The following is a 56,720-nucleotide window of genomic DNA, read 5'->3' on the forward strand; positions in this document are numbered from 1 at the left end:
GGCGGGCAACGGGGCCGACCTGCTGATCTACAACTCCGCCGCGACGCGGGCGGCGGTGGAACGTCACCTGACGCCCATGGGGCGCATTCCGCCGGGCGTGGTGGCGCATCTGGGGCTCGACCTTTCGACCCCGCGCGCCGGGGACCTGCCGGAAGGCCTGCCGCCCGCGCAGCCCTATTTCGTCGCCCTCGGCACGGTGGAGCCGCGCAAGAACCACGCGCTCCTCCTCGACATCTGGCAGAAGATGCCCCGCGATGGGGCGCGGCTGCTGATCTGCGGCGCGCGCGGCTGGCGCAACGAGGAGACCTTTGCCACGCTTGACCGGATGAAGGCCGAGGGCGCGGCGGTGGAGGAATGGCCGGGCCTCACGGATGGCGCCGTGGCGGCGCTGCTGGAGGGCGCGCGGGGCCTTGTCTTCCCGTCCTTCGCCGAGGGGTTCGGCCTGCCGCTGATCGAGGCCGCCGCCCTTGGCTGCCCCATATTTTGTTGCGACCTCCCGGTCACACGCGAGGTTCTGGGAGATATTCCCGTTTACCTGCCCATGGACGATGTCTATTCATGGGTCCAAGAACTAGAAAATGTCGCAGAGACACCGCGGGCCGCGCCGGATTACACGCCGCCGACATGGCAGGATCACTTCAAGACCGTCTTAAAGATGACCTGATATGGCAAACCCGATGGTAACCCTGCTCCGGAGCAGTTTGCTGAGGGTGTGAGTATCGCTTCGTCATATCGCCTGCGGCTCCAGCGGAAACGCTGGCTGATCCGCGCATTCCGCAAGAGGCGGGAACTGCGCGTGCTGTCGGACAAGACGCGCCGCATCCGGTCCCGCGATATCCTCGTCTTCTCGACCCTGCGGAACGAGCAGGTGCGGCTGCCCTATTTCCTGCAGTACTACCGCGAGATGGGCGTCAGCCACTTCCTCTTCGTGGACAACGACAGCACCGATGGCTCTGCCGACTACCTCGCGCAGCAGGCCGATTGTTCCGTCTGGACCACGCAGGCGGGCTACAAGCGGGCGCGCTTCGGTGTCGATTGGCTGAACTGGCTGCAGATGAAATACGGCCACGGCCACTGGACGCTGGTGGTCGATCCGGATGAATTCCTCGTCTACCCGTTCTGCGATACCCGGCCCTTGCCCGCGCTCTGCGACTGGCTCGACGCCTCGTCGATCAAGTCTTTCTCGGCGATGCTGCTGGACATGTATCCCAAGGGGCGGCTGGACGCGCAGCCCTATACGCCGGGGCAGGACCCGCTGGAGATCGCCAGCTGGTTCGACGCGGGCAACTACACCTTCGCCAAGAACCACCGCTACGGGAACCTCTGGATACAGGGCGGCCCCCGGATGCGGGTCTTCTTCCCCGAGGCGCCCGCCAAGGCCCCGGCGCTGAACAAGATCCCGCTGGTGAAATGGGACCGGAAGTACGCCTATGTCTCCTCGACCCACATGCTGCTGCCGCGCGGGCTGAACCAGGTCTTCGACGAGTTCGGGGGCGAGAAGGCCTCGGGCGTGCTGCTGCACACAAAGTTCCTCGACACGTTCAACACCAAGGCCAAGGAGGAGTTGCAGCGCAAGCAGCACTATGCCGCCTCGGTCGAATACCGGGCCTATGCGGATACGCTGAAGGATGACCCGGACCTGTGGTGCAACTGGTCCGAGAAGTACATCAACTGGCGCCAGCTTGAGATCCTCGGCCTCATGTCCAAGGGCAACTGGGCATGACGGCGGGCGTTGGCATCATCATGCTGGTGCACACGGCCCTGAACCGGGCCGAACAGGTGGCGCGCCACTGGGCCGCCGCGGGCTGTCCCGTGGTGATCCATGCCGACCGGAATGTCAGCGCCAAGACCTATGGCGCGTTCCGCAAGGCGCTGTCGGACGTGGAAAACGTGCGCTTCGTCCAGCGGCACCGCTGCGAATGGGGCACCTGGGGCATCGTGGCCGCCACGCAGGAAGCCTCGGAGCGGATGCTGGCCGATTTCCCGGACGTGCGGCATGTCTACCTCGCCTCCGGCTCCTGCCTGCCGCTCCGCCCGGTGCAGGAGTTGATCGAGTATCTGGCAGACCGCCCGCGCACCGACTTCATCGAAAGCGCCACGACGGCGGATGTGCCCTGGACGGTGGGCGGGCTGGATGCAGAGCGGTTCACCCTGCGGTTCCCCTTCTCGTGGAAGAAGCACCGCGTCCTCTTCGATGGCTACGTGAAGCTGCAAAGACGCCTGCGGATGCGTCGCCGGATCCCGAACGGCATCGTCCCGCACATGGGCTCGCAATGGTGGTGCCTGACGCGGCAGACGCTCTCTGCGATCCTGAACGATCCCGACCGGGAGGCCTATGACCGCTACTTCAAGCGGGTCTGGATCCCCGATGAGAGCTACTTCCAGTCGCTTGCCCGGCTCTATGCGACCAATATCGAAAGCCGTTCCCTGACGCTGAGCAAGTTCGATTTCCAGGGCAAGCCGCATATCTTCTACGACGATCACCTGCAGCTTCTGCACCGGTCGGACTGTTTCGTGGCGCGCAAGATCTGGCCCCATGCGGACAAGCTCTATCGCGTGCTCCTCTCCGCGCCCAACGGCGAGCAGCGCCGCACGGAGCCGAACCCCGGCAAGATCGACCGGGTGTTCTCCAAGGCGGTGCAGCGCCGGACCCGGGGCCGCACCGGCCTTTACATGCAGAGCCGCTATCCCCGCGACGGCTGGGAAAACGGCCTGACCGCGGACAAGTATTCCGTGTTTCAGGGCTTTGCCGAACTCTTCGAGGATTTCGACCATTGGCTCCAGCGTGCCACGGGCACGCGGGTGCATGGGCATCTCTTTGCGCCGGAAGAGGTCCAGTTCGCCGATCATCAGCGCTACATGGCGGGGGCCCTGTCCGACAGCCCGGCCGCGCGGGACTACCGGCCGCGGGACTTCCTGACCAACCTGCTGTGGAACACGCGGGGCGAGCGTCAGTGCTTCCAGTTCGGGCCGCGCGATAATCAGGCGCTGATCTGGGACATGGCCAAGGACCCCAATGCGCAGATCAGCGTGATCAGCGGGGCCTGGGCGCTGCCGCTCTTCCGCTCGAACCGGGATTTCCCCGACATCCGCGCCGATGCGGCCGAGTTGCAGCGGATCGAGTCCCGGTTCCTCGACGCGCTGCATTCGCCCTTCGCCAAGGCCCGCATCCGGGTCTGGACGCTGTCGGAATTCGTGGAATCCCCGATGGAGCCGCTGCAACTGGTCATCGACGAGATCGGGGCCAAGACCCCCCGCCGGCTGGCCGAGGCGCCGACCATGTGCGATCTCAAGGGCTTTGGTCACTTCCTGCAGAACCTCAAGAATCAGGGGATGCACCCCTATCTGACCGGCGATTTCCCGATCGACCCGACCGGCGGGCGTATCCCCCCGAAACCCGGCAAGAAGCCCTATCTCGTGCGGAAGTGATCCATGGCCCGTTTCGACTATTTCATCGTCCTCGCAGAGATGCGGACCGGCTCGAACTTCCTTGAGGCGAACCTGAATGCCTTTCCCGGGCTGACCTGTCACGGCGAGGCCTTCAATCCGGTCTTCATCGGCTATCCCAAGAACGAGACCCTGCTGGGCCTGACGCTGGACGAGCGGCAGCAGGCGCCGCAGCGGCTGTTGGACGCGGTGAAGGCGGATCACGGCCTCGCGGGCTTCCGCTTCTTCCATGACCATGACCCGCGTGTGCTGGACGTGGCCCTGCCCGATCCGCGCTGCGCCAAGATCATCCTGACGCGGAACCCGGTCGACAGCTATGTCAGCTGGAAGATCGCCCGCGCCACCGACCAGTGGAAGCTGACCGATGTGCGCCGCCGCAAGGAGAGCAAGGTCGATTTCGACCCGGTGGAGTTCGAGGCCCACCTCGAGACGCTGCAAAGCTTCCAGATCCGGGTGATGAACGCGCTTCAGGTGACCGGGCAGACGGCCTTCTACGTGGACTACGACGACCTGCAGAGCCTCGATGTGATGAACGGCCTTGGCGCCTTCCTCGGCCAGAAGGACAAGCTGGAGTCGCTCGACAGCAAGCTGAAGCGCCAGAACCCCGAGCCGCTGGACCAGAAGGTCGAGGATTTCGACGGGCTGGAAGCGGCACTGGCGCGGCTGGACCGGTTCAACCTGAACCGCACCCCCAACTTCGAGCCCCGGCGCGGCGCTCGGGTGCCGGAGTATGTGGCGGGGACCACCACGCCGCTGCTCTACCTGCCGGTGCGCAACGGGCTGGAGGACCGCGTGCGCGGCTGGCTGGCGGCGCTGGAGGGCGTGGCGGCAGAGGACCTGCCCGGGGCCTTCACGCAGAAGAGCCTGCGCCAGTGGAAGCGGGCCCGCCCGGGGCATCGCAGCTTCACCGTGGTGCGTCACCCGCTGGTGCGCGCCCATGCCGTCTTCTGCGAGCGTATCCTGATGCCGGGGCCGAACCGCTTTGGCGAGATCCGGCGCGTGCTGCGCAAGCGCTACAACCTGCCGATCCCGGCGGACATGGAGGCGGCGGACTATCCGCTGGAGCAGCACCGCGCGGCCTTCCGGGGGTTCCTCGACTTCCTCAAGGCCAATCTGGCGGGCCAGACCACCGTGCGGCAGGAGTCGGCCTTTGCGACGCAGGCCGGGACGGTGGAAAGCATGGGGCTCTTCGCCCTGCCGGACCTGATCCTGCGCGAGGAGGAGTTGACGACCGAACTGCCGGCGCTTGCCCGGCGTCTGGGGCATCCGGCACCGGTGGAGCCTCTGGCGGCGGAGGGCGATGCGCCCTATCCGCTCGCCGAGGTTGCGGATGCGGAGCTCGCCGCGCTCTGCGCAGAGATCTACCAGCGGGATTACATGATCTTCGGCTTCGATCCGGCCTCGCCCGTCTGACGCGGCGTGGCCTGCGCCCTCTCGACACCACGCGCCGCTTGATGGGCGCATGCCGCCCGCGGGGCTAACCGTTTTCTTCGAAGAAAACGGACCGGAATTTTTGAAAATTCCGGGCATGGCCGCGCCGTTGCGCGCCGCCAGAAACGGTCAGTGAGGATAGTAGGCACGGGCAGGGCCCGCGCGGCAGGGTCAGGCTCAGGCGGCCTGCACGCCCTGATCGGTGGTCAGGATCGCGTAGAGCGTCGCGGCATCCGGGTTGGCGCGCAGCTTCTTGCGGAGGTTGGCGTCGCGCAGGGTGCGCGACACCAGGGCCAGGGCCTTCAGATGGGTGACGCCCGCGTCGAGCGGGGCGAAGAGCGCAAAGACGAGATCCACCGGCTGCCGGTCCACCGCGTCGAAGTCGACGGGCTTCTCCAGCAGGATGAAGGCCCCCGCAACGCTGTCGAGCTGGTCGAGGCGCGCGTGGGGCAGGGCCACACCGTGGCCCACGCCCGTGGGACCGAGGCTTTCCCGCTCCTGCAAGGCTTCGACGACCGCATCCGCCGGCAGACCATAGGCCCCATGGGCCAGATCGCCGAGATCATGCAGCAGCCGCTTCTTGCTGGAGGCCGAGGCAATGACTTTCACTGCCCCGGGCTTCAGGATACCCGAAAGATCCATCAAAACTCACTCGCTCCGAACTTCTCGCCGGGGCGTCTGCTCCCGATCACCTCAACTGCGTGGATCGATCCAACCGATGTTGCCGTCATCCCGGCGGTACACCACGTTCAATCCGTTCTTGCCTTCGTGGCGGAACACGAGAACCGGCGCACCGGCAAGCTCCATCTGCATGACCGCCTCTCCGACAGAGAGGGATGGAATACGGGTTTCCATCTCGGCCACGATGATCGGCTGCAGCGTTGCGTCGTCCGACTCCTCGTCGTCCTGATCCGAGGCGAGGATATACGAGGACCCTCCGAAGATTTCAACCGGCTCGGTCCTGTCGCGGTGATGGTCCTTCAACCGGCGCTTGTAGCGGCGCAGCTGTTTCTCCATCCGTTCGCAACATTTGTCGAAGGCGCCGTAGATCTCGGTCGACTTGGCACTGGCCTGGGCGGTCAGCCCGGTGGACAGGTGCACGGTCGCTTCGCAGACGTATTCGTGCGCGTGTTTGGAAAAGACGACGACCGCATCGGTGGGTCGCTGGGAATACTTGGCCACGGCTTCGCTCAGTTCGGCCTTCACGTGCGTTTGCAGCGCATCGCCAATGTCGATCTGTTTGCCGGTGATTTCGTAGCGCATCCTGTCTCCTTCACTTGACAATTCGGGCGTCGTCCGGCGGTCGATCCGCCGGGCCGCTCAGGTCCGAATGCTGCGGATGGACAGCGTTGCGGCAGGCCCGGACATGAAAAAACCTGCCTTTCCCGCAGTGGCGGGCCAGGGCAGGCCGGACATGTGTCGCAATGCTGTCATACCTTCATATGAAAGTACTCTGCGGCGTTCTGTCAACGGAATCCGGAAGGCAAGGTTTGCAGCGTCTTGCAGCATCCCGCCGGGGGGATGGCGAATTCGGGCCAATAACGAAAGGGTTACGGAACGGGTTCAGGAAATACGGAAATTATCGCCCAGGTACACCCTGCGGACATTTTCGTTCTGAACCACGTCTTCGGGGGTCCCGGACATCAGCATCTTGCCGTCGTGCAGGATATAGGCGCGGTCCACGATCTCGAGGGTCTCGCGCACGTTGTGGTCGGTGATCAGCACGCCGATTCCACGTTTCTTGAGGTCCTGCACGAGGTGCCGGATATCACCGACCGAGATCGGATCGACGCCTGCGAAGGGCTCGTCCAGCAGCAGGTAGCGCGGCTCGGCCGCGAGGCAGCGGGCGATCTCGACCCGGCGCCGTTCCCCGCCCGACAGCGCGAGCGCCGGCGCGCGGCGCAAATGCTCGATCGAGAACTCCGAGAGCAGCTCTTCCAGCCGCTCGCGGCGCTTGTGGGTGTCGCGGTGGGTGATCTCGAGAATGGCGAGGATGTTGTCCTCGACCGAGAGGCCGCGGAAGATCGACATCTCCTGCGGCAGGTAGCCGATGCCCAACTTGGCGCGCCGGTACATCGGCAGGCCGGTCACCTCGCGGCCGTCGATCTTGACGGTGCCGCCCTCGGGCAGGACCAGCCCGGCGATGGAATAGAACGTGGTCGTTTTGCCACAGCCGTTCGGCCCCAGCAGCGCCACGACCTCGCCGCGGTCGAGCTGCATCGACACGTCGCGAATCACGACGCGCTTCTTGTAGCTCTTGCGCAGGTTCTCGATGCGCAGGCCGTGGTCACCCTCGGTGACGGTCAGATCAGGGGCGGGGGCCATGGGTCATTCGCTGCCGGTTTGCAGCACGGTGCGCACACGGCCCTGCATCTCGGCGTTTCCGGTCTTGAGGTTCACGATCATGGACTGGGATGTAAGCGTGCTGCGGCCCTGTGCAACCATCACGTCGCCACTCATCGTCACCACGCCGGTCTCGATGTCGTATTCCGCCTGTTTCGCCTCGGCCGCATCCTCGCCGCTGACCAGCAGCACGTTGCCATCGGCACGCAGCGCCTGGATCGCGCCCTGGTCCTCGGCATAGACCACGGTCACCGTATCGGCAGAGAGCTTGGTCAGCCCCTGCACCACCAGCACGTTGCCCTTGAAGATCGCGGTGCCGTCCGTCTGGCTGACCGACAGGCTGTCCGCGTCGACCTCGACCGGGGCCTGCGTGTCGGAGGGTCCGTTGCCGAAGGCGATGCCCTGCGCGATCCCGGCCTGCGGCAGCAGGAGCAGCGCGGCGGACAGGATCAGGGCGGGGGTGAGGGCCCTGCGGGCCCGGGTGGGAAGGGTCACGGCCTATCGTCCTCGTTACCTCGCGGGTCATATACCAGCTTAACCCCGTCGGTGAAAACCAATTGCGCGTCCGAACCGCTGGTCGCGGTCGTCAGGACCATCTTTCCGGCAGTGAACCTGCCCGGAGGGCCCTCGGCCCGTACGGTACCGGGGGTTTCCGCCTCGATGCTCCGCAGCGCGCTGATCAGTTCCTCGGTTTCGATACGATACCCCTCGGAGGAGGTGATCACGACATTGCCTGCCAGTTCGGCCCGGTCCGCCGGATCGTCGAAGCTTCCGCTGTCGGCGCGGAAGGTGATCCGGGCCCCGGCCTTGAGGTCGATCTGCGCGTCCACCACATCCGCGTTGAGCCGCGAGCGGCCTTCGGGATCGGGGCGCGCGACCTCGGCGGTGAAGGCGATCAGGTCGCCCGTCGCGGTCGCGCCCGCGAAGGTGGGGTTGGTGATCTGCTGGTTGCGGATACGCTCCTGCAGGTCGGTGTCCGCGAAGGGCAGTTCGGCAGAGGGCCCGACGGTGCGGGCCAGCAGGAAGAGCGTCGACAGCAGGCCGAGGGCCGCGAGCGGCAGGATCACCTTGAGCCAGGCGATCACGCGAGAATAGCGGTCCTCGCGCCAGGCCATGTCAGCCGAGACCGACGCGCAGGCAGTCGTGGATGTGCAGCAGGCCCTGCGGCGCAGCCGTGCCCTTCGGATCGACGACGAAGAGGCAGGTGATCTTGCGTTCGTTCATCACGGCCACCGCTTCCTGAGCGAGGGCGTCCGGGGCGATGGTGCGCGGGTTGGCCGTCATGACCTCCGCCGCCGTATGGGACAGCAGCCCGTCCATGTGGCGCCGCAGGTCCCCATCGGTGACGATGCCGGCAAGGGTACCGTCCGGATTGACCACGCCGACCACGCCGAACCCCTTGGAGGAGATCTCCAGCAGCGCCTCGGACATGGGCGTGTCGCCCTTGACCAGCGGCAGGGCCTCGCCGTCGTGCATCAGGTCGCGCACCCGGCTCAGCTGTGCGCCCAGCTTGCCGCCGGGGTGGAAGTTGCGGAAATGCTCGGCGGTGAACTGGCGGTGTTCCATCAAAGCCACGGCCAATGCATCGCCAAGCGCCAGCGTCATGGTGGTGGAGGAGGTCGGCACCACGCCGGTGCCACAGGCTTCCTCGGCGCGGGGCAGCACGATGGCCACGTCGGATTGCGTCAGCAGGGTCGACTCGGGCCGGCTGGCGACGCCGATCATCGGGATGCGGAAGCGACGGGTGTAGGAGATCACATCGGCCAGTTCCGGGGTTTCGCCGGAGTTCGACAGCACGATCACCACGTCGTCACTGGTCAGCATCCCGAGGTCGCCGTGGCTGGCCTCTGCGGGGTGGACGAATTGCGCGGGCGTCCCGGTGGAGGCCAGCGTGGCGGCGATCTTGCGCCCAATGTGGCCGGACTTGCCCATGCCGCTGACGATGACCCGGCCCTTGACGTTGAGCATCAGGTCCACGGCCTGCGCGACGCTCTCTCCGAGCGAGGCTTCGAGCTGGGACAGCGCATCGGCCTCGATGCGGATGACGCGGCGGGCGGTGTCGAGGAAGGTCTCGTGGTCGGTCATGCCGGGTCCTCTCAGGTATGGGCGAAGATATCGGTGTCGGGCCAGCCTTCGAGGTCCAGCAGGGCCCGCGTCGGCAGGAAGTCGAAACAGGCCTGCGCAAGGTCGGTGCGGCCTTCGCGGTCAAGGCGGATGTCGAGCGCGGCCTTCAGCCGGTGCAGGTAGAGCACGTCCGAAGCGGCGTAGTCGAGCTGCGCCTGGGTCAGCGTCTCGGCGCCCCAGTCGCTGGATTGCTGCTGCTTCGAGATGTCGGTGCCCAGCAGGTCCTGGGTCAGGTTCCGCAGCCCGTGCCGGTCGGTATAGGTGCGCACCATGCGGCTGGCGATCTTGGTGCAATAGACCGGGGCGGCAAGCGCGCCGAAGGCGTTGTACATCGCGGCGATGTCGAAGCGGCCATAGTGGAAGAGCTTCAGCACCTGCGGGTCGAGCAGCAGTTTCTCGAGGTTGGGCGCGCGGGTCTGGCCCTTGGCGATCTGCACGATATGGGCGTTACCGTCACCCGAGGAGAGCTGCACCACGCAGAGCCGGTCGCGGCCCGGCACGAGGCCCATGGTCTCGCAGTCGATCGCCACGGAAGGCCCGAGGTCGAGCCCGTCGGGAAGGTCGCCCTTATGCAGATGGTTGGTCACGTCCGCCTCTTTGCACCGCTGTCGCCTTGGGACATAGGCCCGTTTCGGCGTGGTTGCAATTGAGGAGGGCCACGGCGGCGGTTTCGCGACGATTGGGGGAGGGGCAACGGGGGTGCTTGCGGAGGAGTGGTGGGGGCGCAGATCGCGGCGGGGACGGTCTGGTGACGGCATGGACGGGGGCCGTCGCCGGAGGTGTGTGGGCCATCGCCGCGCCTGCCTGATTTATTGCGGTATGCTTTCGGAGTTGTCTCGTTCCGTCTTCCCCTCGGAATGTCCCGCCCGGCCGAGAGGCCGGGCAGCGCCGACCCGCCCCCCGTCGCGTCGCCATTGGCGCTCGGACCGATGGCGCGCCAATGGCGACCGGCGCTACTGCGCCACCCCGCGGGACGGCGCTGCCCTGCTCGAAGGTCGGTTAGCGCGCGGCTCTACATTGGATGACAGCCCGCTTGGGTTCCAGCGGTATTAGAACGCCCGGGGGACAGCCGTCAGCATTAGAGGGCGGCAGCACCGCGCATTGCTCCAAAAACGAAAACCCCGGCCGAAGCCGGGGTTTCCTCATGTCTCTTCGACAGGGCTTACTTCAGGCCTTCGGCCTGCATCGCCTCCAGCGCGCGGTCCAGCGTCCGCTTCATGCGGGCGACGATTTCCAGCACGTCATCTTCGGTCACGATCAGCGGCGGGCAGAGCGCCAGCGTATCGCCAACGGCACGGGTGATCAGGCCCTCGTCCGCGGCGATGTCCGCGGCTTTCATGCCGGCCTTCACCTTGGGATCGAAGGGCGCCTTGGTGGCCTTGTCCTGCACCAGCTCGACGCCGGCGATCAGGCCGGTGCCGCGCACTTCACCCACCAGCGGGTGATCCGCCAGCTTGGCCAGCTCGGCCTGCATGATCTCGCCCATCTTGGCGGCGTTCTCGATCAGGCCCTTCTCCTCGATCACTTCGAGGTTGGCGAGGCCCACGGCCGAGGCAACCGGGTGGCCCGAGCCGGTGAAGCCGTGGCCGAAGGTGCCCAGCTTGTGGGAGTTGTCCGCGATCGCCTGGTAGACCTTGTCGGTGAACATGATCGCCGAGAGCGGCAGGTAGGACGAGGTGATCTGCTTCGACAGGGTCATGATGTCGGGCTCGAAGCCCATCTTCTGGCAGCCGAAGGGCGTGCCCAGACGGCCGAAGCCGTTGATGACCTCGTCCGCCACCACGAGGATGTCGTACTTGCGGCAGATTTCCTGCACGCCGGGCCAGTAGCCCACGGGCGGCACCATGACGCCACCGGCACCCATGACCGGCTCACCGATGAAGGCGGCGATGGTCTCGGGGCCCTCGGCGAGGATCGTGTCTTCCAGTTCCTTCAGCAGGCGCGCGGTGAACTGCTCCTCGGTCTCGCCCTCTTCGCCGAAGCGGTAGAAGTGCGGCGTGGTCAGGTGCGTCACCGGGATCGCGGGCAGGTCGAAGTCACCGTGGTTCGCCGGCAGGCCGGTCAGCGAGCCCGAGGCGATGGTGATGCCGTGGTAGCCCTTCTTGCGGGCGAGGAACTTCTTCTTCTCGGGACGGCCGAGGGCGTTGTTCATGTACCACACCATCTTGACGATGGTGTCGTTGGCCTCGGAGCCGGAGTTGGTGAAATGCACCTTGGTCAGGTGCTCGGGGGTCATTTCCACCAGCTTCTCGGCCAGACGGATCGAGGGCTCGTGCGACTTGAAGGCGAAGGTGTGGTAGTAGGGCAGCAGGCCCATCTGCTTGTCGGCGGCTTCGCGCAGCTTGGGCTCGGAGAAGCCGACCGCGACGGACCACAGCCCCGCCATCGCCTCGATGTATTCCTTGCCGTTGGAGTCGGTCACGCGGATGCCGTCACCCTTCACCATGATCGTCGGGCCCTTCTCCTCGAAGGCGCGGGCGTCGGTGTAGGGGTGCAGCTGCGTCGCGATATCCGTCGCGGCGAGAGAATTCGAAAGCATGTTCATGGGGCGAACTCCTGTAAAAGAAGGGACCTCCCCGGCGCGATCCTGTCATGGCTCGCCCGGTGGTATGGGCGGCACCCTAGGGAAGGGTCAGCCGGAAAGAAAGCACCACGGTCCGGAATCGGGTGGATCCACGCGGAGGGCCGCCGGATTGCGCATCACGAGGCGAGTCGGCGCGCGGGACGTCAGAGGATCTGGAACGTCCCCCGGCTGCGGATGACCGAACAGAGGCAGCCGATGACGGCAAGCGCGGTGCCGAAGAAGAAGGCCTGCTGTGCATCATGGGCGCCCATGGAGAGCGCGATCGTCGCCAGCGCGGTGCCGAAGCCCTGCCCGAGCAGGCGCGCGGTGGCCAGCGCCGAGGAGGCGCCGGAACTGCGGTGTCGCGGGGTGGCGCCGATCAGGCTGCGGTTGTTCGGGGTCTGGAACAGGCCGAAGCCCACCCCGCAAAGCGCCAGCCGCAGGGCCAGCCCGGGGATGGTCACATCCTCCGGCATCGTGGCCAGCAGGGTGAGCCCGGTGGCCAGAAGTGCCATGCCGACGGCCACGATACGCCCGTTGTAGGGCTTGTCCGCGAGACGGCCCGCGATGGGGGCGGTCGCGGCGAGGGTCAGGGGCCATGCGCTCAGCAGCAGGCCGGCGTGGTAGGGGGAATACCCCATCCCGGTCTGTAGCGCGAAGGGCAGCACGACGAAGGCCAGCATCTGGCTCGAAAACCCGCAGACGGAGGTCATGATCGACAGGCGGAACTGCGGCTTGGCCAGCAGGTCGAGAGGGATCAGCGGGTTCTCGGACCGCCGCTGGCGTTGCAGCAGCACGGCGCCCGCGATCACCCCGGCGGCCAGCGTCACCAGCGGAACCAGTATCTCTCCGGTGCGGCCATAGCTCATCAGCGCATAGAGGATCAGCGTAAAGGTCAGGGCCGAGAGCAGCGCGCTCAGCCAGTCGAAGGGATGCCGGATCACGTCGCTTTCGGGCAGGTAGCGGGCCCCGAGGACGAGGGCGATCACCCCGGTCGGCAGGCCCATCATCACCACGGCGTTCCACGGCAGCACCGTCAGCAGCGCCCCGGCGATGGTGGGCCCGGTGGTCATCGACAGCGCCACCACGCTGGCGTTGATCCCGATGGTGCGGCCCAGCTTCTCCGGCGGCACCACCAGCCGCAGCAGGGCCAGGTTCACCCCCATGACGCAGGCAGCGCCCGTGGCCTGAAGTCCGCGGGTCGTGATCAGCATCTGGAGGCTGTTGGCAAAGCCGTTCAGCGCTGCGCCGATGGTAAAGATGACGATCCCCGTCAGGTAGATCCGCCGACAGCCGAAGATCTCGGCCAGGCTGGCGACGGGGAAGAGGCAGGCCACGATGACGAGCTGGTAGATCCCGACCACCACGGTCACGTCCCTCGGCTCTGCGCCAAGTGCATCGGCGATGCTGGGCAGGGCCACGTTGACGGCGACACTGTCCATCACGCTGGTCGAGATCGACAGGACGATCGCCACAACGGCGAGGATACGGTGCCGGTCGGACAGCGGCGCGTCGGAAGGGCTCATGGGCGGGGCGTCCCCGCGGGGGCGGGCGACAACGCGCAGGTCTTTGGGCTGGTCACTCTTGGGTCTCTTGCTGCCCGGGAGGGTGCGGGCTCTGATGGGGGCCGAGGGGTGGCCCGGTCGTCGGGGCAGTCTCGGGGCTCTGTGCGGTCGGTCGCGCTGGGCGCGGGCGGCGGACGGCCCCGGCGCACATCGTGGCGCGGGCGCGGGGCGGCGTCAAACCGGTTGATATGGGGGGCGCCGGGATGCGACCCTCGGGTCAGGCGCCTCGTGCGTATACGCAGTATATTACGCGGCCCCCGTCAAGGGCACATCGGCGCAGGACGCCCGGTGGGGCCCTGGAGGGGCCTTCCGCGCAGGACAGAGCAACAGGAGCGTGCAGATGACCCGGATCGCCGTGGTTTCGATTGGCAAGATGGGCGAGGCCATTGCCCGCCGCCTCGTGATGGGCGGGGCCGAGGTGATGACCTCCTTCGAGGGGCGCAGCGAGGCCACCCGTGCCCGCGCCGAGGCGGGCGGGATCACGGGGGCCAGCGAGGCCGAGATCGCCGGGGCCGACATCTTCCTGTCCATCGTGCCGCCGAGCACCGCCCGCGCCATGGCGGAGCGCTACTTGCCGCTCTTCGCCGCGCAGGCGCACCCGCCGGTCTATGTCGACTGCAACGCTATCGCGCCGGACACCTCGCGCGAGATCGGCGCGCTCTTCGCCGCCGAGGGGCTGCCCTTTGCCGATGGCGGGATCATCGGCGGGCCGAAGTGGGAGGGGCCCGGCCTGCCACGGCTCTACGTCTCCGGCACCGGGCCCGAACTGGCCGAGACGCTGGCGGGCCATGGGCTCGACTGCCGCCACCTTTCCGATATGCCGGGCGAGGCCTCGGAGCTGAAGATGAGCTATGCGGGTCTGACAAAGGGATTTCAGGCTCTGGGCGCGACCATGGCGCTGGCGGCGGACCGGCCCGCGCTGCGCGAAAGGCTGCTGGCCGAACTCGAGGGGAGCCAGCCGATGCTCTATGGCTGGCTGTCCCGGATGCTGCCGGGCATGTACGCCAAGGCCTATCGCTGGGAGGGCGAGATGGAGGAGATCGCGGCCTTCCTCGCAAGCCGCGGGCTGGACCCTCGTTTCTTCGAGGCCGCCGCCGCGCTCTATGGCCAGATCGCCACGGACGAGGAAAAGGTCGCCGCGATCGACCGCTTCGTGACGCGACGCTAGACCGTCTTGGCGGCCAGCGTGGCGGCAACCTCGGCCATGCGGGCCCGGGCGGCCAGCCGCTCGGGCGTGGTGCCATAGCGCTGGGCGAGGTGGCTTTCGAGGTGATCCAGCGCCTCTTCCCGGCTCAACCCGCCCACCTGCATGCCAAGGCGCAGCCAGATCCCGTCGATCAGCAGCGAGACCATGTTGGCCCCGCGCTCTGCCGCATCCGCGTCGGGTTCCACCGCGATCAGGGCTGACCGCAGGTTGCCGTTGAGCCGCCGGTAGATCACCCGCTGCAACCGGGCGAATTGCGGGTTGTGGGGCACCTCGGCGCACATGGCGACCCAGCCGTGCGCCATGCGCGGCAGATAGGTGGTGGGCGAGAAGTTCGCCTCGATGATCGCGTAGAATCGTTCCCAGGGTGTCTGGGCGAGGCGCATGTAGAGAACCGCCTCCTCCCGCAGGGTCGAATTCCCCTTGCGCAGAGCCGCTTCGATCAGGGCCTGCTTGGTGGCGTAGTAGTGCAGGACGCTGGCCTTGGAGGCCCCGGTATGGGCCGCCACCCGTTGCAGCGTCGTGCCCTGCAACCCGTGCTCTGCCAGCACCTCGAACGCCGCCTGGGCGAGTTCGGTGCGCCGGATATCGGCAATGCTTTTCCGTCCCATCGGTTCCCCTGAAGGCCTCTCGTGCGGCCCTTGCTGCCGCTTCGATAGCTTTGATTGACCCTCGGGTCAATTTATCCTACTGAGATATTGACTGACCCGTGGGTCAATAAATGAACCGTCGAAACAGGGAACCTGAGCATGACCAAAGTCCTCTTCACCGCCGCCTCTCTGACCGCGCTGCTGAGCGCCGGTGCCGCGCAGGCCCAATGCGACACGGTCCGCATGGCCGAGCCGGGCTGGACGGACCTCGCCCTGACCACCGGCATTGCCTCGGTCCTGCTGGAGGCGATGGGATACGAGACGGACAGCAAGGTACTGGGCATCCCGGTCATCTACGAATCCATGAAGCGTGGCGATCTGGATCTTTTCCTGGGCTATTGGGATCCGGCGATGACCCAGTACTACGCGCCCTACGAGGCGGACGGTTCCGTCACGACGGTGTCGCAGAACCTCGAAGGGGCGAAATACACCTTCGCCGTGCCGAAATACGTCTACGATGCCGGGGTGCATGACATCGCGGATCTCGCCAAGTTCCCCGAGGAATTCGGCGAGAAGATCTATGGGATCGAGCCGGGGTCGAACGAGCTGATGCTGGCGATTGTCGCGGATGAGGCCTTTGGCCTCGACGGCTGGGATGTGGTCGAAAGCTCGGAGCAGGGGATGCTGGCGCAGGTCGCCAATGCCGTGCGCCGGGACGAGTGGATCGTCTTCAACGGCTGGGCCCCGCACCCGATGAACACCCGGTTCGAGATGGAATACCTGACCGGCGGCGATGCCTACTACGGCCCGAACTTCGGCGGCGCGACGGTGCACACGCAGGTGCGGGCGGGCTACCTCGACGCCTGTCCCAACATCGGCAAGCTGGCGACGCAGCTGGCCTTCGACGTGGATCTCGAAAGCGAGGGCATGGGCTACATCCTGACCGACGGCGATGACGCCGAGGCTGCGGCCGAGAAGGTGATCAAAGCCCATCCCGACCTACTGGAAGGCTGGCTGGACGGGGTGACCACCAAGGACGGTGCCCCGGCGCTGGACGCCGTGAAGGCCGAACTGGGTCTGTAAGCGCCCATGACGATCGAAGAGCGCTGCATCCCCGGGGCCTGCCCTTTGCACGTGGAACTTAGGGGTGCGGCGGAGGCGCCGGCCCTGATCCTCGTGCTGGGGCTGGGGATGCAGATGCGCGAATGGCCGGAGGATTTCCTGCGCGCGCTGGCGCAGAGCTTCCGGGTTATCTGTCTCGATAACCGGGATTCGGGTCGATCCGGGCGCTGCGGGCCAGAGCCTGATCCGCAGGCGATGAGCCCTGAAGGTCTGCGCGATCCGGCGGCCTATCGGTTGCAGGACCTTGCCGCGGATGTCTCGCGCGTGGCCGATGCCCTCGCGCTGAAGAGCTATGCTGTCATCGGCTTCTCCATGGGGGGGATGATCGCGCAGCTGGTCGCCGCCACGGACCCGCGGGTCCGGGCCATGGTGCAGATATGCAGCTCGGGCGGGGAGGCGACGCTCGTCACCACGCCGGAGGCCGAGGCGCGCTTTACCCGCACGGTACAGCCCTTCGAGAGCGCGGCGGCCTTCCTCGACTGGCTGGCGGAGGACGTGGCCTATTTCGCCACCCCGGGATCGCTGACGGAGGGCGAGGCGCGGAGCATTGCCGCGCAGATGATCGCAGAGGGCTACACGCAGGGCGGTTTCGCCCGTCAGCGCCGGGCCATCGCCCTGGCCGGGGAGCGCAGCGCCCTGCTGCGCCGCATCACGGTGCCATCGCTCATCATCGCCGGGGCCGATGACAATTGCCTGCCGCCTGAAAGCTCCGTCCGGGCGCAGGCGCTGATCCCGGGATCGGAGCTGCATATCCTGCCCGGCATGGGCCACGCGCTGGACGCGCCCGCGCTTGATCTGGTCCGGGCGTGGCTGTCCGAACGGGGCTGACGCCCGATCTGTCCGGAATTCTGTCTTTCCTGACCGTGTGATGTTTCCTATTTTCCCAAAATAGTCCGGTTACGGGGAAGCCGGCGGTGTGTGTTAAGGGGGGAAATGTGTTCGGTCAGGCCGAGGGGAAAGGTCCTGTACCTTCCGGGCGGATCTAGCGATGCGCCTGCTTCGCCGTTTCGTTCGCGGGTCGAAGGCCTCGCCCGAAGAGCGGACCCAGCCCGTTGCCCCGGCCGTTGTGTTGCCGCTGGACCTGCTGTCGGCCGAGTTCATCGCCGATCCCCACCCGGCCTATGACTGGCTGCGCCGCCATGCCCCTGTGGCGCCCGTGACGGCCGGGGGCATCCTGCTGACTCGCCACGCCGATGTTCAGGCCGCGCTTGGTGACAAGACGCTCGGCAACGCGCCATCGCGGTTTTCGCCCCTCGCCGCGCGCAATCGCGCGACATATGTCGCCGCCGATCTCGCGGCGCATATTCCCCCGTTTCTGGACCTTCCGGCGCACCGCCTGCCGCGACAGGCGATCTCGCGCGGGTTTCACCGGGCGCTGTCGGGGCGCGATCCGGGACTGGCGGCGCTGGCCTGCGGGCTGACCCGGGCACAGGCCGGGCAGGGGCGCGTCGATCTGCTGGAAACCATCAGCCGGCCCTATGCGCTCACGGCAATGCGCGGCCTGCTTGGGCTGGAGGGCAGCCCCGAGATGCTGAAATCGGTGGCCGAGAGCTTCTTCCTGCTCTTCGCGCCGCTGACGGATCGGGCGAAGTTCACCGCGCTCAACGATCAGATGGCCGGGTTTCGCGATCATGTCACCCGGTCTCTGGAGGCCAAGCGAGGCAAGGCGCCGCGCGATTTCCTGGGCCACATGGCCGCCTTGCAGGCTGATCTTCCGGGGCTGACTGATCAGCACATCGTCGATGCCGCGATCCTGCTGCTGGCGGATGGGGTCGAGAATGTCGAGACAGGCGCGGCCACGCTGCTGCATATTCTGGCGCGCGAAGGGGGCTCGGTGGACGAGGCGTGGGTGCGCGAGGCGCTCAGGCTCGACACGCCGGGGCAGATCATCCCCCGGGTGGCGCGGCAGGACACCGAGATCGCGGGGGTGCCCGTGAAAGCGGGCCACCCGGTGTTCCTCGCGCTTGGGGCGGCCAACCGTGACGGGGAGGTCTTTGACGCGCCCGATGTTTTCGATCCCACCCGCGATCAGGGGCAGGCGCTGGTCTTTGGCCGCGGGGCGCATCGCTGTATCGGCGAGCCGCTGGGGATCGCCCTGCTGCTGGCGCTCGCCCGCGCGCTGGAGGCGGCGGGCGCGCGGCCGGTTTCGACGGGGCCGATGGCGTATCAGCCGCGCTTTGGCCATCGCTGGCCCGCGCGGCTGGAGATCACGATCGCCGCAGGCTGAAGGGCCAGAGCGTGCGGCGCGGGCTTTCGAGAGCGTAGTCGGAATAGAAGGCCACGCCGTTGTCGATCACGTCCGCCGTCACCCGGATCGGCACGAACTTGTCCGGATAGGTCATCTGCACCTCGCGGGTCACGCTGTCGCCGGGGGCCAGATCCGTCTCCAGTGCCGCGCTGCCCGCGATGCGGGAGCGGATGTGCCCGTCGAAGTTGCGCTGCGTGAGGATCACGCAGGTCTGCCCGGCGGGCCATGTCACGGCGCTGGTGTTGGTCACGGTGACCTTGACCGGGACGGTGGCGCGGCGGCGGCCGAAGCGCGGCGCGCGCAGCTTGACCTCGGCCTTGTAGGCCTCGGGCGTGGCGGGCCGCGTGGTGTCGAGCGCATCGGCGCCGGGCTCCGTCACGGGCAGGGCCTCCAGCCCGTCGATGAGCGCGTTGAGCCGCGTGGCAAGTGCCTCGGGCAGGGGCGCGCGCAGGGTCTGGCCGTGGCGTCCTTCGAGGTAATGGCCCTCGGCCCCTGCGGGGTGCATCAGCGGCAGGGCGCGTTCCGGCCCGACCATCCGGTGCTTGGCGGAATGGGTCTTGTCCTCGGTCCAGACGTGCAGCGTCGGGAAGGCGGTCGGGGCATCGGGCCAGTTGTCCCAGCTCACCAGCAGCGAGATCTCCCGGCCGCGCGCAGCGAGTTCCTCGGCCACCCATGTCATCACCTTGGCCCCCTCGCAGAAGCCGCCAAGGGCAATCGGCCCCTCGCGTTGCAGCCGGTCGATGGCATTGGCGTAGTGATAGGCGAGGCGGCGGGACTGGGCGTCGTCCTTGTCGACCTTCTGGAACAGGGTCCGCATGGCATAGATCGGGCGCTTCTTGCCGAGCGCCTCGACCAGATTGGGCCATTCGCTGTCAGCCTGCACGCACCAGAAGAGCGGACGCGGGCCGTTCTGCCCGCCCACGCGGAAGATCAGGTCAGACACGTCGGGCCGGGCGGGCGAGAGCTTCCACTCTTTCACCCGTTCGCGCACGAAGGAGAGCGCGGCGTCGTCCAGACGCGCGGCTTCGGCCTTGTCCTGCGTTTCGACCATCGTGGCGAAGGCCCCGAAGGCGGGCGTGTCGTAGAGCTGCGCCGGGTCGAGTTTCACGCCGGTCAGGCGGGTGACCTCGAAGACGAACTGCGTGGCCGAAAGGCTGTCGCCGCCCGCCTCGAAGAAGTCGGCGGACAGGCCCTCGGGCTTGCGGTGCAGCACCGTTTCCCAGGCCTCGGCGATCTTCTGCGCGGTGTCGGAGAGCGGCGCGCGGTCTGCGGCATCTTCCTCGGACAGCGCGGCGAGGGACACGCGGTCCAGCTTGCCGCCGGCGAGGCGGGGCAGCGCGTCCGTGATGTCGATCCGGCCGGGACGCTTGAAATCGGCCAGCCGCAGGGCGAGGTGCTTGCGCAGTTCCTCGGCGCCCGCCACCCGGCCCGGGCGCAGCACCACGGCAAGGCCCACATGCTCGCCCAGCGTGGGATGCGGGCGGGCATAGGCCGCGGCCTCGATGATGGCATGGTGCGAGAGGATCGCGCGTTCGATCTCCTGCGGCGAGATCTTCTCGCCGCCGCGGTTGATCATCTCCTTCTCGCGCCCGTCGAGGTAGAGGTATCCCTCCTCGTCGATATGGCCGAGATCGCCGGTGATCAGCCAGCCGTCCTCGTCGAAGGGGCTCTCCGCCTCGCCGAGGTAGCCGGTCATCATGTCGGGCGACATGACGCGGACCTGCCCGGTCGCGCCTTCCTCGATGTCGGAGCCGTCGGGGGCGCAGATGCGCAGGGCGCAGCCTTCGATCACGCCCACCGATCCAGCCTTGCGCGGGCTGGGGGGCAGGGGCGTGGTGGCGATCAGGCCGCAGGTTTCGGTCATGCCGTACATCGGCAGGATCGGCACCTCGCCGCCCAGCAATTCCTCGATCATCGCCTGCCGGGTTTCCGGCAGATCGGCCGAGACCGAGCGGATCAGGCGGATCTGCCCACCCAGTTCGGCCCAGTCATCGGCGGAATATTCGGCTTCCATCCGGGCCAGCATCGTGGGCACGGCCTGCAGCCATGTCGCGCCGCTTTCGCGGGCGGCCTGAAGGATCGCGGAGGGATCGCGCCCGGAGGCGCAATGCACCGCGCCGCCCGCGATCAGGGGCGCCAGCATCAGGTCGACGAAGCCGCCGATGTGGAACATCGGCAGGGCGTGCAGGGCCATGTCCTCGGGGCCGAGGTAGAGGCTGCCGCCGATCCTCTCCGCCGCGCCGTAGAGGTTCTCAAGGGTCAGCGGCACCGCCTTGGGCAGGCCGGTGGAGCCGGAGGTGAAGAGCACGAGGCCGGGGCCCTCGGACCAGCTTGCGCCCGCATCGACCGGCCCGCCGGACAGCGTCAGGCTCTGCGGGGCATGGGTGTCGGGCAGCTCCAGCCGGATCTGCGGCAGGTCGCCGGGCACCGGCGCGGGGCCAAGCGCGGCCTCGTTGATCAGCGCCTGCGCGCCCGAGATCGACAGCTGGTGCGCGAGATCCTCACGCTGCAGCGCCGGGTTCAGCGGCACCAACCGCACCAGATGCGCGAGGGCGAAGAGCACCGCCGTCTGCGCAGGGCCGTCGTCCAGACGGGCCGCCACGACCGAGGTCGGCCCAAGGCCCATGCCGGACAGGCTCTCTTCCAGCGTCTCGCGCAGCGCCAGCATGGCGGCGCCGTCGAGATAGAACTCCTCGGGTCCGGTCAGCAACGGGCGGTTGGGGGACTCGGCAAGGGCAGCGAACAGGTCGATCATGGGTCTTCACTATAGCAGGGACGGAACGCGGGTGTGACAGGTGCCCTCCGCCGGGCCGCGCCAAAATAGGGATCTCGCGACGGTTGAACAGGGGCATTCGCGGTCATCTTCGCGTCATCGGCTGAAACCGACCGGGATGCCGCGGAGGGCGGGTTCGTAGGCAGGCTGGCAGGCTGGGCCATGGCCCGGCGCGGGGTGGGGCGTTTTACTCTTTCGGCTGACCGCGAGGGCGCTACTGTGCCCGGCGACTGACCCAGCGACTGACCCAGCCACGAGGACCACCATGCCCATCACCTGCGCCGTCTACCTGCCCAAGGACGACAAGATCACCGGATGGGTCGAGAAGCTCTCCGCTGCCCTGCCGGAGGACTTCACCGTGCTGCCGATGAGCGCGGTGACGGACCCGGCCACGGTCGATTACGCGATTGTCTGGATGCCGCCCGCGGGCATGCTGGCGGGTCTGCCCAACCTCAAGGCCATTGTCTCCATCGCCGCGGGGATCGACCACCTGCTGGCGGACCCGCAGTTGCCTCAGGATGTGCCGATCATCCGCACCATCGGCAATGACCTGACCCAGCGGATGCGCGAGTTCATCGCGTTGCACGTCCTGCGGATGCACCGGGAACAGCGCCGCATGGACACCGCCCAGATCGAGCGCCGCTGGGACCCGGTGACCGTGCCGCCCGCGAACTACCGCAAGGTGGGGCTCATGGGGCTGGGCAACCTCGGCAAGGCCGCGGCGCAGACGCTGGCCATGCTGGGCTACCAGACGCGGGGCTGGTCGAACTCCATGAAGGAGATCGAGGGCGTGACCTGCTACGCGGGGGCCGAGGGTTTTGACGCCTTCCTCGATGGGCTCGACACGCTGGTCTGCCTGTTGCCGCTGACCGAGGCCACCACCGGCCTGCTGAATGCCACCACCTTTGCCAAGCTGGCGCCGGGCGCGCAGCTGCTGAACGCCGCACGTGGCGGGCACATGGTGGAGGATGACCTGATCCCGGCGCTGGAGTCGGGCCAGCTGTCCCACGCCACGCTCGACGTTTTCGCGGTGGAGCCGCTGCCCGCGGATCACCCGTTCTGGAGCCATCCGCAGATCACCGTCACGCCGCATATCGCCTCGATGATCGATCAGGCGACCGGCGTCTCGATCATCGCGGCCAACCTGCAGGCCTTCGAGGCGGGCGAGGCGCTCGACGCGCTTTGCACCCCGGGCAAGGGATACTGACCGCGCATTGGGCAGGCGGCCCTTTCCGGGCCGCCGCCACGGGCCCCGGCTCTTGAACCTTACGGTGCAAAGGCGTTTCTGAGGGCCATCAGACAAAGGAACACGCCATGACCGCCAGCCCCTACGGTTTCACCTGCAAGAAACAGCCCGCCACGGGCGCGAAGGGGATGGTCGTCACGAACCACCCGCTCGGCTCCTCCGCCGGGGCGCAGATGCTGGCGGCGGGCGGCAACGCGGTGGATGCCGCGGTGGCGGGTCTGTTGGCCCTGACGGTGGTGGAGCCGATGATGGTGGGCATCGCGGGCGGCGGGCTGTCGCACCTGCGGCTGCCCGATGGCCGCCACATCATCTTCGACGGGCTGGCGCAGGCCGCCGGGTCCATGACCGGGGATCTCTACACCCCGCAGAGCGACAATGACCCGGCGCTCTACATGGAGGTCGAGGGACGGCGGAACCGGCTCGGCGCCTCGGCGGTCGCGGTGCCCGGCAACCTCGCCGCGTGGTATGCGATGCATTCGCAATACGGCAAGCTGCCCTGGGCCGACGTGGTGGAGCCCGCCATCGGGCTGGCTGCGCGTGGCTTCCTCGTCACGCCCTACCTGCGCGGCGCCATCGACATGCACCGCCCTGACATGGAGCTGGACCCGGTCATCTCCTCGATCTTCCTGCCGGGCGGGCAGCTGCCGCAGGCCGGTGACCGCATCGTCATGGGCGATTACGCGGAGAGCCTGCGGGAGATCCAGAAACACGGCGCCGCGGCGCTGCACGGCGGGGCACTGGGCAAGGCGCTGGTGGAGCGGATGGCCTCGGGCGACGATTATGCCGGGTTCATCACGCTGGACGACCTGACCTCCTACGCCGCGGCCGAGCGCGAGGCGATCCACGGCAGCTACCGCGGCTGGGAGATCGTCGGCCCGCCGCCGCCCGCCTCTTCCGGCGTGCATGTCACCCAGATGCTGAACATGCTGGAGCATTTCGACGTGAAGGGCATGGGCTTCGGCTCGCCCGAGATGATGCACCTGCTGGCCGAGGTGATCCGCGTGGGCTTCGAGGACCGGCGTGCCGCCTCGGGCGATCCGGCCTTCGTGGACGTGCCGGTGGAGCGCTACACCTCGAAGGAATACGCCGCCGAATGCCTGTCGCGGCTGCGCAACATGGGCGGGATCGGGCCGGCGACGCCGGGCTACGAGAGCAACGACACCACCCATGTCACCATGGCCGATGACGACGGGATGATCGTGGCGGCGACCCATACGATCAACGGGCTTTTCGGTGCGAACATCATGGTGCCGGGCACGGGGATCATCCCGAACAACTACATGTGCAACTTCGACCCGCATCCGGGCAAGGCGCTGTCCATCGTGCCGGGCAAACGGGTGCCGACCTCGATGGCGCCGATGATCGCGCTGAAGGACGGCGCGCCGGAATTCGCCATCGGCCTGCCGGGCGGCCTGCGCATCTTCCCCTCGGCGATGCAGGCGATGCTGAACCTGATCGACCACGGCATGGACCCGCAGACCGCGGTCGAGGCGCCGCGGCTCTGGACGCAGGGGCAGGAGATCGAGCTCGAGCCCGCCTATGCCCACATGCAGGCGGCGCTGGAGGCCAAGGGCCACACGGTCAAGCTGGTGCGCCACATCGGCGGCGGCATGAGCGTGATCCGCTTCGGCAAGGACGGGCTGATGACCGGGGCCGCCTGCTGGCGCGCGGACGGCACGCCGATGGCGCTTGGCGGCGGTCTGGCCGAGGCGGGCATCCGCTTCAACGTCTGAGGCCGCTCAGTCCAGAAGGGCGCGGGCGGCCTGCAACGCCTCTTCGGGCGGGCCGCTGGCGTCGATCCTGTGCCACGACATGGCGCCGGTGTGCTGGGCCAACTGGATCTCCAGCACGGTGATATCCGCGTCCGAGGCATCTCCGCAGCGTGCGGTGACCCGGGCGCGCAGGACCTCCTCCGGCGCCTCCATCCAGAACCCGTGGAAAGGCACGCCCGCCGTGCGGGCCGTGGCCTCCGCCAGCCCGCGCAGGCGGCGGTCGAGGAAGGTCGCGTCCAGCAGGACAGACTGCCCGGCGGCCAGCAGGTGCCCGGCCCGGGCGAAGAGCCGATCATAGACCGCGGTCCGGTTGTGCTCGCTATAGTTCTCCTGCGCGAGGTGGCGCAGCATGTCGCGCCCGGCCTTCCGCTCAAGGTCCGAGGCCAGCCAAACCGCGCCGGGCACCCGGCCGAGACCGGGGGCAAGTGCCCGCGCCAGCACCGATTTTCCACTGCCCGACAGGCCGCCGACCGCCACCAGAACGGGCGCAGCGGGGGCAAGGACCGCCTGGGCGAGGCGCAGGTAGGCGGCGATTTCCGCCTCCGAGGTGCCGGGCGTTCCGCGCGCGGCATCGGTCTGCAGCAGCACCATCGCCCGGATCGCCGCCCGCACCGACAGGAAGAGCGGCAGCGCCGCAAGGCCGCTGTCCTCGGTCCCGCCCATCTCCCGCAGCCAGGCGGAGAGGGTGCGGCAGGCCTGCGGGGCAAGGTCCCGGTGCAGCAGGTCCATGACGAGGAAGGCGATGTCGTAGAGCAGGTCACAGGTGCCGAGCGTCTCGTCGAATTCCAGCGCGTCGATGGGCACCGGCGCGCCGTTGATCCGCACGATGTTGCGCAGGTGCAGATCGCCATGGGCGCGGCGCACGTGCCCGGCTGCGCCGCGTTCGGTCAGAAGGCCGCGCTGCGCGGTCCACGCGCTGCGGGCGGCCTGTAACCATGCGGTGGCGTCCGGGACGCTCGCGGCCTCGGGAAACTCGGCAAAGACGCGGCCCAACTCGTCGAGGATATCGCCGATCAGCGGGGCGCCGTCACAGGGCCGCAGGGGCGTGGCACGGTGATAGAGCGCCACCGCCGCGCCGGTCGCATCGGCCAAGGCGCCGTCGAACCCGCCCGCGGCGGCGATCCGGTCCAGTTCCTCCTCTGCCGGGAAGCGCCACATGCGCAGGACGTAGTCCACCGGGGTGCCGGTGCCACCCAGCGACAGCCCCTCGGGCCCCTCGGTCACGGGCAGCACGTCGCGGTAGAGCATCGGCGCGGCAGGGCGGTTCAGCTCCAGCTCGCGCAGCAGCAGGCGGTGGCGTTTCTCCACCGTGGACAGGTCCATGTAGTCGTAGTGCACTGCGCGCTTGAGCTTCAGCGCGGTCCGGCCGCAGAGGAAGATATAGGCGCCGTGGGTCTCGATCACCTCGACCGGCCCCGCGCCACAGTGGCTGGCGGGATCTGAGAGAAAGGCGATGGTCCTGTCCTGCGACTGGGTCATGGCTGCGGCTCCATGTTTCATGCCAATTCTGGCACATGTATGCAGCTTCGACTTTGCGCAGGGTCAAGGCGGGAGGAAAGCCCCCGCCTTGTGGGGGGTCATACCTCGGGCGTGGGGGCGTATTCGGGCCGGGCCGGGGTGAAGACGTCGATGTTGATCACCTCCTCGTCGCCCACCACGACGGCGTGGTGCATGACGTTCGGCGGCACGGTGATGATCGCGCCGGGGCCCATGCGGACGACCTCGTCGCCGACGTGGAAATCCACGGTGCCCGAGACGATATAGGCGATCTGCTCGTTCTCGTGCTTGTGGGGCTTGGGCTCATGCTCGGGCTGGAGCCGGTGCAGCGCCAGCGTGGCCCCCGCGCCGGAAAATGCCTTCTGCTCGACGCCGGGGCGGATCGTCTTCCACTCCAGCTTTTCCCAGTCGACCTGATGAATCATGTGATGTCCTTTCAGCTGTCCTTGGCCGCGTGCATCATCTGCCGCGCGGCGCTCATGAGGAGGGATTGATCGGCGCCGAGCACGAAGACCGTGACGCCGAGGGCCGCCCAGCGGGGGACCGCCTCGGGGCCGGGGAGGAAGATCCCGGCCTGTTTACCGGCCGTCCGGGCCGCGGTGACGACCTGTTCGATGGCCTGCGCCAGCTCCGGTGCGTCCATCCCCACCCCGAGGGAGAGGGAGAGATCGGCGGGCCCGACGAAGAGCACGTCCACGCCCTCGGTCCCTGCGATGGCGTCGAGGTGGTCGAGCGCGCCGCGGTCCTCGATCTGGGCCATGACGATGCTGTCCGCATCGGCCTGCGCGCGATAGTCTGCCGCCGCCATGGTGCCATAGGCCCCGGCCCGCCCGGAGGGGGAGAAGCCGCGCTTGCCGGGGGCGTATTTCACCGCCTCCACCACCGCGCGGGCCTCCTCCCCGTCGCGGACATGGGGCACCATGACGCCCGCCGCGCCAAGGTCCATCGCGGGCCAGAGCGCATCCGCGCCGGACCCGGTGGACCGGATCAGCACCGGCAGGCCGACTGAGCGGCCCGCCATGACCATGAGGTCGAGCGCCTGAAGCCCGACGGCGGCATGTTCCCGGTCGGCCACGATGAAATCGAGACCGGCGAGGCCCAGCAGTTCGATCACATGGGGATCGGGGATCTTGCCGAAACAGCCGACGACCCGGTCACCGGCCGCGATCCGGCCGCGCAGGCCGGTCATTTCAGCCCGACGAAATCGGCGGCGTTGGTGGCGGTCATGGCGCGGGTGTCCTCCTCGGAGTAGCCCATCTCCAGCAGCTTCGCGATGATCAGGCGCATGCCCTCCACCGGGGTCGGGTTGCCGGTCTGGCCGAGGTCGGACCCGAAGAAGCTGTTCTCGACCCCTGCCGCGTCGATGACCTCCTTCAGGTGGGCATCGTCGAACATGGTGAAGGTGGAGGGGATGAACATGCAGATCGAATGCTCCATCTTCACGCCCATGTTCGCCAGTTCCGTCACCTGGTCGAGGGTGGCGGCGTTCACGTAGGTCGGGTGGTTCAGGAACATCCGGGTGACGCCGCGGGCCTTGGCCTCCTCGTAGAAGGGGAAGGCCTCGTCCACGTGGTGGTGCCCGGCCGAGACGCAGGCATCGCCCTCCGCGATCAGGTCGAGGATCTGCTTCACCTCGTCCAGCACCACGCCCTTGTCATCCACGAGGCGCAGGCCCGCCGCTTCCACCGTCTTCTTGGTGTTCTCGGGGAACTTGCCCTTCAGATCCTTGGAGGTCTTGATGATGTGGTTCTCGGCATGGGCGGTCGGCATCCAGACGATTCGCGCCCCCTGCTTCAGCGCATAGTCCACGGCGGAGGGGTTGAAGCCCCCCAGCGGGTGGTTCAGCACGATGGCCGAGAGCACCTCGGTCGTCTTGCCCATATTGGTGTTGAGCAGCGTCGCCAGCGGCATCGTCGGGTAGTAGTGATCCTTCAGCAGGATCGCCCGCATCCCGGCGTCGTCCGCTTCGTTCAGCGCCTCGATATGGTCGATCTTGCGGGGATGCAGCGAGGGGCCGGAGTGGATGTGCAGGTCGACGCTGCCCTTCAGCAGCGCCTCGACGCGGGCGGGATCGGCGGTGGTCATGGTCATGCTCCTTCTGTCGCGGCCCCTCCTCGGGTCGCTTGCCGGTCGTCATCGGGCAGGAGCGGGCACGCATGTCCCGGCCGGGCGCGGCGGGGCCGCGCACGTCTGGTTCCTCCTCCCATTGGTTCTCATTTGGAGAACCAAGTTCTCAAATAAGATGTCAGGCAGCCGGTGGCTTGTCAATTGCCTGTGGGGTGCCCGCGGGAGCAGACGCGAAAACGGCCCCGCCGCGGGCTGCGGTGGGGCCGTCACTTGCAGGGCTATTGGGGGTGCCGATCAGGCGCAGTAGGTCCGGTAGAGATAGGCGGTCAGCACCGCGCAGCCGTCGAGGAAATCGTCGATCTCCATCGCCTCGTCAGGGTTGTGGCTGCCGTTCTCGTTGCGCACGAAGATCATCGACATGGGCACGCCTGCCGCCGCGAAGGCCGCCGAATCGTGCGACGCCGGGGAGCCCATCTCCATGTAGGGAATGCCGAGGTCCTCTGCCGCCGCATGGAGCCCGTCGCGGATTGCCCGGTCGGCCAGCCCCACGGGGGCGGATTTGCGCTCTCCCAGCGTGATGGTCACGCGGTATTCTGCTTCGATCTGGGCGACGAGGGTCAGGAAGTCCTCCTCCACCCGGGCCAGCACCGCCTCGTCATAGCAGCGCACGTCGAGGGAGAAGTGGAAGAGTCCGGGCACCGTGGTCATCCCGTGGAAGCCGTCGTCGGTGTGGAACCGCCCGAAGGTCACGGCCATCGGGTTGCCGTCGTCCTCTTCGCGCACCCAGAGCCGCTGCATCGCCACGGCCAGTTCCGCGCCCGCCATGGCTGCGTCGAGGCGGAACCGGCGCGGGGTGCCCACATGGCCGTGGACGCCGGTGATCACCGCATCGGGATAACGGAAGTTGCCGGGGATGCCGGTGCAGATGCCGACGGGCAGCCCTTCCTCGACCAGCGAGGGAGCCTGCTCGATATGCAGCTCGATCTGGGCCTCCAGCGTGGCAGGGTCCAGCGGGACGTGGCCCGCCTTCAGGGCCGCAACGTCGCAGCCGCTTTCCGCCATGTGGTCGCCGAGGGTGCGGCCGGTGTCGATCCGCCGTGCGGTGTCGTAGGTTTCGGCGGGCAGGGTGCCTAGCGCCGCGCGCGAACCGATGTAGGAGGTCTGGAACCAGACGCTTTCCTCGGCCCGGATGCCCATGGCGCAGAGGTTCACCCGGGGCGTGGCGCCCATGGCCCGCAGCGCCCGCATCGCGACCATTCCGGCCAGCGGCCCGGCGGCGCCGTCGAAGTTGCCACCGCGCGGCACGCTGTCGAGGTGCGACCCCATGATCACGGTCTTGGCACCCGGCGCGGTTTCCCACAGGGCATAGGTGTTGCCGGCCTTGTCGACGCTCACGGCGAAATCGCTGTCCGTGGCGACCCGCGCCATGACGTCGTGGCCGAAGGCCTCGCCCGGGCCATAGGTGTCGCGGGTGATGCCGCCAGCCGGATCGGTGGAGCCTGCGGCGAGGTCGTCGAAGACGCCAGTGGCGAAGCTGCGCTGGTCTTCAACGGCCGCGTGGAGGTCGGCGAGAGGGGATGCATCGCGTGCGGAGGTCATGGCGGTATCCTGCCCGATTGTCTGCTGTCAGTGAGTCCCGGGCCGTGGCCACGCGGGGTCTGCCCCGGTCACTGGGTCAATTCGCGCCGGGTTGCAAGCAACGGCACGGAACCGCGCCCGCCGCGCCGGGATGCGCGGGCAGGGTGTGGTCATGAAACGGGCAGGGGAGGCGGAGCTGCCCCAGAACGGCGCCGTAGGGTGGCGCGGTTTCCGGGGGGCGGTCGCGGGACTTAGGCGCGGATCAGGCCTTGTGACGGGTCAGCGGCGCATTGAGGTTGCGCAGCACGTCCTCGGCAGAGGGGGTCGGCCAGTCGAAGTAATCGAGCGTCCCGGCATAGCCGTTGCCGCCCATGCGGCCGATGGCGTCGAGCTTGGCATGATCGGAATAGCAGGTCGCCGGGTCGATGATATCCTCGCGGATATGCGCCATGACGATGCGGCCCAGGATGATCTCGCGGGCCGAGCTGACCTGAATGCCGAGGTATCGTTCGCATTCGAAAGCCACGGGGGCCTCTGCGATGCGCGGGCTGGCGACCTTGAGGCCGGGGGCGGAGGTCAGGCCCGCCATCTCCAACTCGTCCACGTCCGGGGCGAAGGCGGCTGCGGTCACGGCCATGGCCTCCACATTGGGGCGATCCACGATGTTTACCGTGAAGCACTCGGTCATGCGGATGTTGTAGGCGGTGTCCTTGAAGCTGCGATCGGGCTTGTTCTCGACCCCGAGTGCAAGGATCGGCGGATCGGCCGAGAGGCAGTTGAAGAAGGAATAGGGCGCCGCGTTCACCTGCCCGTCTGGCGAGATCGTCGTGACCCAGGCGATGGGGCGCGGGACGATGGTCCCGATCATCACCTTGTAGGCTTCGCGCGGGGTCAGGTCGGAGAAATCGAAAGTATGGTAACCGTCGCGCTGTGTCACTGTGACAGCTCCTTGCCGTAGTGTGAAAGGATGGATTGGATACTATCCGGCTGCTGCGACAGCTCTGCCCTGTCCGCGACGGCCCCGAGGTGGTGATCCATGATCTCGATCGCGCGGGCCGCGTCACCATCCCGGATCGCCTCGATGATCTGGAGGTGCTCGTCCACCGCGCAATCGGAGGAGTGATTGCGGGCATAGAGCGACATGATCAGCGAACAGCGCAGCACGACCTCGGAGACGTAGCGCGCCAGGACGTCGTTCCCCGTCAGCTCTGCGAGGAGGATGTGGAACTCCCCGGCGAGGCGGATCGACACCGGGCCATCCTTGCCCTTGACGGTTTCCTCGCTGCGCACATGGGCCTCCAACCGGTCATAGCCGGTTTCGGGAATTCTCTTGCAAAGCAGGCGGATAACCTCGTTTTCAAGGCAACGGCGCACCTCGAAGACATGCTGGGCCTCTTCCTTCGACGGCTCGGCCACGAAGGCCCCGCGATTGCGCCGGGTGATGACCAGGCCCTCGTTCTCCAGCCGCACGAGCGCATGGCGCACGATGGTCCGGCTGACCCCGAACTGCTCCCCCACGGTGTCCTCGGGAAGGCGCATGCCCGGTTTCAAGGCCTGTTCGATGATCGCTCTCCGGAGCAGGTCATGCACCGCGTTGGTCAGGGTGTTCTTGTTCTCGGTCATGGTCTGCTCTGCTCATCAGGTATGCCACCGTCATATCGCATACATTTTTTCGCGTCAATTGGATACAATTTGCTTGCCAGATTGAATACGCAATGCCATCGATAGCAAATCGTATCCAATCTAATCGAATCTGAAATACAATCTTCAACAGCAGGGACCATGAGATGCAGATGAGACAGCTACTGCTTGCGACGGCCGCAATCGCGGGTCTGGCGGGCGCGGCGCAGGCCGAGAACATCCTGAAATGGGGCGCAAACCGCGACATCGGATCGCTGGATCCCTATTCCTACGGCGACAGCTTCACCATCAACGTGCTGAACCACGTCTACGAAGGGCTGGTGCGCTACAACAAGGACCTCAAGATCGAGCCGGCGCTGGCCGAAAGCTGGGAGATCCTCGACGATCAGGTGACGTGGCGCTTCAAGCTGCGTCAGGGCGTGACCTTCCACAACGGCAACCCCTTCACCGCCGACGACGTGGTCGCCTCGCTGACCCGGGTGAGCGACGAGGCCTCGCCGCTGAAGGGCAACCTGCCCGCCTATGTCTCCTCCGAGGCCGTGGACGACTATACCGTCGACATCACCCTAAACGGCACCTACCCGCTGCTGCTCAACGACCTGACCAACATCCATATCTTCGACAAGGAGTGGATGACGGAGCATGACGCGCTCAAGCCCACCGATATCGGTGCGGGCGTCGAGGGCTATGCCACCTACAACGCCAACGGCACTGGACCCTTCATCGTCGAGAGCCGCCAGCCGGATGCCAAGACCGTCTTCGTCAAGAACGCCAACTGGTGGGATACGCCCCAGCACAACCTCGACGGCTTCGAACTGCTGCCCGTGAACTCGGCCGCGACCCGGGTGGCGGCGCTGCTCTCCGGCGAGATCAGCTTCACCAACGATGCGCCGGTGCAGGATCTTCCGCGCCTCGCGGCCGCGCCGAATGTCTCGGTCCTCGAAGGCGTCGACCTGCGGACCGTGATGATCGGCTTCCCCTTCCGGGACAAGCTGAGCACCGGCGGCGACAACCCCTTCACCGACGTGAAGGTGCGCGAGGCGCTCTACAAGGCGATCGACCTCGACCTGATCCACAAGAAGGTGATGCGCGGCAAGAGCCGGATCGCCGGTGCCACTGTCGCGCCGCCGATCCCGGGCTATGCGCCGGAACTGGATGAGCTGCCGGGCTACGATCCCGAGGCCGCCAAGGCGATGCTGGCCGAGGCCGGTGTGCCCGAGGGGCTGTCGTTCGAGTTCAGCTGCATCTCGGACGGTCTCGTGAACGAAGAGCAGTTCTGTCAGGCGATCGCTTCCATGTGGAGCCGCGTGGGCCTCGCGCCGAAGCTCGACGTGGCGCCCCGCGCCGTGCAGTCGCCCAAGCGCACCAACGGCAAGACCGATGTCTATATCCTCGGCTGGGCCACGCTGCCGATGCTGGATGCCTATTCGCCGCTGCTGCAGATCTTCCACACCAAGGAAGGCAACGCGGGCGTGTTCAACTGGGGCGGCTGGTCCTTCCCGGAGCTGGACAAGCTGATCGACGCGGCGGGCAGCGAACTGGACCTCGACAAGCGCCTCGCGCTGGAGACCGAAGCGCTGGGGATCGTGAAGAAGGAGCATATCATGCTGCCGCTGCACCAGCAGCCGATGGCCTGGGCCGTCACCGACGAGGTGACCGACATGCCGCTCTTCCCGGACAACAAGCCGCGCCTCTGGTTCGCCAAGGTCAACCCCGGCTCGTGAGCTGACCGGGCGGACCGCCACGGGGTGGTCCGCCTGCCTTCATCCCGGCCGATTGGGCCAGATGTCCGCACGCACAGGAGACGGCAATGATCGCATTCCTTATCAAGCGCGCCGCCAACGCGGCCTTTGTCATGCTGGCGGTGGCGCTGCTGGCCTTCGTGATCTTCCGCTTCTTCGGTGACCCGGTGGAGATGATGGTGAACGAGCAGGCGACGCAGGCCGACCGGATCGAACTGCGGGAACGTCTGGGGCTGAATGATGGCCTCATCACCCAGTACACGCGGTTCGTGACCAATGCGGTGCAGGGGGATTTCGGAATTTCCTACCGCAACCAGCAGGACGTGATGGTCCTGATCAAGGAGCGGTTCCCGGCGACGTTCGAGCTGGTGCTGGTGGCCACGGTCCTGTCGCTGCTGATCGGCATTCCGCTGGGCGTCGCAACCGCGGTCTATCGGAATTCACGGCTCGCCAACGCCTTGCAACTCGGCTCGATCGTGGGCGTATCGCTGCCCAGCTTCGTCGTCGGCATCCTTCTGATCCTCGGCTTCTCGGTCACGCTGGGCTGGTTGCCGGGCTTCGGCCGGGGCGAGACGGTCGACATCGGCTGGTGGTCCACCGGGTTCCTGACGCCGTCGGGCCGGGCGGCGCTGATCCTGCCCTCGATCTCGCTCTCCACCTTCCAGGTGACGCTGGTCATGCGCCTCGTGCGGGCCGAGATGCTGGAGACCCTGCGCGCCGATTACATCAAGTTCGCCCGTGCGCGCGGCGTGCCCACGGCGCGGGTGCAGTGGCGCCACGCGCTGCGCAACTGCCTGATGCCGGTGATCACCCTGACCGGGATGCAGATTGGCAACCTGATCGCCTTCGCCCTCGTCACCGAGACGGTCTTCCAGTGGCCCGGCATGGGGATGCTCTTCATTCAGGCCGTGACCTTCGTCGATATTCCCGTGATGGCCGCCTACCTGATGATCGTCTCCTTCATCTTCGTGGCGCTGAACACGATCGTCGACATCACCTACGCCTGGGTCGATCCCCGGCTGCGCGATGACACCGCCCGGGCCGGTGGCGCAAATGGCTGAACCGGAGAACATGATGGAAAAGGTTTCGACACGGCCCCAGACCGCCCCTGCCGCGGCGCCCCTGCGCGACCGGCTTGCCAAGCTGCGCGACAGCGACCTGTGGTATTCCTTCCGGGCGCATCCTTCTGCGATCTTCGCGGTGGTGCTGCTGGCCTTCGTGGCGATCACGGCCTTCCTCGCGCCGCTGATCACGCCGCAGAACCCCTACGACCTTGCCGCGCTCGAACTGTGGAACTCCGAGATTCCGCCGATCTGGGATGCCGAGGGGCAGTGGCCCTACCTGCTGGGCACGGACACGCAGGGGCGGGATATCCTATCGGCCATTCTCTATGGCTCGCGGATCTCGCTGATCATCGGCTTTGCCTCGGTGCTGCTGGCGCTCAGCGTGGGCCTCGCCCTCGGGTTGGTCGCGGGCTACTTCGGCGGCTGGATCGACAACGTGATCATGCGGGTGGGCGACGTGCTGCTGTCGATGCCCTTCATCCTGATCGCGATCCTGATCACGGCCATCGCCTCTGCCTCGTTGCCCACGGCGCTGAAGGACGTGCTGGCCGCGCCGATCCTGATCTTCGCCATCGCCGTGCCGTCCTGGGTGCAATATGCGCGCACGGTCCGGGCCTCGGCCATGGTGGAGGCGCGCAAGGAATACGTGCAGGCGGCGCGGTTGATCCGGGTCCGGGCGTGGCGCATCATGCTGCATCACATCCTGCCCAACTGCATGACCCCGATCATGGTGGCGGCGACGCTGAACTTCGGCCTCGCCATCCTGTCCGAGGCCACGCTCTCCTTCCTCGGCGTCGGCATGCCGCCGGACCAGCCCAGCCTCGGCACGCTGATCCGGATCGGGAACCAGTACCTCTTCTCGGGCCTGTGGTGGATCGTTGTCTTCCCCTCGATCCAGCTCTGCCTGATCGTCCTGTCGGTCAACATGATCGGCGACTGGCTGCGCGACGCGCTCAACCCCAAACTTCGGTGACTTTGATGACTTCCAAGACCCTCAAGAACGTCCGCCCGATGGCCGGCCCCGCGACCGACCTGCACATCGTGGAGGGCCGTTTCGCCGCCGCCGCCCCCGAGGGCGCAGAGGTGATCGACTGCGGCGGACGCATCCTGATCCCCGGTCTGGTGGAGGCGCATACGCATCTCGACAAGTCGCTGATCGGCCTGCCGTGGTACTGCAACGAGGTGGGACCGCGCCTGATCGACAAGATCGACAACGAGCGCGCGGTGAAAGTATCCCTCGGGCTGCATCCGCAGGTCCAGTCGGAGCGCCACGCGATCGAGCTGATCGCCACCGGCACAACCCAGATCCGCAGCCACGTGGACGTGGACACCCATCACGGGCTCGCCGGCATCGAAGGCGTGATGGAAACCCGCGAGAAGCTGGCCGGGCTGGTCGATATCGAGATCGTGGCCTTCCCGCAGTCCTCGATGATGCCGCGCCCCGGCACTGTGGAGCTGATGGACGAGGCGCTGGCCCTTGGCGCCGACGTGGTGGGCGGGATCGACCCCTGCGGGATCGAGCGTGACCCCAAGGGCCATCTGGATGCCGTCTTTGCCCTGGCCGAGAAACACGGCAAGCCGATCGACATCCACCTGCACGAACCTGGCGCTTTGGGCACCTTCTCGATGGAGGAGATCATCGCCCGCACCAAGGCCCACGGGATGCAGGGCAAGGTGACGATCAGCCATGCCTTCTGCCTCGGCCAGCCGGATCGCGCGGTGGTGGCCGCGCTCTATGATGCGCTCGTGGAAAACCGGATCCACATCATCACCACCGGCTCCACCTCCGCCGATGTGCCCCGCATCCTCGAATTGAAGCAGCGCGGCATCCTGACCGGCGGCGGCTGTGACGGCATCCGCGACACATGGGGCCCCTATGGCCGCGCCGACATGCTGGAACGCGCCATGCTGATCGGGATGAAGAACAACCTGCGCCGGGACGACGGCGTGGAACTGGCGCTGGAGGTCTGCACCTCCGGTGGGGCCGCCATCATGGAGACCGAGGGCTATGGCCTCGACATCGGCTGTCGCGCGGACTGCGTGCTGGTCGAGGGCGAGACGCTGGCCGAGGCCGTGGTGATCCGCGCGCCCCGCAAGCTGGTGCTGAAGGGCGGCAAGATCACCGCGCAGGACGGCACCGCCGTCGTGACGGCCCCATGAGCGCGCGCCGCCTCCTCTCGGCCCGTTGGGTCATCGGCCATGTGGCGGGCACCCATGTGGTGTACGAAAACGGCGTGGTGGTGATCGAGGGGGACAGCCTGCTGCACGTCGGGCAGGCCTTCGACGGGGAGGTGGCAGAGCGGATCGATTACGGCGAGGCGGTGATCGCGCCAGGGTTCATCGACCTCGACGCGCTCTCCGACCTCGACACGACGATCCTTGGCTACGACAACGGCCCCGCGTGGCAGAAGGGCCGGGTCTGGCCCGAGAGCTACATCGCGCGGGGCCCCTACGAGATGTACGATGCGGAGGAACTGGCGTTCCAGAAGCGCCACGCCTTCGCCCAGCTGATCCGCAATGGGATCACTACGGCGCTGCCGATCGCCTCGCTCTTCTACCGGGAATGGGGCGAGACGGTTGCCGAGTTCGAGGCCGCCGCCGCCGCGGCCGAGGACCTTGGCCTGCGGGTCTACCTTGGCCCCGCCTACCGCACCGGCGGGCAGGTCACGGATGAGGCGGGCACGATCCGCGCGGTCTATGACGAAGCGCGCGGACTGGTCGGGCTGGAGGAGGCGGCTGCCTTCGCGCGCAGCATCGACGGCATCGCGGGCGGGCGTATCCGCGCCATGTTCGCGCCAGACCGGATCGAGACCTGCACCGAAACGCTGCTGCGCCGCACCCACGCCATCGCCGCCGAGATGGGCGCCCCGGTGCGCCAGCATTCCTGCCAGTCCCCGACCGAGACGCGGCTGGTTCGCGAACAGCACGGCACCACGCCGATTGACTGGCTCGACCGGATCGGGGCGCTTGGGGCGAACTGGCTGCTGCCGCACGGCACCAATGCCACGGCGCGGGATTTCGAGCTGATGGCCGAACATGGCGCAACGCTGGTGCATTGCCCGCTCGTCTCGGCCCGCCACGGGGGGATGCTGCGAAGCTTTGCCAGCTGCCGAGCCATGGGCATCAACATCGGGCTGGGGACGGACACCCATCCGGCGGACATGATCCTGAACATGCAGATCGGCATGATGATGGCGCGGGTGGCGGACGGGCCTCTCGCCCTGCGGTCAGAGGACATGTTCGACGCCGCCACCCTCGGCGGGGCGCGGGCGCTTGGCCGTGCGGACCTCGGGCGGCTGGCGCCGGGGGCCAAGGCGGACATTGCGGTGATCGACCTGCGCCACGCGCTGCAGACGCCGGACCCGGTGCAGACGCTGATGACCGGCGCCGCGGGCCGTGACGTGCGCGATGTCTGGATCGACGGGCGGCGCGTGATGGCCGATGGCGTGATCCCCGGGGTCAATGCCGGGGCAGACGCCGCCCGCGCTCAGGCCCAGTTCGACCGTCTGATCGCCAAGTATCCCGACCGCACCGCGGGCCACCCGCCGGTGACGGAGATTTTCACCCCCAGTTACGAGAGGATCGCCCCATGACCGACATCGTCCTGGACGTGCGCAACCTGCGCGTCGAGTTTCCCACCCGCAAGGGCGTCCTGACCGCCGTGGACGACATCTCGCTGCAGATCCGGCGCGGCGAGATCCTCGGCATGGTCGGGGAATCCGGTGCGGGCAAATCCATGACCGGCATGGCGATCCTCGGCCTGCTGGAGCCGCCGGGCCGGATCGCCTCCGGCTCGATCCACCTCTCCGGTGACAGGATCGACGGGCTGAACGACCGCGAGATGCAGCAGGTCCGGGGCCGGAGGATCGGCGCGATCTTCCAGGATCCGCTGACCTCGCTCAACCCGCTGTTCCGCGTCGGCGACCAGCTGGTCGAGACGATCCGCCTGCACACCGCGCTCGACAAGACGCAGGCACGGGCGCGGGCGATCGAGCTGATGCGGGAGGTCGGCATCCCGGCGGTGGAAGAACGGATCGACAACTACCCGCACCAGTTCTCGGGCGGGATGCGCCAGCGGATCGTCATCGCGCTTGCGCTCTGCGCCGAGCCGGAGCTGATCGTCGCGGACGAGCCGACCACCGCGCTCGACGTCTCGATTCAGGCCCAGATCACGGCGCTGCTGAAACGGCTCTGCCGCGAGCGCGGCACGGCGGTGATGCTGGTGACCCACGACATGGGCGTGATCGCGGAAACCGCAGACCGGGTCGCCGTGATGTACGCCGGGCGGCTGGCCGAGGTTGGCCCGGTGGAGGACGTGGTGCGCCGTCCGCGCCATCCCTACACCGACGGGCTGATGGGCTCGATCCCCTCGCTGCGCAGCGAGGTCGAGGAGCTGCGCATGATCCCCGGCGCCATGCCCCGGCTGGACGCGATCCCGCCGGGATGCGCGTTCAACCCGCGCTGTGCCCACGCCGGGCCGCGCTGCCGCCGCGAGGTGCCGCGCCTCGCCGGGACGGGCGCGACCGGCGCCGCCTGCTGGCTTGCAACGGAAGGAGCCGTGGCATGACGATCCGATCCAACGCCATCCTGGAGGTCGACGGGCTGGAACGCCGCTTCGATGTCTCCGCGCCCTGGCTCAACCGCCTCATCGAACGCAAGCCGCGCCGCACCCTGCGTGCCGTGGATGGCGTCGACTTCGTGATCCAGCGCGGTCAGACCCTCGCGCTGGTGGGCGAATCCGGTTGCGGCAAGAGCACGATCGCCAAGCTGGTCACCGGGCTGCATCCGCCCTCCGGCGGGGCGATCCGCTTCCACGGGGACCGCGACCGCCTGCAGATGATCTTTCAGGATCCCTTCGCCAGCCTGAACCCCCGGTGGCGGGTCGGACGCATCATCGCGGAACCCCTGCGCACCCTGCGCCCCGGTATGGATGGGGCCGAGGTCTCGGCCCGGGTGGACGAGTTGCTGCGCACGGTCGGCCTGTCCCCGGCGGATGGCCTGAAATTCCCGCACGAGTTCTCTGGCGGGCAGCGGCAGCGGATCTCCATTGCCCGCGCCCTCGCCGGTGAGCCCGAGTTCCTCGTCTGTGACGAGCCGACCTCGGCGCTGGACGTGTCGGTGCAGGCGCAGGTGCTGAACCTCATGAAGCGGCTGCAGAAGGAAATGGGGCTGACCTATCTCTTCATCAGCCACGACCTGAGTGTGGTGCGCCACATGGCCGACGTGATCGCGGTGATGTACCTCGGCCGGATCGTCGAGATCCAGCGGACCAAGGATCTCTTCGCCAACCCGCTGCACCCCTACACCCGGCTTCTGCTGGAGACGATCCCGGACCTCGAAGCGCCCCAGCGGGATCGCGCCCCGATGGCCGGAGAGGTGCCGTCACCGGTGTCGCCGCCAGCCGGGTGCAGTTTCCACCCGCGCTGCCCGATTGCCTTCGACCGCTGCCGGCAGGAACGCCCGCAGAGGCGCGCGGCCGTCCACGACCGCCGCGTGGCCTGTTTCGCCGCCGAAGAGGAGGGCCATGGCGATGTATGATCCCGCCTTCATGCGCCGCGCCATCGAGATCTCGCGGCAGGCCCTCGACCAGCCGGGGACGGAGCCTTTCGGCGCCGTGATCGTGCGGGACGGAAAGATCGTGGGCGAGGGGATCAACCGTTCGCTGATGAATCACGATCCCACATCCCACGGCGAAACCGAGGCGATCCGCGACGCCTGCCGGAACTTGGAGACCGTCGATCTGCGGGGATGTACGCTCTATTCGTCCTGCGAGCCCTGCGCGCTTTGCGTGGCCGCAATGAATATCGCCGGGATCACGGCGCTCTACTATGCCGCCGACAAGGGGCAGGCGGGCGCGGCGCTTGGCGGTCTGCCGGAGGCGGCGCGGTTTCCCATCGACGTGGCGCGGCTGACCCATGAATGCGGCCATGCCGTCGCGGAGCGGCAGATGCCCGCGGCGCAACATATGGCGGAGGAGGCGTTCAGCATCCTGCAGAACTGGGCCCGCATGGTGCGCACCCGCGCCTAACGGGCAGGGGGCGCGACGCTGGCCCGAGGGGGTTGGCGTTGCGCCTGTCCGATGCGAGTGCGCTGCGACAGGATTCGACACCCGACAGCGCTGCCGGAGTGGCGCAGAACGCAGAAGGGCCTGTCGAGGCTGAACGATGTGGTCTTTCAGGCGAATGCGCAGCAGGCCCGGGCGGGCGAGTCAACCCCCGGTGGGGATCACTCTGATCTGTTCTGACTGATCTAAGCTGACTTGGCTAAATTGGTTGCGGGAGTAGGATTTGAACCTACGACCTTCAGGTTATGAGCCTGACGAGCTACCGGGCTGCTCCATCCCGCGCCAATGTCTTCCGGAGCGTGTCGCCCCGTCGGTGAGGGTCATCTAACGGCTGTGACCGGGGTGCGCAAGGGGGGTGCTTCACATTTTCTTCGTATTGCCGCATGCCCCGACGGAAGCGTGTGGTTCAGACGATGACCGCACGCCGCTCCTGCTCTCCGACGCCGAAGACCCGCTTGTAGCGCGCGATCTCGTCGGCCGGGCCCATGGCCTTCTCGGGGTTGTCCGACAGTTTCACCGTGGGATTTCCGTTGGCGGAAATCGCCTTGCAAACCAACGAGAAGGGCGCGAGCGCATCGCCCGCCGCCAGCCCGCGGAAATCGTTCGTCAGCAGCGTGCCCCAGCCGAAGGAGACCTTCACCCGGCCCGAGAACTGCGCGTGCAGCTGTTCGATCTTTTCCACGTCGAGCCCGTCGGAGAAGATCACCAGCTTTTCGGTCGGGTCCTCGCCGCGCGAAATCCACCAGTTGATCGCCGTCTCGGCGCCCTCGGCGGGATCGCCGCTGTCGATGCGAATCCCCGTCCAGCCGGCAAGCCAGTCCGGCGCGCCTTCGAGGAAGCCCTTGGTGCCGTAGGTGTCGGGCAGGATCATGCGCAGGTTGCCGGAATGCTCCTCGTGCCAGTCGGCCAGAACGTCGTAGGGGGCACGGCGGAGGGCGGCATCATCGGGGGCGAGGGCGGAATAGACCATCGGCAGTTCGTGGGCGTTGGTGCCCACGGCCTCCAGATCGCGGCGCATGGCGATCAGGCAGTTCGACGTGCCGGTGAAGCGATTGCCAAGGCCCTCGATCATCGCCTGCACGCACCAGTCCTGCCAGAGGAAGGAATGCCGCCGCCTTGTGCCGAAATCCGCGATCTTCAGCCCGTCGAGATCGCGCAGCCGGGTGATCTTCTCCCAGATCTTGGTCATGGCGCGGGCATAGAGGATCTCCAGCTCGAACCGTCCCATGGAGTTCAGCACGGCGCGGCCGCGCAGCTCCATCAGGATGGCGAGGGCGGGGATCTCCCACAGCATCACCTCGGGCCAGGAGCCTTCGAAGGTCAGCTCGTACTGGTCGCCGCGGCGTTCCAGCGTGTAGGGCGGCAGGCGCAGGTTCTCGAACCATTCCATGAAGTCGGGGCGGAACATCTGGCGCTTGCCGTAGAACATGTTGCCCCGCAGCCATGTGCTTTCCCCGCGCGACAGCGAGAGAGAGCGCACGTGGTCGAGCTGTTCGCGCAGCTCGCCCTCGTCGATCATCTTGGCCAGCGGCACCGACTTGGAGCGGTTGATCAGCGAGAAGGTCACCTGCGTGTCCCGCTTGTTGCGGAACACCGACTGGCACATCAGCAACTTGTAGAAATCCGTGTCGATCAACGACCGGACGATCGGGTCGATCTTCCAGCGGTGGTTCCAGACACGGGTTGCGATATCGACCATGGTCCTCACTCCTGACGTTCGGATCGTTAGAGCAAGGCGCGAAGGGGTTGTCCAGAAGGCCGCAGGAAAGTCTTTGCCCGCGGCTGACGCTGGGGCATCCTGTCTGTCCCCGATCCGGGGGACCGAGAAACAGGGAGGAGACCCAAGATGAGCGACACTGTGACATGGCTCGGGACGAGCTATCACACGATCCTTGATGCGGCGGCGAGCAATGGTGCGATGTCCATCGTGGACAGCACCAGCCCCGAGGGCAGCGGGCCGCCCCGGCACATCCACGCGGCGGAGGACGAGGTCTTCATCATGCTGACCGGGGTCTGCGAATTCTGGATGGCCGGCGAGACCTTCACCCGCGGCCCGGGCGAGACGATCTTCATCCCGCGCGGGACGGAACACACGTTCCGGGTGTTGGAGGGGCCGAGCCGCCACATGCTCGTCCTGACGCCAGCGGGGTTCGAAGGGTTCTTCGTGGAGATGGCGAAGGGGCAGTACGCGATCCCCGACGACATGGAAAAGATCGTCGAGATCGGGGCTGCGCATCACCTGACGTTCACCGGCCCGCCGCTGGGGGCCTGAGGTCGGGGGGCTGAGCTAGAGGGCAAACTCGGGTCCCAAGATCAGGGACGGGGACCCGAACCGGGGCGGACGTTACGCGACGGTGACGCCCGCCTCAGCCATGCCGGAGAGCGCCGCGGCGAGGGAGCCGCCAAGGTTGATGCCCCGGCAGAGATCGGTGCGCACCGTGACCGCAAAGCCGAGCCGCGCCGCATCCACGGCCGAGAAGTTCACGCAGAAATCCGTGGCCAGCCCGACCATGGTCAGATCGGTGATGCCACGGGTCTTCAGGTAGCCCTCCAGCCCGGTGGGGGTGCTGTGATCATTCTCGAAGAAGGCGGAATAGCTGTCGATCGCCGGGTTGTAGCCCTTGCGAATGATCAGGTCGGCCCGGTCCACGGTCAGGTCCGGGTGGAAGTTCGCGCCGGGCGAGCCCTGGATACAGTGATCGGGCCAGAGCACCTGCGGGCCGTAGGGCATCTCGATCATCGAGAGCGGCGCGGCGCCGTCATGCTGCGAGGCGAAGGAGGAATGGCCCGCCGGGTGCCAGTCCTGCGTCAGGATCACCGCATCGAATTCCGTCATCAGCTGGTTCACGTCGGGCACGATCTCGTCCCCGCCTGCCACTGCAAGCGCGCCGCCGGGGCAGAAGTCGTTCTGGATGTCGATGACGATCAGGGCCCGGGTCATGGCGCTCTCCTTCTGGGCTCGGCCATGCGGGCCGATGAATAGGTCGGGGCACCGTGGCAAGGCTGACGGCACGGGTCAACGGGCGGCGCGGCGGCGGCTGCTCAAAAGCCATGCAGATGATGCAGGGATCGGCAGGAAATCCCTGCGTTCTGTGCAGTATCGCACGGGTATCCCTGCACTCCGGCCCGTATTCGCCGCGGCGCAGCAGGCGTAGTATCCGGACAAAAGGAGATTCCATCATGACCAAGATCGTCGCCATCAGCGGTTCGCTCCGCAGCGCAGCCGTTTGCACCCAGATTGCCAACACCCTCGGTGAACTCGCCCCCGCGGGCACCGAAGTCGAAGTCGTTACCCTGAACGACATCCCGATGCTGAACGAGGACCTCAAGGCCAACGGCTCGCCCGAGGTGATCGCCGCCCTGACCGCGAAGGTCGTTGCAGCGGATGCCGTCGTGCTCATCACGCCGGAATACAACCGCGGCACCTCGGCTGCGCTGAAGAACGTCATCGACTGGCTGTCGAAGGAAGAGGCCGCACCGCTGGCCGGCAAGCCCATCGAGATCATCAGCCACTCGCCGGGTGCCACCGGCGGCCTGATGGCGAACCACGATCTGCGCGCGCCGCTGGCCCTCGTCGGTGCCCACGTGATGGGCGGCTACGAAGTCGCCATCGGCGGCTCCTTCGGCAAGGTCGAAGGCGGCAAGCTGACCGACGCGGACACCCGCGCGTTCATCACCGGCAAGCTGCAGGGCCTGCTGGCGTCCAGCGCCGTCGCCAAGGCGGCCTGATCCGGCACCGATCCGGCCCCTGCGGGGGCCGCCGGAGACACTGGCCTCCACGGGCCTGATCGTCCAAGATGTCGCGGCGCGTCCCCTTGCCGGGGGCGCGCCGCAGTCGTATCTGGGCCCCATGTACACCATCGCCGCGCTCTACCATTTCACCCGTTTCCCGGACCCCGCCGCCGTGCAGGGCCCGCTGAAGGACCTTTGCCTCGTGCAGGGGGTCACCGGCACGCTGCTGCTGGCGGAAGAGGGGATCAACGGCACCATCGCGGGGCCGCGTGCAGGCATCGACGCGGTGCTGGCGCATGTGCGCGCCCTGCCGGGCTGTGCCGACCTCGAGTGGAAGGAAAGCACCGCGGCGGAGCAGCCCTTTGGCCGGATGAAGGTGCGGCTGAAGAAAGAGATCGTGACGATGGGCCAGCCGGACGTCGATCCGAAGGCCCGTGTCGGTCACTACGTCGATCCCGCCGACTGGAACGCGCTGATCAGCGCTCCGGACGTGGCCGTGATCGACACCCGCAACGACTACGAGGTTGCCATCGGCACCTTCGAGGGCGCGGTCGATCCCGAGACGGCCAGTTTCCGCGAGTTTCCCGCGTGGTGGGAGGCCAACAAGGAGCGCTTCCACAACAAGCGCGTGGCGATGTTCTGCACCGGCGGCATCCGCTGCGAGAAGAGCACCAACTGGCTGATCGGGCAGGGCGTCGAGGAGGTCTATCACCTCAAGGGCGGCATCCTGAAATACCTCGAAGAGGTCCCGGCCGAGGAGAGCTTGTGGCAGGGCGAATGCTTCGTCTTCGACGGGCGCGTCTCGGTCGGGCATGGGCTGGCCGAGGGGCCGCATGAGCTTTGCCATGCCTGCCGCCGCCCGATCCTGCCCGAGGACCGGACCCGGCCCGCGTATGAGCACGGCGTGTCCTGCCACCACTGCATCGACGAGACCTCGGAAGAGGACAAGATGCGGTTCCGTGAGCGGCAGAAGCAGATCGAGCTGGCCCGCAAGCGCGGCGAACGGCACCTCGGGGCTTGAGCCCGCGACGGGCCGCCACTCTGGCGCCCGAGTCGTGCCGCCCGCCTGATGGGGTCTCCCGATAGCGTCCGTGCATCCGCGCGAGGGTGCGGCGAGAAGACCTGCGAAAAATTCCACGTTCCGCGCTAGGCTCTGCGTCACCTGACAGGGGAGGAATGTCATGGCACCGGGTGCGATCCGCAGCCTGGCCTTGCTGGTCTGCGCGGAAATGGCGGCGATGAGCCTGTGGTTCGTCTCGGCGGCGATCCTGCCCGAGATGCAGGCGGAGGCATCCCTGACGCCCGGCCGCGCGGCGGCACTTTCGAGCGCGGTGCAGCTTGGCTTCGTCCTGGGCGCCCTCGGCTTCGCGATCCACGGGACGCCCGACAGATACGATCCCCGCCGGGTGATGGCGGTGGCGGCCTGCCTCGGGGCTCTGGCCAATGCGGGCCTGCTGATCACGCCGGTGGGCGGGGCCACGCAGGTGGCCCTGCGGGGGCTGACCGGCGTGGCGCTGGCCGGGGTCTATCCGGTGGGCATGAAGATCGCCGTGGGGTGGAGCCAGAGGCGGCGCGGCCTGCTGGTGGGTATCCTCGTCTGCGCCCTGACGCTGGGCTCTGCCGCGCCCCATGCGCTTGCGCTTGCGGGCGGGGCGGAGTGGCGCTTCACCGTCATGGCGGCCAGCCTGCTCGCGCTGCTGGCGGCTTTCCTGATCCTCTTCACGCGGCTTGGCCCCCATCACGCCACGGCGCCGAGGTTCGACCCATCGGCGCTGCGCCTTGTCTGGCAGCGCCCGCGCCTGCGCCTCGCCTATGCCGGATACCTCTGCCACATGTGGGAGCTCTACGGCCTCTGGGCCTGGCTCGCCGTGGCGCTCTCGGTGTCCTTCGCGCCGCATCTGGGCGAGGGCGCGCCGGCTGCCGCGCGGCTGCTGTCCTTCGCGGCCATCGCGCTTGGCGGGGTGCTGTGCATCCCGGCGGGGGCCATGGCGGATCGCTGGGGCAAGGCGCGGGTCGCGGGTGTCTGCCTCGCGGGCAGCGCCTCGGCGGCCTTCGTCACGGCGGCGGGCTTTGGCGGAGCGCCCTGGGTGACGGTGGTCAGCGTGCTGATCTGGGGGGCGCTGGTGATCCCCGATTCCGCGCTCTTCTCGGCGCTCGTGGCGGATGCTGCGCCACCGGATCGCGCGGGCAGCCTGATGACCTTCCAGACCGCGCTCGGCTTCCTGCTGACCACCTTCACGGTGCAGGGCGCGCCGCTGGTGGCCTCCGCACTTGGCTGGCCGGCGACGCTGGCGCTGCTGGGGGTCGGTCCTGTGCTGGGGGTCGAGGCGATGCGGCGGCTGGCCCGGCTCACGGGCGAGCGGGGCGTCACGTATTGATGACGGCGCGGTCCTTGGAATATTTCTCGACCCACTTGCGCAGCACGGCCTCTCCGGCCTCGCCGTCGCGGGTGTCGATCGCCTTGCGCAGCTCGGCCATGGCCGAGGCCATTTCAAGCTCGGACAGGTGCTCTTCCTGCGCGCGCATGATCTTGGGGTGCGGCGTCGTCAGCATGTCGGACCCGATCAGCAGTTCCTCGTGCAGCTTCTCGCCGGGACGCAGGCCGGTGATCTGGATCTCGATGTCGCCGTGGGGGTTGCGTTCGTCCTTCACGGTGTGACCGGAGCCTTCGATCATCTGGCGCGCGACCTGATGGATCGGCACCGGTTCCCCCATGTCGAGCACGAAGACATCCCCGCCACGGGCAAAGGAGCCCGCCAGCAGCACGAGGCGCACGGCCTCGGAGACGGTCATGAAGTAGCGGGTCACGGCGCGGTGGGTCACGGTCAGCGGGCCGCCGCGGGCGATCTGCTCTTCGAAGAGCGGGATCACCGAGCCGGAAGAGCCCATGACGTTGCCGAAGCGCACCATCGAGAAGCGCGTGGTCTTGGACCGCGTTGCGAGGTCCTGCACCAGCTGCTCGGCCATCCGCTTGGTGGAGCCCATGATCGAGGAGGGGCGCACGGCCTTGTCGGAGGAGACGAGGATGAAACGCTCAACCCCGGCGGCCCCGGCGGCATCTGCCACGATCTTGGTGCCGATGATGTTGTTGCGCAGGCCCTCGATGCAGTTCATCTGCACCATCGGCAGGTGCTTGTAGGCCGCTGCGTGCAGCACCACGTCAATCCGGTGCCGTTCCAGCACATCGCGGATCAGCCCGGCCTCGCAGATCGAGCCGAGGACCGGCACCAGTTCCATCTCGGGGATGAGCTCGGCCAGTTCGCGCTGGATGTTGTAGAGCGCCAGCTCGCTGTGATCGAGCATCACAACGGCCTCGGGCTCGCAGGTGACAAGCTGGCGGCACAGCTCGGACCCGATCGAGCCGCCGGCCCCGGTCACGAGGATGCGGCGGCCCTTGTAGGCGTCCGAGACGCCGGGCAGTTCCTCTTCCAGCCGGTTGCGGCCCAGCAGGTTGTCCATGTCGACGGGCTTGGAGGCGCGAACGGCATCGCCCTTCACGACCAGTTCCGCGAAGGAGGGCAGCGCGTGGACTTCGCAGCCGACGTCCTTGAGGCGGCGGGCGATACGCGCCTGCACCGAGCGCCCGACCGACGGCATGGCGAGCACGACGCGGTCGATCTGCTTGTCACGGACGATGTCGCGGATCTGGACCGGCGAATAGACCCGCAGGCCCGAGACGGTCAGGCTTTGCAGCCGGGGGTTGTCATCCACGAAGGCGACCGGGACGACGGCGTCATCGGTGGCGAGCGCGGTGGCCAGCTGGCGGCCGGTCTGCCCGGCACCGTAGATCAGCACGCGCTTGCGGGCATTGCCCTTGCGGTAGACCATCAGGATGAACCGCAGCAGCACGAGCCGCGCAGAGACCGACAGGATCAGGAAGGTCATGGCGAAGATCGTGATCTCCACCAGCGGCATGTTCGGGCCCGGCAGCAGGTTGACCAGCGCACAGGCCGCACCGGCACCACAGGCGACCATCAGCGTTTCCGTCGCGCCGCGCACCTCGTAGGCGATCAGTTTCATCTGATCGAGGCCGACCAGAAGGATCAGAACGCAGGAGGTGGCGAGGGCGGCGAGAAGATGGAGCGAGAAGTCCCGCAAGCTGTCCAGTTCGACAAGCGCGGCATCGACCAGCATCTTGGCGGAGACGAAAGCGACCGCGCACCAGAAGAGATCAAGGGCGAGGAGGAAAGTCCGCTTGTGACGTGGGCGAAGCGCAATCACCAGATCGTATAGCATCGTTCTACCCCACCTTGTCGGCAAACGCCGACCGAAGCTGTCTTTCCGTCTATCAAATCGCGCGCGAAGAGGAAAACAGCCTTCAGTTCGGAATCTCAAAAAAATAGAAAAATAGCGAACTTACGCGCTTTCGGCCCAAGTAATAACCATTTGCACGATTCTTACAAGTTCGCAGGCGGTGGCGTATGTACGGTGCGGCGACGACTGGCGGTGAACCGCCTAAAATCTACCTGTTCGGCGGTCTTTGGCGCCCCGGAGCGAGGGGAAGGCGCCTGAAAACCGTCGTCAGCATCAGCCAGATGTCGAGGCAGATCGTCCGGTTCCGGGCATAGATCAGGTCCAGCCGGGCCTTCGCGGGCACGCAGCGCCGGGTGTAGACGGCCTCGGTCTCCTCCGCTGTCCGGCAGGTGGCGAGCAGTTCGGCCTCGCGGGCATGGAAGGCCACGGTGGCCAGCCCGGTCAGGCCGGGGCGGCTTTTCAGCACGTCGGCGTAGAGCGCGGGAAATTGCTCCACGTAGCGCCGCAGCGGCGGTCGCGGACCGACGAAGCTGATGTCACCGCGCAGCACGTTCCAGACCTGTGGCATCTCGTCGAGCCGGTAGCGCCGCAGGACGCGCCCCGTCGGGGTGATCCGGTCGGCCTTGTCGCCGCCGGAGACGCCGCTGTCGTTGCTGACCACCCGCATCGTCCGGAATTTGACCAGCTGGAACCCTGTCTCGGGCGTCTTCATGCGCTCGGACAGGTAGAACACCGGCCGGCCGTCGCGGATCAGGACGGTCAGGGCAACGACGATGAAGACGGGCCAGAGCACGGCCGTGATCAGCAGGCAGCAGGTCAGGTCCATCAGGCGCTTGAGGAAGGTCACGCGGCGGGTTCTCCGAACTCTTGCCATTGGCGGATCAGGGCTTGGGGGTCGGCGCTGTCCGGCAGCGGGCCGATCAGGCGGGTCTGTAGGGTCGTGTCGAGGTTGACCATGGGCATGGCACCGGCTGGGGCCGGGCGCCAGTCGAAGGCGCGCCCGGCGGTGCGGGCGAGGTCTGCCATGGCGACGGGTGCGGGCCCCGCGAGGTTGATCAGCGCGGGCAGGTCCTCGAGCGGGTAGGTCAGCAGGACGCGGAGCGCGGCGGCGAGGTCGAGCGGGGCAAGGTAGCTGCGTGCCGGTCCGGTGCCGTCGGCGAACTGGTCGATGACCATCGGCGCGCCGCTGTCGAGCGATCCGAAGAGGCTGTCCGCCGCGCCGATGTTCGTCAGCCGCATCACGCAGGCGCGGGGATCATCCGGCAGGGCGCCCCGGCGCGCCAGCAGGGCCTGCTCCATCTCGCGCTTGGCGCGGCCATAGGCATTCGGCGGGGCCGGAGGGGCGGTTTCGTCCTGCGGTCGGGCGTCCGGCGCATAGATCGCAGAGCTGCTGCAGTGCAGGACGCGATCGGCACCAATCCGCCGGGCGAGGCGTTGCGCATCGAGGGCGAGGCTGACGTTCGCGTCCAGATCCCGCCCCGGGCCGGGGGTGACCCCCCAGAGGGCCAGAACGGACGCCCCCCGTGGCAGTTCGGCCACCGACGCGCCGGGGCCCCAGATCACGGATTTCTCAGTGGAAATTGAAGAGATCGGGTTGCGCGAGACCCAGGTGATGTCGCGCCCGGCCACCTGCCCCGAGGACCAGACGCGCCGCAGGATCCGGCCCAGCCGTCCGCCTGCGCCAAGCACGATCACCCCAGAGGGGGTCCCGGAGTCCTGCCCGCTCATGGTCGTCCTCACCCCAAATTCCAAGTCTCTCCCCCAAAATGGGTCGGAGACCATTGTTTACCATCGCCACCATTGGCTAGAAAGGCTTCCAAAGACGATTTGAATCAGGGAATAAGCATGTCCGCAGGAATTCTGAAGGTCTTTGTGTTGGCTGGACTGTCACTTGGCCTTGCGTCCTGTTCCATCCCGCGTGGTGCGGCGCTTCAGCGTGAGATCACCCGGGAAGCCGACGCTGAGTTTCCAAACGTAGAGGTCGTGCCCGTGAGCCGCGCCAGTGCGCCGGTTCTGGCGCAATGGCCGCAATCCGGCTGGAAGGGCGGCTACAACTGGCTTGCGCGCGGGGGCGGCTCGAACAGCAGCGTCATTCGCCCGCAGGACCGGATCGACCTGATCATCTGGGACAACTCGACCAACTCCCTGCTGACGAGCGAGACCTCGAAAGCGGCGGAAATGCCCGGTCTGCTGGTGTCCTCCGACGGCACGATCTTCATGCCCTACGTCGGCCCGGTGCGCATTTCCGGCATGTCGCCGGAAGAGGCCCGTCGCACGCTTCAGGAGAAGCTGAACCCGGTGCTGCAGGATGCGCAGGTCCAGCTTGCCTTCACCGCCGGGCAGGGCAACTCCATCGACCTCGTCAGCGGTGTCAGCACGCCCGGGACCTACCCGCTGCCGCATCGCAACTACACGATCTTGTCGGCGCTGTCGCAGGGCGGCGGGATCAGCACGACGCTGCGCAACCCGGTCGTGCGGCTGCAACGCTCCGGCGCCACCTACGCGATCCCGGCGAAGGCCCTGTTCGAGGATGCCTCCAAGAACATCGTGGTCCGCGGCGGCGACCAGATCGTCGTGGAGCAGGACGATCGCTACTTCACTGCGCTCGGGGCGACCGGCGTCGAGGAGCTGATCTACTTCGACCGTCAGAGCATCAACGCGCTGGAAGCCATGTCGATGATGGGCGGTCTGAACGACAACCGGGCGGATCCCAAGGGCATCCTGATCCTGCGCGAATATCCCAGTTCGGTCCTGCGCTTCGACGGTACCGGCCCCTCCAAGCAGCAGGTCATCTACACCGTGGACCTGACCACGGCGGATGGCCTCTTCGGGGCGCGGAACTTCTCGGTGAACCCCGGCGATACCGTGCTCGCGACCGAAAGCCCGGTCACCTCGATCCGGACCATCTTCGGCATCGTGGGTAACCTCGTCGGCGTGTCGAACTCGGTGAGCGACTTCACCAACTGATCTTTGGGGGCGGGGCCGTGACCGGTCCCGCCCCTGATCGCCGCAGGGCCGGATCGCTAAAACTGGATTTGTTAAGCCCCCTGCAAGACCTGCCCCGCTAGACCTCGCCCCGGGTGAGATAAGTGGTGGTGGAGATGAGCGCGCAGAACAAGGCGGCGCCCATCATCATCAAGAAGAAGAAAATCACGGGCGGTGACGGGCACCATGGCGGTGCCTGGAAGGTCGCCTACGCCGATTTCGTGACGGCGATGATGGCCTTCTTCCTGTTGATGTGGCTGCTGAATGCAACGACCGAAAAGCAACGCAAGGGGATCGCGGATTACTTCTCTCCGACGATCCCGCTGAACCGGGTGTCCGGCGGGGGCGATGGCGCCTTCGGGGGGGAATCTGTCTTCTCCGAGATGACCCATCCCAAGCAGGGGACAGGCGCGACCGCGCTGCGCCCGACCGAGGAAGACGCGGCGCGCGGGGACAGCGGCCTCGACCGCGAAGGGCGCGACGGGGAGGAGGTCGACGACCGGGCCTTCGCCGAGATCGAAGAGGCGCTGATGGGCCGTGGCGGGGAGAGCCTCGTCGCCCCCGAGATCCTGAAGCACATTGTCACCCGGGTGACGGACGAGGGCCTCGTGATCGAGCTCTTCGACCTGCGCGACGCGCCGCTCTTCAAGGGTGACACCGCGGATCCGACCGTGCTTCTCGAAGACCTCGCCGCGATGCTCGTCCGGGTCAGCGGCTTGGTCCGCAACCGCATCGCGGTCGAAGGGCATGTGAGCGCGCGGCCCGTGGTGCTTTCCTCCAATCCCGTCTGGGACCTGTCCACGACGCGGGCGATCGCCATGCGTCACGAGATGGCCGGGCTTGGCATGGATCGGGACCGGGTGATCCGCGTCACCGGCCATGCCGATCGCGAGCCATCGGTGCGCAATCCCATGGCAGTGCGCAACAACCGGCTGGAGATCATCCTGCTGCGCAGCGACCGGCCGCGCGAATAGGGCAGGGAATAGGCCAGATTTTACCTGTTAGGGTCATGTTAATGCGCCGCGCGTAGCAAGGCTGCAGACCGAGGGTCTATGCAGCAGAAAGGCGTATTCATGACGATCTCCTCCTCGATGAACGCGGGCGTGGCGGGACTGTTCACCAACTCGGCCAAGCTGGCCACGATCGCAGACAACATCGCGAATTCGGCAACCTACGGCTACAAGCGGGCCGAGGCTGACTTCCACTCGCTCGTGATCGGGGCGAACAACGGGGGCTATACCGCCGGCGGTGTCCGGGTCACGACCCAGCGCCTGATCGACGAGCGGGGGCCGCTGGTCACCACCAACAACGCCACCGATCTCGCGGTGCGGGGCCGGGGCCTGATCCCCGTGGCGCCAGCCTACGAGGTGGAAAATACCGGCACCTTCGACCGGATGATGCTGACGACCACCGGATCTTTCCGGGCGGACGCGGATGGCTACCTCCGGACGGAGTCTGGCCTCATGCTCCTGGGCTGGCCCGCCGACAGTTCCGGCGAGATCCCGACCTATCCGCGCGACACCTCCGACGGGCTGGAGCCTGTGCAGATCAACGTGAACCTCTTCTCCGGCGAGCCGACGACGAGCGTCTATCTGGGCGTCAACCTTCCCGCGACCGAGACTGCCTCCACCGCCGATGGCGACATGCAGGAACTGCTGGTCGAATATTACGACAACCTCGGCAAGTCGGAGACGTTGACCGTTCAGTTCACCCCGACGGTCCCCGCAACCGGCAGTTCCAACGAATGGACCATGGTGATCACCGACAGTGCCTCGGGCGGAACTGTGGTCGGGGAATACACGCTGACATTCGACGACAGCCGGACCTCGGGGGGTACGCTTCTCTCCGTCGCAGAAACCACCGGTACCGCCTACGACCCGGCGACCGGGACGGTAATCGTGACTGCCGCGGGCGGCCCGATCGAGATCGACCTTGGCATGATCGGCGAATCCGATGGCCTGACCCAGCTCTCCGACAGTTTCGCGCCGGTTTCCATCACCAAGGATGGCTCGCCGGTGGGGAACATGACCTCGGTCGAGGTGGATGCCAATGGCTACGTCCACGCCTATTTCGACACCGGCGTGCGCCGCACCATCTACCAGGTGCCGCTGGCGGATCTGCCCAATGTCAACGGCCTCGTCGCGCTGGATTACCAGACCTACTACCCCTCTCCGGACAGCGGGAAGTTCTATCTCTGGGATGCCGGTGACGGACCCACCGGGGACGTCGTCGCCTTTGCCCGGGAGGAATCGGCAACCGATGTGGCCGCCGAACTGACCGAGATGATCCAGACCCAGCGGGCCTATTCGACCAATGCCAAGGTCTTCCAAACCGTGGAGTTGTCCTTGGCGTCGGCGACACGTTTGCCGGTGGAGATTTGGCTCTGGGTTTCGGTCATCGACTTGTTGACCGACTTGAGCGTTTGCAGCGCAACCATGGCGCTGTTGTTCGTGAGGATGCTGGACATGCAATGTTCCTTGGTCGTACAGCGCGGTTCGGCGCCGGTTACACAGCCCGTCCGGAGGAGGCTGCCCTCCGCCGACCGGTTTGAATGTCGTTCTGACCATTGCAGCCGTCCTTGTATCCCGGCCGCGCCATCCGCTTCGGATGCGGGGGCACATTGCGCCACGAAAGCCTAACAGAACCCTAATCGTCACCGCGCCTTTCGGAGGGATTTAACTCAACTCCTGCTCAACCCGGACCGATCAGGCACGTTTCTCGACCTGGTGGTCGGGCTGGGTCGTGACCTCCTGCCGGCGCCCGGCCTCGTCATAGGTTTCAAGCGTGCGCCGAATGCGGCGCAACGTGCCCATGCGGTTCGCCACGGTGCGAATCCCCCTCAGCGTGCCGTCGAGGAGCGCCTGGTTGCGCAGCGCCTTCACCTGCAGTCCTTCAAGTTCGCGCTGCGCGGCACCCTCCAGCGCGCCGAGCTGTTCGACAAGCGCCTCCTTCCGTTCGAGCAGGCCGCGGATCGCCGTCAGATCGCCGGACAGCAGGGTGCGCCGCTCCTCTTCCAGCAGGGCATCGAGGGCGTCGATCAAGGTTTCGTCCCGGTCAGTTTCCATGGATTTCTCTTTCTTTCAATGTGTTGAACAGGGCCTCCGCGAGGCCGATGCCCCCGGCGGAGGCAAGGGCACGTGCTTGCTCGTCGCGCAGGAAGGAGGCGAATTGCGCCTCTCCGGTACCGCCACCGAAAGCGCCCGGGACCTCGCCCAGGCCCGCCGCGCCGAGCATTTCGGAGAGGAAGGCCGCCTCCAGATCGCGGGCAACGGTGCGCAGCCTGACATCGGGCGAAGGGGGCAGCGGCAGGGGGCCGACTGCCGGGAGTGGGTCTGGCATGGGGTCTCTCCAATTGGACTCAGTTTTCCGAGTCTGGCGCGAGAGCAGTAAAGATGTGGTAATCACCTGAGAGCATTGTTGGGCCCGAAGGAAGAACTCCCGAGGTCCGAATGAAAACCTCTGCCATCATCTCCCTGTTGACCGGGGCAAAGCTGTCGAAAGTCACCCCTGCCGACGTGCCGGGGCACGGCGGCAGCGTGGATTTCCAGACCGTATTTCAGGACGCCGGGCGCGATCACCGGGCGGAGCAGGGCAAGTCGCTGCCCGCATCGGATACAGGCGTGGCCGTCGAAGAAGACGTGGTGCCCGAGTCGGACGAGTTTACCGAGGAGGCGCCGGAGGATGCCGCGCCGGAGCCCTGTGCGAGCGCAGCGATGGACAGCGGCCAACCCGCAGGCGCGGCAGTCCTTGGGCCATATGCGCCCGTTGACCCGTCCCGGGAGGCTCCCGCGGAACCACTTGGCAGGCCTGCGGCAGCGGGAACTGTGGGAACACAGGGCGTGCTGGCTGTAGCGGAGAGTCTTCCTGAAGGCGTCGCTATCAGACCGCCAGCGCCCCGATCAGATGTCGACGCCGCCCTGCAGAACGTAAGTGGCAGAGCAACACCAGCAACGATACGGGCCCTTCCGTCTCTCCCTCCGAACCGCGACGCAAAGGCGTTGGATGTCGGCCCTGCGGGGGAGGAGCAGGCGATGCAGCCAGGCGGCCGTGGATCAAGTCAGGCGCCTGCGCCGTCTATTGAAGCGACGGCCATAAGCTTTGTTATCGCTGATCGCCGCTTCCCCAGCGTTCCATTGGAACCGAACGACGGGATGGGCGGACGGAGTCTGCTGGCGGAGCAACGTCCCCCGGCACGTTTGCGGGAGGTCCCGCCCGCGCGGGCTGAGACACGGGTGCAGCCGACGGAGCTCAAGGCAACAGGCGCGACGATTGATCACGAGACCCGCCATCTGAGACAGACCGCGGAACCGGAGGCCTCCCTGGTATCTCCCGTGCCGCAACGAGGGACGCAACCGACGCCGCCGGCGCGCGTCAGCCTGTTGCCGGAAACGCTTGATGTGCCCTCTCCCGCCCGGGCTGCACCGACCCTCCCAAGGTCTCTCGCTGATGCCGATGCCCTGCGCGGTCCCCATGAACAGGGTAGCACCGCGAGGGGCGTCATTCCGGCGTCGAAACTGCTACTGGGAGAGGGCGGGGAGAGCTTTACAGGCCGACGATCGATCGCGGTTTCTGTGCGCCCGAAGGCTGGCGCCGCGGCGGAGGGACGTCAAAGCGCGCCCGTCTCCGGGAGGCGTGCCGAGGCTCCAGCCGCGTTGCCTCGCGCTACCCCGCGCGCGTCGATCTGGCAATCCGTCGCAGACCGTGCGACGGAGTATGGTGTCGTGGAAAAACTTGTGAAGACTCCAGGCCCTAACGGCGATGAAAACTTCGCGCTGCACCCTGCGGGCCCGGTTGCGGCGCAGCGCGATGCTCTAGATCGGGCGCGCGCGGGTACAGCGGATTCTCCCCAAACTCCTGCGAGCAGCCAGGGAGGGAGGGCAACCGACCAAGAGGCCGCGCCCGCGCCCTTGCCACGCGTGGCGCAGGTAGCGGAGCCCCGGTCCGGTGAGGCACCAGATCGCGCTCTGCGCGCTTCCATTGTCGTTGGGGCACAGGCTTTGCGCCTGCGCAACCGCAGCGCAGATGGAAACCCTTCCAACCTCCAGATCGATAGTCCGGAGGAAACGTCTCTGCCGCCCTCCTTTCGTGAGCGCTTGTTTGCGCCTGGGGCGGCGACACGCGCGCCTCTGCTCGACGCGACGCAGACCGTGCGTGTTCGGGGCGGCGAAGTGGAGGTACGTCCCGCCACGCTGGAGGTTTCTGGCGACCAGTTGACAACGGCGGGGGATCAAGAGCCGGGACCGTCGGAGGACCATCGTCGAACTTCCGGTGCGACGGGCCCGCAGCAGCCCTCAGGGAGAGGGCCTCGGGACATTGCGCTGACCATGCCACCGGTCCCGGATCGCTTGTCGAAAACAGAGGCGTACAGCCCGCGACTGGAAGCGGAACCGATCAAGGCCCCTAAAGAGGGCAAGAGGCGCACAGCGTTTGAAGCCGGTGCAAACCTGCTCAAGGCAGGCCGCTTGGACATGCAATCGGAAGAGGGCGTGCGGTTTCAGAAGCTGGGCCCAAAGTCTGTGGCAGGGACGCGTCCTGCGCGGCCACCAGATCTGCATGAGGCGTATCAGCGCCCGACAAGCGGCAAACCGATGCCGCGCGGTACTGCCTCCTCGACCGACGAGAGGCCCGCGACTTCGGCCTCGGCACTTGCCCCGGCGGTTCGCTCTGC

General features: G+C 67.2%; 50 protein-coding genes, 1 tRNA gene and 1 pseudogene (1 of these 52 only partly in view). 25 read left to right on the forward strand and 27 right to left on the reverse strand.

Translation table 11 applies throughout. The features are described from left to right. The 4 genes in view from LCM32_RS08220 to LCM32_RS08235 are tightly spaced (at most 48 nt apart) and all read left to right on the forward strand, a layout consistent with a single transcriptional unit that may run on beyond the window. Positions 1-664 carry the 3' portion of a glycosyltransferase family 4 protein gene (locus LCM32_RS08220; protein WP_224820574.1) on the forward strand. It extends 458 nt beyond the left edge of the window, so 664 of the gene's 1,122 nt are visible here — the last part of the coding sequence; its start codon lies beyond the left edge, outside the window; its stop codon occupies positions 662-664. Positions 665-712: 48 nt separating this feature from the next. Continuing rightward, positions 713-1,723: a glycosyltransferase family 2 protein gene (locus LCM32_RS08225; RefSeq protein WP_224820575.1), complete on the forward strand. Its 1,011-nt coding sequence runs from the start codon at positions 713-715 to the stop codon at positions 1,721-1,723. Further along, positions 1,720-3,429, forward strand: a complete 1,710-nt coding sequence (locus tag LCM32_RS08230; protein WP_224820576.1) for a beta-1,6-N-acetylglucosaminyltransferase — start codon at positions 1,720-1,722, stop codon at positions 3,427-3,429. Before LCM32_RS08225 ends, LCM32_RS08230 begins: the two co-directional genes overlap by 4 nt. A 3-nt stretch (positions 3,430-3,432) precedes the next feature. Next, positions 3,433-4,860 carry a nodulation protein NodH gene (locus LCM32_RS08235; RefSeq protein ID WP_224820577.1) on the forward strand — a complete coding sequence of 476 codons (1,428 nt, stop codon included), beginning with the start codon at positions 3,433-3,435 and terminating at the stop codon, positions 4,858-4,860. Between the two features lie 195 nt (positions 4,861-5,055). On the opposite strand, the gene LCM32_RS08240 is transcribed toward LCM32_RS08235, so the two are convergent. The 9 genes from LCM32_RS08240 to LCM32_RS08280 form a co-directional block, all read right to left on the reverse strand. Next, positions 5,056-5,520 carry a PTS sugar transporter subunit IIA gene (locus LCM32_RS08240; RefSeq protein WP_224820578.1) on the reverse strand — a complete coding sequence of 155 codons (465 nt, stop codon included), beginning with the start codon at positions 5,518-5,520 and terminating at the stop codon, positions 5,056-5,058. A gap of 51 nt (positions 5,521-5,571) precedes the next feature. Beyond that, entirely contained in the window at positions 5,572-6,141 is a 570-nt protein-coding gene (hpf, locus tag LCM32_RS08245; protein ID WP_224820579.1) for a ribosome hibernation-promoting factor, HPF/YfiA family, read from the reverse strand. 300 nt (positions 6,142-6,441) lie between these two features. Beyond that, positions 6,442-7,203: an LPS export ABC transporter ATP-binding protein gene (gene lptB, locus LCM32_RS08250; protein WP_224820580.1), complete on the reverse strand. Its 762-nt coding sequence runs from the start codon at positions 7,201-7,203 to the stop codon at positions 6,442-6,444. A 3-nt stretch (positions 7,204-7,206) separates the two neighbouring features. Next, positions 7,207-7,716, reverse strand: a complete 510-nt coding sequence (lptA, locus tag LCM32_RS08255; RefSeq protein ID WP_224820581.1) for a lipopolysaccharide transport periplasmic protein LptA — start codon at positions 7,714-7,716, stop codon at positions 7,207-7,209. Further along, positions 7,713-8,336 (reverse strand): LPS export ABC transporter periplasmic protein LptC, encoded by a 624-nt coding sequence (lptC, locus tag LCM32_RS08260; RefSeq protein ID WP_224820582.1) that lies wholly within the window; start codon positions 8,334-8,336, stop codon positions 7,713-7,715. Before lptC ends, lptA begins: the two co-directional genes overlap by 4 nt. Position 8,337: 1 nt before the next feature. Further along, entirely contained in the window at positions 8,338-9,306 is a 969-nt protein-coding gene (locus tag LCM32_RS08265) for a KpsF/GutQ family sugar-phosphate isomerase (RefSeq protein ID WP_224820583.1), read from the reverse strand. 11 nt (positions 9,307-9,317) lie between these two features. Continuing rightward, positions 9,318-9,932, reverse strand: a complete 615-nt coding sequence (locus LCM32_RS08270) for a ribonuclease D (protein ID WP_224820584.1) — start codon at positions 9,930-9,932, stop codon at positions 9,318-9,320. Positions 9,933-10,507: 575 nt separating this feature from the next. Then, entirely contained in the window at positions 10,508-11,890 is a 1,383-nt protein-coding gene (locus tag LCM32_RS08275; protein ID WP_224820585.1) for an aspartate aminotransferase family protein, read from the reverse strand. 182 nt (positions 11,891-12,072) lie between these two features. Further along, positions 12,073-13,434, reverse strand: coding sequence for an MFS transporter (locus tag LCM32_RS08280; RefSeq protein WP_224820586.1), 1,362 nt, complete (start codon positions 13,432-13,434; stop codon positions 12,073-12,075). 379 nt (positions 13,435-13,813) lie between these two features. On the opposite strand from LCM32_RS08280, the gene LCM32_RS08285 reads away from it, so the two are divergent. Then, positions 13,814-14,641, forward strand: coding sequence for an NAD(P)-dependent oxidoreductase (locus tag LCM32_RS08285; RefSeq protein WP_224820587.1), 828 nt, complete (start codon positions 13,814-13,816; stop codon positions 14,639-14,641). Here the strand turns inward: LCM32_RS08285 and betI are convergent. After that, positions 14,638-15,288 (reverse strand): transcriptional regulator BetI, encoded by a 651-nt coding sequence (gene betI, locus LCM32_RS08290; RefSeq protein WP_224820588.1) that lies wholly within the window; start codon positions 15,286-15,288, stop codon positions 14,638-14,640. The two genes, LCM32_RS08285 and betI, sit on opposite strands and share 4 nt — an antisense overlap. A 138-nt stretch (positions 15,289-15,426) precedes the next feature. On the opposite strand from betI, the gene choX reads away from it, so the two are divergent. The 3 genes from choX to LCM32_RS08305 all read left to right on the forward strand — a co-directional run bounded on the left by choX (position 15,427) and on the right by LCM32_RS08305 (position 18,616). Next, on the forward strand, positions 15,427-16,350 hold the full coding sequence (gene choX, locus LCM32_RS08295) for a choline ABC transporter substrate-binding protein (protein ID WP_224820589.1): 924 nt from the start codon (positions 15,427-15,429) through the stop codon (positions 16,348-16,350). 6 nt (positions 16,351-16,356) lie between these two features. Continuing rightward, positions 16,357-17,217 (forward strand): alpha/beta fold hydrolase, encoded by an 861-nt coding sequence (locus tag LCM32_RS08300; RefSeq protein ID WP_224820590.1) that lies wholly within the window; start codon positions 16,357-16,359, stop codon positions 17,215-17,217. 160 nt (positions 17,218-17,377) lie between these two features. After that, the gene (locus LCM32_RS08305; protein ID WP_224820591.1) at positions 17,378-18,616 is read left to right on the forward strand and encodes a cytochrome P450; all 1,239 of its coding nucleotides are present in this window, start codon (positions 17,378-17,380) and stop codon (positions 18,614-18,616) included. On the opposite strand, the gene LCM32_RS08310 is transcribed toward LCM32_RS08305, so the two are convergent. Continuing rightward, positions 18,597-21,392: an AMP-binding protein gene (locus tag LCM32_RS08310; RefSeq protein ID WP_224820592.1), complete on the reverse strand. Its 2,796-nt coding sequence runs from the start codon at positions 21,390-21,392 to the stop codon at positions 18,597-18,599. The two genes, LCM32_RS08305 and LCM32_RS08310, sit on opposite strands and share 20 nt — an antisense overlap. A gap of 283 nt (positions 21,393-21,675) precedes the next feature. Here LCM32_RS08310 and LCM32_RS08315 point away from each other — a divergent pair, with 283 nt between their 5' ends. Together LCM32_RS08315 and ggt are read left to right on the forward strand one after the other, a co-directional pair. Next, positions 21,676-22,617, forward strand: a complete 942-nt coding sequence (locus tag LCM32_RS08315) for a 2-hydroxyacid dehydrogenase (RefSeq protein ID WP_224820593.1) — start codon at positions 21,676-21,678, stop codon at positions 22,615-22,617. Positions 22,618-22,724: 107 nt separating this feature from the next. After that, entirely contained in the window at positions 22,725-24,389 is a 1,665-nt protein-coding gene (ggt, locus tag LCM32_RS08320) for a gamma-glutamyltransferase (RefSeq protein WP_224820594.1), read from the forward strand. A 6-nt stretch (positions 24,390-24,395) separates the two neighbouring features. Here the strand turns inward: ggt and LCM32_RS08325 are convergent, their stop codons facing one another. From LCM32_RS08325 to LCM32_RS08355, 7 genes are all read right to left on the reverse strand, one after another. After that, complete coding sequence (locus tag LCM32_RS08325; protein ID WP_224820595.1) at positions 24,396-25,907, reverse strand: AAA family ATPase; 1,512 nt, start codon at positions 25,905-25,907, stop codon at positions 24,396-24,398. Between the two features lie 98 nt (positions 25,908-26,005). Beyond that, the gene (locus LCM32_RS08330; protein WP_222490880.1) at positions 26,006-26,350 is read right to left on the reverse strand and encodes a cupin domain-containing protein; all 345 of its coding nucleotides are present in this window, start codon (positions 26,348-26,350) and stop codon (positions 26,006-26,008) included. An 11-nt stretch (positions 26,351-26,361) separates the two neighbouring features. Beyond that, entirely contained in the window at positions 26,362-27,114 is a 753-nt protein-coding gene (locus LCM32_RS08335) for an HpcH/HpaI aldolase family protein (RefSeq protein ID WP_224820596.1), read from the reverse strand. Beyond that, positions 27,111-28,016: a DUF6282 family protein gene (locus LCM32_RS08340; protein ID WP_224820597.1), complete on the reverse strand. Its 906-nt coding sequence runs from the start codon at positions 28,014-28,016 to the stop codon at positions 27,111-27,113. The genes LCM32_RS08335 and LCM32_RS08340 overlap by 4 nt, the downstream gene beginning before the upstream one ends. A gap of 270 nt (positions 28,017-28,286) precedes the next feature. Then, on the reverse strand, positions 28,287-29,591 hold the full coding sequence (locus tag LCM32_RS08345; protein ID WP_263618133.1) for a Zn-dependent hydrolase: 1,305 nt from the start codon (positions 29,589-29,591) through the stop codon (positions 28,287-28,289). A 241-nt stretch (positions 29,592-29,832) separates the two neighbouring features. Further along, positions 29,833-30,507, reverse strand: coding sequence for a flavin reductase family protein (locus LCM32_RS08350; protein WP_224820598.1), 675 nt, complete (start codon positions 30,505-30,507; stop codon positions 29,833-29,835). After that, the gene (locus LCM32_RS08355; RefSeq protein WP_224820599.1) at positions 30,504-31,193 is read right to left on the reverse strand and encodes a GntR family transcriptional regulator; all 690 of its coding nucleotides are present in this window, start codon (positions 31,191-31,193) and stop codon (positions 30,504-30,506) included. Before LCM32_RS08355 ends, LCM32_RS08350 begins: the two co-directional genes overlap by 4 nt. Positions 31,194-31,363: 170 nt before the next feature. Between LCM32_RS08355 and LCM32_RS08360 the strand changes: the two genes are divergently transcribed. The 8 genes from LCM32_RS08360 to LCM32_RS08395 all read left to right on the forward strand — a co-directional run bounded on the left by LCM32_RS08360 (position 31,364) and on the right by LCM32_RS08395 (position 40,045). Further along, a complete protein-coding gene (locus LCM32_RS08360; protein WP_224820600.1) occupies positions 31,364-32,935 on the forward strand; it encodes an ABC transporter substrate-binding protein in 1,572 nt (523 codons plus the stop codon). Positions 32,936-33,021: 86 nt separating this feature from the next. Next, positions 33,022-34,014: an ABC transporter permease gene (locus LCM32_RS08365; RefSeq protein ID WP_224820601.1), complete on the forward strand. Its 993-nt coding sequence runs from the start codon at positions 33,022-33,024 to the stop codon at positions 34,012-34,014. Then, a complete protein-coding gene (locus LCM32_RS08370; RefSeq protein ID WP_224820602.1) occupies positions 34,007-34,990 on the forward strand; it encodes an ABC transporter permease in 984 nt (327 codons plus the stop codon). Before LCM32_RS08365 ends, LCM32_RS08370 begins: the two co-directional genes overlap by 8 nt. Positions 34,991-34,995: 5 nt before the next feature. Beyond that, positions 34,996-36,177 (forward strand): amidohydrolase family protein, encoded by a 1,182-nt coding sequence (locus tag LCM32_RS08375; protein WP_224820603.1) that lies wholly within the window; start codon positions 34,996-34,998, stop codon positions 36,175-36,177. Next, the gene (locus LCM32_RS08380; RefSeq protein ID WP_224820604.1) at positions 36,174-37,610 is read left to right on the forward strand and encodes a chlorohydrolase family protein; all 1,437 of its coding nucleotides are present in this window, start codon (positions 36,174-36,176) and stop codon (positions 37,608-37,610) included. The genes LCM32_RS08375 and LCM32_RS08380 overlap by 4 nt, the downstream gene beginning before the upstream one ends. Beyond that, positions 37,607-38,584: an ABC transporter ATP-binding protein gene (locus tag LCM32_RS08385; RefSeq protein ID WP_224820605.1), complete on the forward strand. Its 978-nt coding sequence runs from the start codon at positions 37,607-37,609 to the stop codon at positions 38,582-38,584. The genes LCM32_RS08380 and LCM32_RS08385 overlap by 4 nt, the downstream gene beginning before the upstream one ends. Then, entirely contained in the window at positions 38,581-39,555 is a 975-nt protein-coding gene (locus LCM32_RS08390; RefSeq protein WP_224820606.1) for an ABC transporter ATP-binding protein, read from the forward strand. Before LCM32_RS08385 ends, LCM32_RS08390 begins: the two co-directional genes overlap by 4 nt. Continuing rightward, the gene (locus tag LCM32_RS08395; RefSeq protein ID WP_224820607.1) at positions 39,542-40,045 is read left to right on the forward strand and encodes a nucleoside deaminase; all 504 of its coding nucleotides are present in this window, start codon (positions 39,542-39,544) and stop codon (positions 40,043-40,045) included. Before LCM32_RS08390 ends, LCM32_RS08395 begins: the two co-directional genes overlap by 14 nt. A 241-nt stretch (positions 40,046-40,286) precedes the next feature. Here the strand turns inward: LCM32_RS08395 and LCM32_RS08400 are convergent. Together LCM32_RS08400 and pncB are read right to left on the reverse strand one after the other, a co-directional pair. Further along, positions 40,287-40,363, reverse strand: a tRNA-Met gene (locus tag LCM32_RS08400). 124 nt (positions 40,364-40,487) lie between these two features. Beyond that, positions 40,488-41,780, reverse strand: coding sequence for a nicotinate phosphoribosyltransferase (gene pncB, locus LCM32_RS08405; RefSeq protein WP_224820608.1), 1,293 nt, complete (start codon positions 41,778-41,780; stop codon positions 40,488-40,490). Between the two features lie 147 nt (positions 41,781-41,927). On the opposite strand from pncB, the gene LCM32_RS08410 reads away from it, so the two are divergent. After that, entirely contained in the window at positions 41,928-42,353 is a 426-nt protein-coding gene (locus tag LCM32_RS08410; protein WP_224820609.1) for a cupin domain-containing protein, read from the forward strand. Positions 42,354-42,425: 72 nt separating this feature from the next. Here the strand turns inward: LCM32_RS08410 and pncA are convergent, their stop codons facing one another. Further along, complete coding sequence (gene pncA, locus LCM32_RS08415) at positions 42,426-43,022, reverse strand: bifunctional nicotinamidase/pyrazinamidase (protein WP_224820610.1); 597 nt, start codon at positions 43,020-43,022, stop codon at positions 42,426-42,428. A gap of 239 nt (positions 43,023-43,261) precedes the next feature. On the opposite strand from pncA, the gene LCM32_RS08420 reads away from it, so the two are divergent. The 3 genes from LCM32_RS08420 to LCM32_RS08430 all read left to right on the forward strand — a co-directional run bounded on the left by LCM32_RS08420 (position 43,262) and on the right by LCM32_RS08430 (position 46,191). Continuing rightward, positions 43,262-43,810, forward strand: a complete 549-nt coding sequence (locus LCM32_RS08420; RefSeq protein ID WP_224820611.1) for an NADPH-dependent FMN reductase — start codon at positions 43,262-43,264, stop codon at positions 43,808-43,810. A gap of 121 nt (positions 43,811-43,931) precedes the next feature. Then, the gene (locus tag LCM32_RS08425; protein WP_224820612.1) at positions 43,932-44,834 is read left to right on the forward strand and encodes a rhodanese-related sulfurtransferase; all 903 of its coding nucleotides are present in this window, start codon (positions 43,932-43,934) and stop codon (positions 44,832-44,834) included. A gap of 160 nt (positions 44,835-44,994) precedes the next feature. Beyond that, the gene (locus tag LCM32_RS08430) at positions 44,995-46,191 is read left to right on the forward strand and encodes an MFS transporter (RefSeq protein ID WP_224820613.1); all 1,197 of its coding nucleotides are present in this window, start codon (positions 44,995-44,997) and stop codon (positions 46,189-46,191) included. Here LCM32_RS08430 and LCM32_RS08435 read toward each other — a convergent pair. The 3 genes from LCM32_RS08435 to LCM32_RS08445 form a co-directional block, all read right to left on the reverse strand. Further along, positions 46,181-48,049, reverse strand: a complete 1,869-nt coding sequence (locus tag LCM32_RS08435; RefSeq protein WP_224820614.1) for a polysaccharide biosynthesis protein — start codon at positions 48,047-48,049, stop codon at positions 46,181-46,183. The genes LCM32_RS08430 and LCM32_RS08435 overlap by 11 nt on opposite strands. Positions 48,050-48,275: 226 nt before the next feature. Further along, positions 48,276-48,914 (reverse strand): sugar transferase, encoded by a 639-nt coding sequence (locus tag LCM32_RS08440; protein WP_224820615.1) that lies wholly within the window; start codon positions 48,912-48,914, stop codon positions 48,276-48,278. Then, positions 48,911-49,795 (reverse strand): NAD-dependent epimerase/dehydratase family protein, encoded by an 885-nt coding sequence (locus LCM32_RS08445; protein WP_224820616.1) that lies wholly within the window; start codon positions 49,793-49,795, stop codon positions 48,911-48,913. Before LCM32_RS08445 ends, LCM32_RS08440 begins: the two co-directional genes overlap by 4 nt. 117 nt (positions 49,796-49,912) lie before the next feature. Between LCM32_RS08445 and LCM32_RS08450 the strand changes: the two genes are divergently transcribed. From LCM32_RS08450 to LCM32_RS08460, 3 genes and pseudogenes are all read left to right on the forward strand, one after another. Then, complete coding sequence (locus LCM32_RS08450) at positions 49,913-51,034, forward strand: polysaccharide biosynthesis/export family protein (RefSeq protein WP_224820617.1); 1,122 nt, start codon at positions 49,913-49,915, stop codon at positions 51,032-51,034. A gap of 134 nt (positions 51,035-51,168) precedes the next feature. Beyond that, complete coding sequence (locus LCM32_RS08455) at positions 51,169-52,026, forward strand: flagellar motor protein MotB (protein WP_224820618.1); 858 nt, start codon at positions 51,169-51,171, stop codon at positions 52,024-52,026. 78 nt (positions 52,027-52,104) lie between these two features. Further along, positions 52,105-53,418: pseudogene (locus tag LCM32_RS08460) on the forward strand (flagellar hook protein FlgE); the annotation flags it as partial. Here LCM32_RS08460 and LCM32_RS22105 read toward each other — a convergent pair. From LCM32_RS22105 to LCM32_RS08475, 3 genes are all read right to left on the reverse strand, one after another. Next, complete coding sequence (locus LCM32_RS22105) at positions 53,355-53,519, reverse strand: hypothetical protein (protein ID WP_224820926.1); 165 nt, start codon at positions 53,517-53,519, stop codon at positions 53,355-53,357. The pseudogene LCM32_RS08460 and the gene LCM32_RS22105 sit on opposite strands and share 64 nt — an antisense overlap. A gap of 238 nt (positions 53,520-53,757) precedes the next feature. After that, entirely contained in the window at positions 53,758-54,117 is a 360-nt protein-coding gene (locus LCM32_RS08470) for a flagellar export chaperone FlgN (protein ID WP_224820619.1), read from the reverse strand. After that, the gene (locus tag LCM32_RS08475; RefSeq protein ID WP_224820620.1) at positions 54,107-54,391 is read right to left on the reverse strand and encodes a rod-binding protein; all 285 of its coding nucleotides are present in this window, start codon (positions 54,389-54,391) and stop codon (positions 54,107-54,109) included. The genes LCM32_RS08470 and LCM32_RS08475 overlap by 11 nt, the downstream gene beginning before the upstream one ends. Between the last annotated feature and the right edge of the window lie 2,329 nt (positions 54,392-56,720).

This window comes from Pseudooceanicola nanhaiensis, assembly GCF_020171315.1.
GTDB classification, from domain to species: domain Bacteria; phylum Pseudomonadota; class Alphaproteobacteria; order Rhodobacterales; family Rhodobacteraceae; genus Pseudooceanicola; species Pseudooceanicola nanhaiensis_A.

Excerpts from the sequence above, each read along its gene's own strand:
- LCM32_RS08300 (WP_224820590.1), top strand. The coding sequence starts at position 16,357 with ATGACGATCGAAGAGCGCTGCATCCCCGGGGCCTGCCCTTTGCACGTG.
- LCM32_RS08360 (WP_224820600.1), top strand. The coding sequence starts at position 31,364 with ATGAGACAGCTACTGCTTGCGACGGCCGCAATCGCGGGTCTGGCGGGC.
- LCM32_RS22105 (WP_224820926.1), bottom strand. The coding sequence starts at position 53,519 with ATGTCCAGCATCCTCACGAACAACAGCGCCATGGTTGCGCTGCAAACG.
- LCM32_RS08450 (WP_224820617.1), top strand. The coding sequence starts at position 49,913 with ATGTCCGCAGGAATTCTGAAGGTCTTTGTGTTGGCTGGACTGTCACTT.
- ggt (WP_224820594.1), top strand. The coding sequence starts at position 22,725 with ATGACCGCCAGCCCCTACGGTTTCACCTGCAAGAAACAGCCCGCCACG.
- LCM32_RS08325 (WP_224820595.1), bottom strand. The coding sequence starts at position 25,907 with ATGACCCAGTCGCAGGACAGGACCATCGCCTTTCTCTCAGATCCCGCC.
- choX (WP_224820589.1), top strand. The coding sequence starts at position 15,427 with ATGACCAAAGTCCTCTTCACCGCCGCCTCTCTGACCGCGCTGCTGAGC.
- lptB (WP_224820580.1), bottom strand. The coding sequence starts at position 7,203 with ATGGCCCCCGCCCCTGATCTGACCGTCACCGAGGGTGACCACGGCCTG.
- LCM32_RS08395 (WP_224820607.1), top strand. The coding sequence starts at position 39,542 with ATGGCGATGTATGATCCCGCCTTCATGCGCCGCGCCATCGAGATCTCG.
- LCM32_RS08455 (WP_224820618.1), top strand. The coding sequence starts at position 51,169 with ATGAGCGCGCAGAACAAGGCGGCGCCCATCATCATCAAGAAGAAGAAA.
- LCM32_RS08340 (WP_224820597.1), bottom strand. The coding sequence starts at position 28,016 with ATGACCATGACCACCGCCGATCCCGCCCGCGTCGAGGCGCTGCTGAAG.
- LCM32_RS08410 (WP_224820609.1), top strand. The coding sequence starts at position 41,928 with ATGAGCGACACTGTGACATGGCTCGGGACGAGCTATCACACGATCCTT.
- LCM32_RS08345 (WP_263618133.1), bottom strand. The coding sequence starts at position 29,591 with ATGACCTCCGCACGCGATGCATCCCCTCTCGCCGACCTCCACGCGGCC.
- LCM32_RS08330 (WP_222490880.1), bottom strand. The coding sequence starts at position 26,350 with ATGATTCATCAGGTCGACTGGGAAAAGCTGGAGTGGAAGACGATCCGC.
- LCM32_RS08425 (WP_224820612.1), top strand. The coding sequence starts at position 43,932 with ATGTACACCATCGCCGCGCTCTACCATTTCACCCGTTTCCCGGACCCC.
- LCM32_RS08365 (WP_224820601.1), top strand. The coding sequence starts at position 33,022 with ATGATCGCATTCCTTATCAAGCGCGCCGCCAACGCGGCCTTTGTCATG.
- LCM32_RS08420 (WP_224820611.1), top strand. The coding sequence starts at position 43,262 with ATGACCAAGATCGTCGCCATCAGCGGTTCGCTCCGCAGCGCAGCCGTT.
- LCM32_RS08275 (WP_224820585.1), bottom strand. The coding sequence starts at position 11,890 with ATGAACATGCTTTCGAATTCTCTCGCCGCGACGGATATCGCGACGCAG.
- LCM32_RS08385 (WP_224820605.1), top strand. The coding sequence starts at position 37,607 with ATGACCGACATCGTCCTGGACGTGCGCAACCTGCGCGTCGAGTTTCCC.
- LCM32_RS08475 (WP_224820620.1), bottom strand. The coding sequence starts at position 54,391 with ATGCCAGACCCACTCCCGGCAGTCGGCCCCCTGCCGCTGCCCCCTTCG.
- pncB (WP_224820608.1), bottom strand. The coding sequence starts at position 41,780 with ATGGTCGATATCGCAACCCGTGTCTGGAACCACCGCTGGAAGATCGAC.
- LCM32_RS08430 (WP_224820613.1), top strand. The coding sequence starts at position 44,995 with ATGGCACCGGGTGCGATCCGCAGCCTGGCCTTGCTGGTCTGCGCGGAA.
- LCM32_RS08240 (WP_224820578.1), bottom strand. The coding sequence starts at position 5,520 with ATGGATCTTTCGGGTATCCTGAAGCCCGGGGCAGTGAAAGTCATTGCC.
- LCM32_RS08435 (WP_224820614.1), bottom strand. The coding sequence starts at position 48,049 with ATGCTATACGATCTGGTGATTGCGCTTCGCCCACGTCACAAGCGGACT.
- LCM32_RS08335 (WP_224820596.1), bottom strand. The coding sequence starts at position 27,114 with ATGACCGGCCTGCGCGGCCGGATCGCGGCCGGTGACCGGGTCGTCGGC.
- lptC (WP_224820582.1), bottom strand. The coding sequence starts at position 8,336 with ATGGCCTGGCGCGAGGACCGCTATTCTCGCGTGATCGCCTGGCTCAAG.
- betI (WP_224820588.1), bottom strand. The coding sequence starts at position 15,288 with ATGGGACGGAAAAGCATTGCCGATATCCGGCGCACCGAACTCGCCCAG.
- LCM32_RS08445 (WP_224820616.1), bottom strand. The coding sequence starts at position 49,795 with ATGAGCGGGCAGGACTCCGGGACCCCCTCTGGGGTGATCGTGCTTGGC.
- LCM32_RS08375 (WP_224820603.1), top strand. The coding sequence starts at position 34,996 with ATGACTTCCAAGACCCTCAAGAACGTCCGCCCGATGGCCGGCCCCGCG.
- LCM32_RS08315 (WP_224820593.1), top strand. The coding sequence starts at position 21,676 with ATGCCCATCACCTGCGCCGTCTACCTGCCCAAGGACGACAAGATCACC.
- LCM32_RS08280 (WP_224820586.1), bottom strand. The coding sequence starts at position 13,434 with ATGAGCCCTTCCGACGCGCCGCTGTCCGACCGGCACCGTATCCTCGCC.
- LCM32_RS08380 (WP_224820604.1), top strand. The coding sequence starts at position 36,174 with ATGAGCGCGCGCCGCCTCCTCTCGGCCCGTTGGGTCATCGGCCATGTG.
- LCM32_RS08305 (WP_224820591.1), top strand. The coding sequence starts at position 17,378 with ATGCGCCTGCTTCGCCGTTTCGTTCGCGGGTCGAAGGCCTCGCCCGAA.
- LCM32_RS08370 (WP_224820602.1), top strand. The coding sequence starts at position 34,007 with ATGGCTGAACCGGAGAACATGATGGAAAAGGTTTCGACACGGCCCCAG.
- LCM32_RS08265 (WP_224820583.1), bottom strand. The coding sequence starts at position 9,306 with ATGACCGACCACGAGACCTTCCTCGACACCGCCCGCCGCGTCATCCGC.
- LCM32_RS08230 (WP_224820576.1), top strand. The coding sequence starts at position 1,720 with ATGACGGCGGGCGTTGGCATCATCATGCTGGTGCACACGGCCCTGAAC.
- pncA (WP_224820610.1), bottom strand. The coding sequence starts at position 43,022 with ATGACCCGGGCCCTGATCGTCATCGACATCCAGAACGACTTCTGCCCC.
- LCM32_RS08355 (WP_224820599.1), bottom strand. The coding sequence starts at position 31,193 with ATGACCGAGAACAAGAACACCCTGACCAACGCGGTGCATGACCTGCTC.
- hpf (WP_224820579.1), bottom strand. The coding sequence starts at position 6,141 with ATGCGCTACGAAATCACCGGCAAACAGATCGACATTGGCGATGCGCTG.
- LCM32_RS08390 (WP_224820606.1), top strand. The coding sequence starts at position 38,581 with ATGACGATCCGATCCAACGCCATCCTGGAGGTCGACGGGCTGGAACGC.
- LCM32_RS08285 (WP_224820587.1), top strand. The coding sequence starts at position 13,814 with ATGACCCGGATCGCCGTGGTTTCGATTGGCAAGATGGGCGAGGCCATT.
- LCM32_RS08235 (WP_224820577.1), top strand. The coding sequence starts at position 3,433 with ATGGCCCGTTTCGACTATTTCATCGTCCTCGCAGAGATGCGGACCGGC.
- LCM32_RS08470 (WP_224820619.1), bottom strand. The coding sequence starts at position 54,117 with ATGGAAACTGACCGGGACGAAACCTTGATCGACGCCCTCGATGCCCTG.
- LCM32_RS08310 (WP_224820592.1), bottom strand. The coding sequence starts at position 21,392 with ATGATCGACCTGTTCGCTGCCCTTGCCGAGTCCCCCAACCGCCCGTTG.